This window comes from Treponema ruminis, assembly GCF_014201975.1.
Classification (GTDB): Bacteria; Spirochaetota; Spirochaetia; order Treponematales; family Treponemataceae; genus Treponema_D; species Treponema_D ruminis.
This window is the reverse complement of sequence record NZ_JACHFQ010000007.1, coordinates 55,259-112,929: the sequence shown is the minus strand read 5'-3', so window position 1 is coordinate 112,929 and position 57,671 is coordinate 55,259. Positions and strand designations below refer to the sequence as shown.

General features: G+C 42.0%; 53 protein-coding genes and 2 tRNA genes (1 of these 55 cut by a window edge). 26 read left to right on the top strand and 29 right to left on the bottom strand.

Translation table 11 applies throughout. The annotated features are described in order from the left end of the window. The 3 genes from HNP76_RS11550 to HNP76_RS11540 form a co-directional block, all read left to right on the top strand. Positions 1-93, top strand: the 3' portion of a protein-coding gene (locus tag HNP76_RS11550; RefSeq protein WP_184660659.1) for a hypothetical protein. It extends 414 nt beyond the left edge of the window; the window shows 93 of its 507 coding nt (coding positions 415-507); its start codon lies beyond the left edge, outside the window; the stop codon is at positions 91-93. A 199-nt stretch (positions 94-292) separates the two neighbouring features. Then, positions 293-3,397, top strand: coding sequence for a right-handed parallel beta-helix repeat-containing protein (locus HNP76_RS11545; protein ID WP_184660657.1), 3,105 nt, complete (start codon positions 293-295; stop codon positions 3,395-3,397). Positions 3,398-3,415: 18 nt separating this feature from the next. Further along, entirely contained in the window at positions 3,416-4,096 is a 681-nt protein-coding gene (locus HNP76_RS11540) for a tRNA-uridine aminocarboxypropyltransferase (RefSeq protein ID WP_184660654.1), read from the top strand. A gap of 74 nt (positions 4,097-4,170) precedes the next feature. Here HNP76_RS11540 and HNP76_RS11535 read toward each other — a convergent pair whose 3' ends face one another. Continuing rightward, positions 4,171-5,883 carry a glycoside hydrolase family 3 protein gene (locus HNP76_RS11535; protein WP_184660652.1) on the bottom strand — a complete coding sequence of 571 codons (1,713 nt, stop codon included), beginning with the start codon at positions 5,881-5,883 and terminating at the stop codon, positions 4,171-4,173. A gap of 87 nt (positions 5,884-5,970) precedes the next feature. Between HNP76_RS11535 and HNP76_RS11530 the strand changes: the two genes are divergently transcribed. Further along, positions 5,971-6,042 (top strand) — tRNA-Cys (locus HNP76_RS11530). A gap of 168 nt (positions 6,043-6,210) precedes the next feature. Here HNP76_RS11530 and HNP76_RS11525 read toward each other — a convergent pair. From HNP76_RS11525 to HNP76_RS11515, 3 genes are read right to left on the bottom strand one after another with little or no spacing between them, the layout of a single operon-like run. Further along, positions 6,211-6,744 (bottom strand): hypothetical protein, encoded by a 534-nt coding sequence (locus HNP76_RS11525; RefSeq protein ID WP_184660650.1) that lies wholly within the window; start codon positions 6,742-6,744, stop codon positions 6,211-6,213. 24 nt (positions 6,745-6,768) lie between these two features. Then, positions 6,769-7,293 (bottom strand): NUDIX hydrolase, encoded by a 525-nt coding sequence (locus HNP76_RS11520; protein ID WP_184660648.1) that lies wholly within the window; start codon positions 7,291-7,293, stop codon positions 6,769-6,771. 27 nt (positions 7,294-7,320) lie between these two features. Further along, a complete protein-coding gene (locus tag HNP76_RS11515; RefSeq protein WP_184660646.1) occupies positions 7,321-8,202 on the bottom strand; it encodes a GNAT family N-acetyltransferase in 882 nt (293 codons plus the stop codon). A 119-nt stretch (positions 8,203-8,321) separates the two neighbouring features. Here HNP76_RS11515 and HNP76_RS11510 point away from each other — a divergent pair, with 119 nt between their 5' ends. Continuing rightward, complete coding sequence (locus HNP76_RS11510; protein WP_184660644.1) at positions 8,322-8,858, top strand: FKBP-type peptidyl-prolyl cis-trans isomerase; 537 nt, start codon at positions 8,322-8,324, stop codon at positions 8,856-8,858. Next, positions 8,788-9,420, top strand: coding sequence for a histidine phosphatase family protein (locus HNP76_RS11505; RefSeq protein ID WP_206173249.1), 633 nt, complete (start codon positions 8,788-8,790; stop codon positions 9,418-9,420). Before HNP76_RS11510 ends, HNP76_RS11505 begins: the two co-directional genes overlap by 71 nt. A gap of 11 nt (positions 9,421-9,431) precedes the next feature. Here the strand turns inward: HNP76_RS11505 and HNP76_RS11500 are convergent, their stop codons facing one another. Then, positions 9,432-11,522, bottom strand: coding sequence for a methyl-accepting chemotaxis protein (locus tag HNP76_RS11500; RefSeq protein ID WP_184660642.1), 2,091 nt, complete (start codon positions 11,520-11,522; stop codon positions 9,432-9,434). A gap of 258 nt (positions 11,523-11,780) precedes the next feature. Between HNP76_RS11500 and HNP76_RS11495 the strand changes: the two genes are divergently transcribed. Further along, positions 11,781-12,806: a sugar kinase gene (locus tag HNP76_RS11495; RefSeq protein ID WP_184660640.1), complete on the top strand. Its 1,026-nt coding sequence runs from the start codon at positions 11,781-11,783 to the stop codon at positions 12,804-12,806. A gap of 115 nt (positions 12,807-12,921) precedes the next feature. Here HNP76_RS11495 and HNP76_RS11490 read toward each other — a convergent pair whose 3' ends face one another. Beyond that, on the bottom strand, positions 12,922-13,896 hold the full coding sequence (locus HNP76_RS11490; protein ID WP_184660638.1) for an aldolase catalytic domain-containing protein: 975 nt from the start codon (positions 13,894-13,896) through the stop codon (positions 12,922-12,924). 149 nt (positions 13,897-14,045) lie between these two features. On the opposite strand from HNP76_RS11490, the gene HNP76_RS11485 reads away from it, so the two are divergent. After that, positions 14,046-14,942 (top strand): DMT family transporter, encoded by an 897-nt coding sequence (locus HNP76_RS11485; protein ID WP_184660636.1) that lies wholly within the window; start codon positions 14,046-14,048, stop codon positions 14,940-14,942. Between the two features lie 36 nt (positions 14,943-14,978). On the opposite strand, the gene HNP76_RS11480 is transcribed toward HNP76_RS11485, so the two are convergent. Further along, on the bottom strand, positions 14,979-15,371 hold the full coding sequence (locus HNP76_RS11480; protein WP_184660634.1) for a carboxypeptidase-like regulatory domain-containing protein: 393 nt from the start codon (positions 15,369-15,371) through the stop codon (positions 14,979-14,981). A gap of 143 nt (positions 15,372-15,514) precedes the next feature. Between HNP76_RS11480 and HNP76_RS11475 the strand changes: the two genes are divergently transcribed. After that, positions 15,515-16,468 carry an L-lactate dehydrogenase gene (locus tag HNP76_RS11475; RefSeq protein WP_184660632.1) on the top strand — a complete coding sequence of 318 codons (954 nt, stop codon included), beginning with the start codon at positions 15,515-15,517 and terminating at the stop codon, positions 16,466-16,468. Between the two features lie 128 nt (positions 16,469-16,596). Here HNP76_RS11475 and HNP76_RS11470 read toward each other — a convergent pair whose 3' ends face one another. The 7 genes from HNP76_RS11470 to HNP76_RS11440 form a co-directional block, all read right to left on the bottom strand. Beyond that, positions 16,597-17,328 (bottom strand): DUF3226 domain-containing protein, encoded by a 732-nt coding sequence (locus HNP76_RS11470; RefSeq protein ID WP_184660630.1) that lies wholly within the window; start codon positions 17,326-17,328, stop codon positions 16,597-16,599. Continuing rightward, a complete protein-coding gene (locus tag HNP76_RS11465) occupies positions 17,328-18,440 on the bottom strand; it encodes an AAA family ATPase (RefSeq protein WP_184660628.1) in 1,113 nt (370 codons plus the stop codon). The genes HNP76_RS11470 and HNP76_RS11465 overlap by 1 nt, the downstream gene beginning before the upstream one ends. Positions 18,441-18,507: 67 nt before the next feature. Beyond that, a complete protein-coding gene (locus tag HNP76_RS11460) occupies positions 18,508-19,500 on the bottom strand; it encodes a hypothetical protein (RefSeq protein ID WP_184660626.1) in 993 nt (330 codons plus the stop codon). A 197-nt stretch (positions 19,501-19,697) separates the two neighbouring features. Then, positions 19,698-19,925 carry an HNH endonuclease gene (locus tag HNP76_RS11455; protein ID WP_184660624.1) on the bottom strand — a complete coding sequence of 76 codons (228 nt, stop codon included), beginning with the start codon at positions 19,923-19,925 and terminating at the stop codon, positions 19,698-19,700. Positions 19,926-20,301: 376 nt separating this feature from the next. Continuing rightward, entirely contained in the window at positions 20,302-23,040 is a 2,739-nt protein-coding gene (locus tag HNP76_RS11450; RefSeq protein ID WP_184660622.1) for an InlB B-repeat-containing protein, read from the bottom strand. An 11-nt stretch (positions 23,041-23,051) separates the two neighbouring features. Beyond that, the gene (locus tag HNP76_RS11445; RefSeq protein WP_184660620.1) at positions 23,052-24,434 is read right to left on the bottom strand and encodes an InlB B-repeat-containing protein; all 1,383 of its coding nucleotides are present in this window, start codon (positions 24,432-24,434) and stop codon (positions 23,052-23,054) included. Positions 24,435-24,444: 10 nt separating this feature from the next. Then, on the bottom strand, positions 24,445-25,377 hold the full coding sequence (locus HNP76_RS11440; RefSeq protein WP_184660618.1) for an LpoB-related protein: 933 nt from the start codon (positions 25,375-25,377) through the stop codon (positions 24,445-24,447). Between the two features lie 162 nt (positions 25,378-25,539). Here HNP76_RS11440 and HNP76_RS11435 point away from each other — a divergent pair, with 162 nt between their 5' ends. Both HNP76_RS11435 and HNP76_RS11430 read left to right on the top strand, forming a co-directional pair. Further along, complete coding sequence (locus HNP76_RS11435; RefSeq protein WP_184660616.1) at positions 25,540-25,860, top strand: helix-turn-helix domain-containing protein; 321 nt, start codon at positions 25,540-25,542, stop codon at positions 25,858-25,860. A 494-nt stretch (positions 25,861-26,354) separates the two neighbouring features. Beyond that, on the top strand, positions 26,355-27,119 hold the full coding sequence (locus tag HNP76_RS11430; RefSeq protein WP_184660614.1) for a DUF4469 domain-containing protein: 765 nt from the start codon (positions 26,355-26,357) through the stop codon (positions 27,117-27,119). A gap of 132 nt (positions 27,120-27,251) precedes the next feature. On the opposite strand, the gene nifJ is transcribed toward HNP76_RS11430, so the two are convergent. Beyond that, positions 27,252-30,794, bottom strand: coding sequence for a pyruvate:ferredoxin (flavodoxin) oxidoreductase (gene nifJ / locus HNP76_RS11425; protein ID WP_184660612.1), 3,543 nt, complete (start codon positions 30,792-30,794; stop codon positions 27,252-27,254). Between the two features lie 175 nt (positions 30,795-30,969). Here nifJ and HNP76_RS11420 point away from each other — a divergent pair, with 175 nt between their 5' ends. From HNP76_RS11420 to HNP76_RS11405, 4 genes are all read left to right on the top strand, one after another. After that, positions 30,970-31,806 (top strand): hypothetical protein, encoded by an 837-nt coding sequence (locus HNP76_RS11420; RefSeq protein ID WP_184660610.1) that lies wholly within the window; start codon positions 30,970-30,972, stop codon positions 31,804-31,806. Positions 31,807-31,837: 31 nt separating this feature from the next. Then, entirely contained in the window at positions 31,838-33,493 is a 1,656-nt protein-coding gene (locus HNP76_RS14520) for an Hsp70 family protein (RefSeq protein ID WP_184660608.1), read from the top strand. Between the two features lie 61 nt (positions 33,494-33,554). Next, positions 33,555-35,912, top strand: coding sequence for a flagellar assembly lytic transglycosylase (locus tag HNP76_RS11410; RefSeq protein ID WP_184660606.1), 2,358 nt, complete (start codon positions 33,555-33,557; stop codon positions 35,910-35,912). Positions 35,913-35,954: 42 nt separating this feature from the next. Further along, complete coding sequence (locus tag HNP76_RS11405; RefSeq protein WP_184660604.1) at positions 35,955-37,697, top strand: cation:proton antiporter domain-containing protein; 1,743 nt, start codon at positions 35,955-35,957, stop codon at positions 37,695-37,697. Between the two features lie 3 nt (positions 37,698-37,700). Here the strand turns inward: HNP76_RS11405 and HNP76_RS11400 are convergent, their stop codons facing one another. Beyond that, a complete protein-coding gene (locus HNP76_RS11400; RefSeq protein ID WP_246462690.1) occupies positions 37,701-39,221 on the bottom strand; it encodes a cache domain-containing protein in 1,521 nt (506 codons plus the stop codon). Between the two features lie 153 nt (positions 39,222-39,374). Next, positions 39,375-39,965: a shikimate kinase gene (locus tag HNP76_RS11395; protein WP_184660602.1), complete on the bottom strand. Its 591-nt coding sequence runs from the start codon at positions 39,963-39,965 to the stop codon at positions 39,375-39,377. A gap of 47 nt (positions 39,966-40,012) precedes the next feature. On the opposite strand from HNP76_RS11395, the gene HNP76_RS11390 reads away from it, so the two are divergent. From HNP76_RS11390 to HNP76_RS11345, 10 genes are all read left to right on the top strand, one after another. Continuing rightward, positions 40,013-40,693: a PrsW family glutamic-type intramembrane protease gene (locus HNP76_RS11390; protein WP_184660600.1), complete on the top strand. Its 681-nt coding sequence runs from the start codon at positions 40,013-40,015 to the stop codon at positions 40,691-40,693. Between the two features lie 18 nt (positions 40,694-40,711). Further along, positions 40,712-40,784: transfer RNA gene (locus tag HNP76_RS11385), tRNA-Met, on the top strand. A 130-nt stretch (positions 40,785-40,914) separates the two neighbouring features. Next, positions 40,915-42,279 carry a tyrosine-type recombinase/integrase gene (locus HNP76_RS11380; RefSeq protein WP_184660598.1) on the top strand — a complete coding sequence of 455 codons (1,365 nt, stop codon included), beginning with the start codon at positions 40,915-40,917 and terminating at the stop codon, positions 42,277-42,279. A 50-nt stretch (positions 42,280-42,329) separates the two neighbouring features. Further along, the gene (locus HNP76_RS11375; RefSeq protein WP_184660596.1) at positions 42,330-43,142 is read left to right on the top strand and encodes a ParB/RepB/Spo0J family partition protein; all 813 of its coding nucleotides are present in this window, start codon (positions 42,330-42,332) and stop codon (positions 43,140-43,142) included. A 172-nt stretch (positions 43,143-43,314) separates the two neighbouring features. Next, complete coding sequence (locus tag HNP76_RS11370) at positions 43,315-43,482, top strand: type II toxin -antitoxin system TacA 1-like antitoxin (protein WP_184660594.1); 168 nt, start codon at positions 43,315-43,317, stop codon at positions 43,480-43,482. A 489-nt stretch (positions 43,483-43,971) separates the two neighbouring features. Then, positions 43,972-44,244, top strand: a complete 273-nt coding sequence (locus HNP76_RS11365) for a helix-turn-helix transcriptional regulator (RefSeq protein WP_184660592.1) — start codon at positions 43,972-43,974, stop codon at positions 44,242-44,244. Beyond that, positions 44,241-44,441, top strand: coding sequence for a hypothetical protein (locus HNP76_RS11360; protein WP_184660591.1), 201 nt, complete (start codon positions 44,241-44,243; stop codon positions 44,439-44,441). The genes HNP76_RS11365 and HNP76_RS11360 overlap by 4 nt, the downstream gene beginning before the upstream one ends. Continuing rightward, entirely contained in the window at positions 44,425-45,075 is a 651-nt protein-coding gene (locus tag HNP76_RS11355; RefSeq protein WP_184660590.1) for a helix-turn-helix domain-containing protein, read from the top strand. The genes HNP76_RS11360 and HNP76_RS11355 overlap by 17 nt, the downstream gene beginning before the upstream one ends. Before the next feature lie 27 nt (positions 45,076-45,102). Continuing rightward, the gene (locus HNP76_RS11350) at positions 45,103-45,798 is read left to right on the top strand and encodes an ATP-binding protein (protein ID WP_184660588.1); all 696 of its coding nucleotides are present in this window, start codon (positions 45,103-45,105) and stop codon (positions 45,796-45,798) included. A gap of 243 nt (positions 45,799-46,041) precedes the next feature. After that, positions 46,042-47,355 (top strand): plasmid recombination protein, encoded by a 1,314-nt coding sequence (locus HNP76_RS11345; RefSeq protein WP_184660586.1) that lies wholly within the window; start codon positions 46,042-46,044, stop codon positions 47,353-47,355. Between the two features lie 211 nt (positions 47,356-47,566). Here HNP76_RS11345 and HNP76_RS11340 read toward each other — a convergent pair whose 3' ends face one another. Genes HNP76_RS11340 through HNP76_RS11325 form a run of 4 tightly spaced genes read right to left on the bottom strand, consistent with a single transcriptional unit; the run spans position 47,567 to position 49,635 of the window. Beyond that, positions 47,567-48,001, bottom strand: a complete 435-nt coding sequence (locus HNP76_RS11340) for a hypothetical protein (RefSeq protein WP_184660585.1) — start codon at positions 47,999-48,001, stop codon at positions 47,567-47,569. A 22-nt stretch (positions 48,002-48,023) separates the two neighbouring features. Then, positions 48,024-48,584 (bottom strand): hypothetical protein, encoded by a 561-nt coding sequence (locus HNP76_RS11335; RefSeq protein WP_184660583.1) that lies wholly within the window; start codon positions 48,582-48,584, stop codon positions 48,024-48,026. Between the two features lie 17 nt (positions 48,585-48,601). Beyond that, the gene (locus HNP76_RS11330; RefSeq protein ID WP_184660581.1) at positions 48,602-49,297 is read right to left on the bottom strand and encodes a hypothetical protein; all 696 of its coding nucleotides are present in this window, start codon (positions 49,295-49,297) and stop codon (positions 48,602-48,604) included. A 50-nt stretch (positions 49,298-49,347) separates the two neighbouring features. Beyond that, positions 49,348-49,635 carry a hypothetical protein gene (locus HNP76_RS11325; RefSeq protein WP_184660579.1) on the bottom strand — a complete coding sequence of 96 codons (288 nt, stop codon included), beginning with the start codon at positions 49,633-49,635 and terminating at the stop codon, positions 49,348-49,350. Positions 49,636-49,713: 78 nt separating this feature from the next. Between HNP76_RS11325 and HNP76_RS14515 the strand changes: the two genes are divergently transcribed. Next, entirely contained in the window at positions 49,714-49,785 is a 72-nt protein-coding gene (locus tag HNP76_RS14515; RefSeq protein WP_221301081.1) for a tRNA nucleotidyltransferase/poly(A) polymerase-related protein, read from the top strand. 13 nt (positions 49,786-49,798) lie between these two features. Here HNP76_RS14515 and HNP76_RS11315 read toward each other — a convergent pair whose 3' ends face one another. The 8 genes from HNP76_RS11315 to HNP76_RS11280 form a co-directional block, all read right to left on the bottom strand. Next, positions 49,799-50,839, bottom strand: coding sequence for a hypothetical protein (locus tag HNP76_RS11315; RefSeq protein WP_184660577.1), 1,041 nt, complete (start codon positions 50,837-50,839; stop codon positions 49,799-49,801). Positions 50,840-50,887: 48 nt separating this feature from the next. After that, positions 50,888-51,559 (bottom strand): hypothetical protein, encoded by a 672-nt coding sequence (locus HNP76_RS11310; protein ID WP_184660575.1) that lies wholly within the window; start codon positions 51,557-51,559, stop codon positions 50,888-50,890. Continuing rightward, positions 51,546-52,358 carry a hypothetical protein gene (locus HNP76_RS11305; protein ID WP_184660573.1) on the bottom strand — a complete coding sequence of 271 codons (813 nt, stop codon included), beginning with the start codon at positions 52,356-52,358 and terminating at the stop codon, positions 51,546-51,548. Before HNP76_RS11305 ends, HNP76_RS11310 begins: the two co-directional genes overlap by 14 nt. Before the next feature lie 61 nt (positions 52,359-52,419). Continuing rightward, a complete protein-coding gene (locus HNP76_RS11300) occupies positions 52,420-53,820 on the bottom strand; it encodes a hypothetical protein (protein ID WP_184660571.1) in 1,401 nt (466 codons plus the stop codon). 32 nt (positions 53,821-53,852) lie between these two features. Beyond that, on the bottom strand, positions 53,853-54,824 hold the full coding sequence (locus HNP76_RS11295) for a hypothetical protein (RefSeq protein WP_184660569.1): 972 nt from the start codon (positions 54,822-54,824) through the stop codon (positions 53,853-53,855). Next, positions 54,814-56,964, bottom strand: coding sequence for a double zinc ribbon domain-containing protein (locus HNP76_RS11290; protein WP_184660567.1), 2,151 nt, complete (start codon positions 56,962-56,964; stop codon positions 54,814-54,816). Before HNP76_RS11290 ends, HNP76_RS11295 begins: the two co-directional genes overlap by 11 nt. A 14-nt stretch (positions 56,965-56,978) precedes the next feature. After that, entirely contained in the window at positions 56,979-57,272 is a 294-nt protein-coding gene (locus tag HNP76_RS11285; protein WP_184660564.1) for a zinc ribbon domain-containing protein, read from the bottom strand. 57 nt (positions 57,273-57,329) lie between these two features. Further along, positions 57,330-57,614, bottom strand: a complete 285-nt coding sequence (locus tag HNP76_RS11280) for a hypothetical protein (RefSeq protein ID WP_184660562.1) — start codon at positions 57,612-57,614, stop codon at positions 57,330-57,332. Positions 57,615-57,671: the final 57 nt, after the last annotated feature.

Genomic DNA, 57,671 nt, shown 5'->3' with positions numbered 1-57,671 from the left:
GCTGATACTACAAAAGTCACTGAGTCTGGAACATACGGTGTTTACAGCACTTCAGGCGGTATTTACATCTACAAGATTGAAATCACTAAATAATTATTAAATTTTGATTAACTGAAAGTTATAAAAAAACGGCTTCCCGTCGGAAACCTGACAAAAATGTCGCGGTGAACAAGTTCAAGCGGCTTTTTGTCAGAACCCCGACTCCAGCCGTTTTTTTTGCAATATGTGCTATAATTAAATTTAATATTTCTTCCTTGCTTTTCTACAAACAGGATAAGAGGAGATTCAAATTATGAAGAAAATTATTTTGGCTTGTGCTGTCGCTTTGCTTGCGGTGGCTGGTTCTTTTGCGGATAAAAAGCCGTGGAATGAGGTGGCAGCTCCGGAAATTACTAAAATCGAGCAGACCGGACCTAACGAAATCAAGGTCTCTTTTAAGAGCAACACATCAAAAGATGCAGCAGACAAGGGCTATGTAAGCTATAAGTCAGATTCTGGTGCCTCTGGAAAAGAAGCTTACGGACGAACCCGAAAAGAGGCAAAAACAGCAACTTTCAACCTTCAGAAAACTGGAACATACACATTCATCGCATACGCAGAACGCAACGGCGAAAGCGAAAAACACGCTTCCGCACCGGTGACATTCAAATATTCACTTCCTCTGGGAAAAGCCCTGCTTATGGCAAGAAACCTGGGCAGCGGAAAGGTCCTGGTCTCATGGAGCCAGGTTCCTGAGGCAGAGGGCTACATTCTTTCTTACACAGACGAAAACGGTAAGAAAGTTTCACTTCCAAAGACAAAGGAACTTCAGGCAGAAGTTTCAATTCCGGCTGGAACTGTATCAAGCTTTACTGTAAGCGCTGTCCGCGGAAACGAATCATTCCCTTCTGACACAATCAAAAAGACTGTCCGAGAGCAGGCAGAACGGGTCTGGAATTTCACTGAATTCGGAACTTCTACAAATCCAGGCAGAAACAATTTCCAGCTTCTTGATTCCGACAACCTCAAGGTTAAGCTCAATTCATGTACATTCGATCCTGCGACCGGAACAATCATCGACAAGGGCGGAAAATTCGAAACATTCTTCGACGGTATTTCCTTCTATTACACAGAATTGGATCCGTTCAAGGAAAACTTCGAGCTTACTGCAACCGTAACAGTTGACTACCACAACCCGACTGCTGACGGTCAGGAAGGATTCGGTCTTCTTGCAATCGACCGTCTGGGAATTGACGGAGAATCAATGGTCATCGCCTACAACAACTCGGCAGGCGTAATTTCACGAAAATTCACAACTCATGTAAACGGCGTCAAAAAGGAAATCAAGGACGGACTCGGTTCACGCTTCGTTTCCGGAATCACTGATTCAATCATTGAGGAAGGTGACGCTGCAATCAAAAACAAATGTTCAAGCGTAAGCAAGGCATTCAGCTACGACCAGGCTTCTGACGCAATCAAAACTGGCGACGTATACCGAATCACCCTCAAAAAAGACAACACCGGCTACCATGCAATCTACAAGAGGGCAATCGCATCTGAGGATTCAGTCGAAGAATTCCTCATGTACGACACAGAGAACAAAAAGCTTACCCAGCTCGACCCTGAGCACATCTACGTTGGTTTTGCCGTAGCGCGAGGATGTAACGCAACATTCAGCGACGTAGAATTCAAGGTAACTGACCCGAAAAATGATCCTCCGGCCCTTGAAGAGCCGCCTGAGCTTGTTCCTCTTACAACCCTCATCGACTGCCCTGTAACATGGTACAATCAGGAATATCCTTTCGTATTCAATGCAAACTCAAACGGAACAATTCACGTCGAGGACACAAAAGGCCGCGTCCTCATCGCTTCTGGAAAAGTTGAGGCTAAAAAAGACTTCAAGAAAGTCATCAAAATCAACAAGGGCAACAACGACCTCATCGTAACCTTTGACCCGGAAGACGGATTTAAGCCGGAGCCAAAACAGGTCATCGCCCAGTTCAACAAAAATCTCGACGTAAACGCCTACGAAGAAAACTACAATCCTGTTACTTACTCTCACACAGTAATTTCAATGACTTTCTCAGGCAAATATCTTTACGTTTCAAAAGAAGGCTCGGTCTTCGGCAAGGGAACAAAAGATGATCCTCTCGATTTGCTTTCTGCAATTCAGTACGTTAAACCGGGTCAGACAATCCTCCTTGCTCCTGGAAAATACTATCCTTCTTCAAGCCTCTGGATTGAACGCGGAAACAACGGTAGTGAAACAGAACGCAAGGTCCTCATGTCAGAAGATCCGGCAAAGCGCGCAATCATCGACTTCTCAAGCGCAAAAACCGGAACAACTGCCTTCAACCTTTTCGGAAACTACTGGACAATCCAGAACATCGACATCACTGGAACTCCGGACGACTGCAAGGCCCTTCAGATTGCCGGAAACTACAACAGAATTATCATGGTTGACACATATCTGAACGGTGACACCGGAATCCAGATTTCAGGACGGGCTTCAGAACCAGCAGAAAAATGGCCTAGCTACAACCTCGTTTACGGCTGTGAATCATTCGGAAACTGCGACCCTGCCCAGAACAATGCAGACGGCTTTGCATCAAAACTTACTTCAGGCGAAGGAAACGTATTCCGAAACTGCGTGGCTCACCACAACGTTGACGACGGCTGGGACTTGTACGCAAAGATTGAGACAGGCCCGATCGGAGCCGTAATCATCGACAACTGTATCGCATACAACAACGGACGCAAGATTGACAACACAGGCAAGGGCGACGGAAACGGATTCAAGCTCGGCGGCGACGGAATTGCCGTAAAGCACATCATCCGCAACTCAATTTCATTCAACAACGACTTGAACGGAATCACGACTAACTCAAACCCGGCCCTGATTGTCGAAAACTGTACGGCTTACGGAAACAAAGTGTCAAACCTCAACCTTTACGGAAAGGGAAACGCTGACCAGTATCCGAGAACAGTTCAGGTAAAGGGCATGCTTTCTGCAGCCGGACTTGGACGTGACCGCTTCGACGAAAGCAAGGACCCTGAAATGAAGGGCCGCCTCGACAGCGATGACAACTACTTCTTCGACGGAGCAGAAGCCGTAAACAAGAGCGGCGTAAAACTCGGCAAGGAAGCCTTTGTAAACGCAGATTTTGAAAGCATCGCAAGCGGCCTCAATGGGGACAAGTCTTTCAACCGCCTTGCACGCGATGAAAACGGCATATTCCTGCTCGGAGACCTCTTCGCACTTTCGGACAGCGTTCCTGAAGGAGTCGGAGCAAGATACAACAGCAGCAAGTTCAAGATTGAATCAGGCTCAGCTTCAGACGGAGCTTCAATGCTCGTTGCATTGCTGATTATCCTTGCAGCCCTCGGACTGACGCTTGTGATTGAAAAGAAAATGTAAACCCTTTACAATCAGCCCATGCGTACAATTTGTTACAAATGCCTTAGACCTGTTGAAACTTGCCTTTGCAAGTATGTTCCGCCGTTTGAGCCGGGGATTAAGTTTGTTTTCCTTATGCACCCCAAAGAGGCCAAAAGGAACCGCACGGGAACAGGCCGAGTAGCTCATGCAGGGCTGATTGATTCTGAAATTCTTGTCGGGATAGACTTTACCAAGCACCAGCGTCTCTGCGAGCTTCTGGCAGACGAACGCTATTATCCGGTGCTTCTCTACCCCGGTGAAGACGCCTGGAACGCCCAAAAAGAAGGCTTTAAGGCCCAGATTGGCAATAAAAAGCTGCTGGCAATCATCATCGACTCAACATGGTTCTGCTCAAAAAAGATGATTAAGCTGAGCACCAACATCATGGCTCTTCCAAAACTCTCTTTCGCAAAATCATACCGCTCAATCTACACTTTCAAAAAAGAACCAAGCGAAGAATGTGTCTCAACGATTGAAACCTGTTACTATCTGATAAAGGAAATGCAGGAAGCCGAAATCGTGGATAAATCAGTAAATCCAGAGTGCCTGATGACGGCCTTCAAAGAGCTGATAAAACTCCAGCTCCAGAAAGAAAATGACCGTATTGACGGCAAGCTCCCAAACTCCCACGCCACGGATTTTAAATATACTACGAAGAAGGTGATTCCTGACTTTTAGGGGCGTTGCGGGGACGTCCCCGCAGAAGGGGTAGCGACCAACGAAGTGGGCGCGCAGGGGAAGGCTTTCCCCTCTTAGTTCAAAGGCAGCGTACCTTTCGGCTCAAACTCTCCTGCAAGGGCAGCGAACAACGCCTGGTAAGTGAAATTTGAATAGCTGTAGCCCAGCAAAATCGTATCCGCAAAGTCAAAGCCGCTCATTACCGGGATTGGAGCCAGAGCCGAGAGGATAATCACCCGCTTACCGCAATTCTTGAGCCTTTTCGCAATTGCAGCTCCCTCTTCATTTGGGACGTAAAAAATTATCGTATCGTAATTGCCAGCCATGTACTCCAGCTGATTTCCGTTCCAGTCTATGCCAATGGGTCCAAGACCGTCGTAGTTGATTTTATAGCTGTCAGCTCCCTCATAGCGTTTTTTTGCCTCGATAAAGAAGGGAGACTCCACGCCCTGAGCAATGTCACTCGGTCCGACAATCAGAATTTTGCCGCCATTGTTTTGAAGGGGGAAAGTCCCTTTTTTATAGAGAGTAATCGAGCGGCAGGCCTGAGAAAGGAAGAATTTCTGCCCTTCCCTGTCCGGAATCTGCTCCTTTAAACGGGCAATTTCCGGATAAAGTGGAGCCGCGTTTCCGCCCTTAAAGTAATTGAGCTTTGAAAGAACTACCCTTCTCGCTGCCGTTGTGACAATCTCGCGGAAGTTTGGATTAGAGCGGATGTTCGAAAGATTCATCGTCCAGAGGCGCTCGTCAAGCTCAGCCGTGCGGGAACTCAAAATAATGTCGTTTCCGGCCTCGATTGCCCGCTTGAAAGCCTCCGAGCTGCTGCCCGCATAGCCCCAGGCACCTGTCATCATCATGTCGTCAGTAATGACCAAGCCCTTGAAGCCCAGTTTTTCGCGGAGAATGTCATGGAGCCAGCCGCGTGAAAGTGAAACCGGATCCTGCTCAATCCGCGGATAAAGAAGATGACCGCTCATGATGGCAGGAATATTCTGGGCAATCAGATATTTGTAGGGAACGAGCTCTCGCTTTTCGGCCTGCTCCCAGTCAATGTAAACGCCCGGAAGCTTAACGTGCGAGTCTGAACTTGTGTCGCCGTGGCCTGGAAAATGCTTGGCCGTAGGAATTACGCCAGCCGCAATCGAGCCTGCGACAAAGGCAGAGCCCAGCTGACCAACAAATTCCGCGTCCTCGCCAAAAGAACGAACGTTGATTACAGATGAATCCCGGTTGGTGTACAAATCGACCGTGGGAGCAAAATTCATGTTGATTCCCAGGGCTTTAATCTCGCGGGAAATGTAATATGCGCTGTAATAGGCGTCAATCGGGTACTGGGAAGCGCCAATCGCCATGTTGCCCGGAGTTTCAGTCGTGTCGCCCTTAACGTGACGGATCCATCCGCCCTCCTGGTCAGTCGCAACAAAAAGCGGAATCTGCAAATGACGGCTCTGAGCCTCCTGCTGGAGCATGGAAATCGACTTTGCAACCTTTTCGGTGTTGTCCGTGTTCCAGCCAAAGACTTTTACGCTGCCCAGGCCCCGGTCAAGGACCCACTGATTCAAAAGGGCACTGGGTTCTTCGCCAGCCCAGCCGAACATAAAAATCTGGGCAAGAAGTTCCTCGTCGCTCATTTTGGAAATTAAAAAATCAGCGAGCTCTTCGTTGGGATAATCGCTCCAGAAATTTGACTCAGAAGGAATTGAATTATTTGAGGCACCCTTTGATTTTTGGGCGGAAATCGTAAAAAAAATCAAAAAAAAGAAAACAAAGGAAAATATTTTTTTCATAAAACGTGCTTCATTCTATCAAATTTCAAATAATCTTTCTATTGGACTAGACAAAGTTCATGCTTTTGTGTATATTATTATCACTTTGGCGTCTTACCCAAGCGGTAAGGGAGCGGTCTGCAAAACCGTTATGCAGCAGTTCGATTCTGCTAGACGCCTTGCAAAGTATGAGTCGCTTTAGGGCGACTCATTTTTTTGCCTTCCGGGCCTTTCAAGCAAAGCTGGGGTCCGATTAAATATATTGAGGGGGAAGTCTCCCCCTCGCTTCAAACGCTCCGCGTTTTCCGCTACCCCTTCTACGGGGACACCCCGTAACGCCCCGCATTCCTAGGGCTTCAAGTTCGGAGCAAGTTTTAAAATCTCTTCTACAGCCTGTCTTCGCTCTTCTTCGCTTTCAAAAAGAATCTGATTTTCCTGACCGTTATTCAAAATCACACGCAAAGTCTTAAAGTCTACCTGAGTGGTTTCCGGGTCATTTTCGTAGGCAAGAGTCGGAAGGGCAAGAATGTCTGTCCACAAAACGGCGTTTGTACCTGAAATGAGCATGTTCTCGTAGATGCCGGCCTTTCCACAGCCGCTGGCCTCACGCGCTGCAATTTCTGCGGCAATCAAAGCCGTGCCGAGCAGGACAATGTTCACGAACCAGGAATAATTTCTGAGCGGAACAACGAGAATCAAAATAAAGCCCGCGACCGCAATCGCCATCCACTTTTTTGAGGAAGCAACTTTGAGCGGCTTAACGCAGACTCCGGCCTGGGCAAAAATCTTTTTGCGGCGATGGGGAATCGAACACAAAATTCCAATATAGCCCAAAAGAGCTATTCCAAGCATTCCAAAATAAGCAATTTGTATTACAGTCATAAAGCCTCTGGATAATTTCAAAAATTATTTGTTATTGAGCCACAATTTTAGCGTTTTTCTCGCACTTTCAAAAGCCAGGGGAATATCTTTTAAATCTTCTTCGCTTTGAATCAAAACTTCCTCAAAGCCAAGGACTTCTCCTTCCTGGGCGTGAAGTTCTGCATTTTTGGGCAGAATGGCCTCAAAAAAGATGTCGCAGGTCTTGTAAAGGACATTCTTGTACTCGTAAGTGTTCGGGAAAGTGGCTATGTATTTTACCGAAAGGGGTTCAACGCCGATTTCTTCCCTGCACTCCCGGAAGCAGGCTTCTTCGGCACTTTCGTTGGGGTCAACAAATCCGCCAGGCAGAGCGAGAAAGCCCTTGCGGGGCTCCTTGGCCCTCTTTTCAAAAAGGACTTTTCCCTGCTCATTCTGAATGACAAGGCCCACGGCAGCCGCGACATTGTTGTAAAGGGTGAATCCGCAGTCGTCGCACTTCCACTTGCGCATGTTCACGTTCTTGATATTCTTTCCGCCGCAATTTGGGCAGAAATTGAAATCATTCTGCATAAATTCCTCGATTTTAAATGCTAATTTTTAATAATACATGATTTTATAGTCAGCGAAACTTGCAAATCCGCAGTTCTGATAAACGGCAATAGCGGTGGCATTCACTTTTTTGACGAAAAGGACGATTGTCTTTCCTTCTTTTCGGAAACGCTGAGTTAAAGTTTTTACGAGATATGTGGCTATTCCCTTGTTGCGGAAATTGGTGTCGGTGAAAATGCCGCCAAGCTGAATGCAGTTTTGGCCCTTTGCGTTGATTGCGGCCTTTGCGATTACCCGGCCATTGTAGCGCACGCCAAAGACTTCGCCAGCCTGCAATGAACGCCTGAGCAAAATCCTGCAGTTCTTTTCGTTGAAATCTTCTTTTTTGATGAGGACTTCTTCGATTTCGTATTCGCGCTGAATGGGGAAAAGGTCGTCAAAATCAGATTCCTTGCAGTCAAAAATCTGGCAGCCTGAAAGGAAGGTCTTTTTGCGGGAATCGACTTTTTCTTTTAAGGCAGCCTCTTCTGCCGCCGCCTGATTATATTCCATTAAAGCGTATTCGTTTTTGAGTTTGGGAACGGTGCCATAAAGCTGGAGAAAAATTTTGGCAATTTCATCGGTGTACTTTTGCTCGCCGATAATGCTGAAGATTTTGGCCGGACGGACAGCTGCGAAATATTCCTGAAGCATGGGAAGAACGATGTCGCTTTCAAGACAGTGAAGAATCTGACCGCCAGCTGAAATTGAAATTACGCCCCAGATTGTATTGCGCTGATCGAGAATGTAGAGAATTTTCGTGTCTTTTTTTAAAAAGTGATCGACCAAGGAAACACTTTTGTGTTCATTGACAGTGAGAAAATCTAAAACCTGACTGCGGACTTGAAGGAATCCTGGTCCGTCTCCGTCTAGTAATTCGAAAATCAGCATAAATACATAAGAATTATATCATATTATTGAAGAATTTGTAGAATTTGTTTGAATAAAAGCCGAATTTTCTTTATTTTTATAGAAAGTAATTCAGCTATATTATTATTTTAGGAGCATTTATGGAAATCTCAAATCAGAAGATGGTAAAAATCCATTATACCCTTAAAGACGTCGAAGGAAATCAGCTCGACTCATCTGTTGGTGGCGAGCCACTTGAATACATGCACGGAATCGGCTCCCTCATTCCAGGTTTGGAGCAGGAACTTACAGGCAAAAATCCGGGAGACAAATTCCACTCAGAAATCGAGCCTGCTATGGGCTACGGTGAATACGATGAAAAACTGGTTGCAGAAGTACCAAGAAGCCAGTTCGACGCAAATTTCCCGATTGAAGTCGGCCAGCAGTTCCAGGCAGACACAGCCACAGGTCCGATGATTGTAAAAGTCACAAAAGTCACAGAAGACAAAATCACTGTTGACGGAAACCACGAGCTTGCAGGCAAAAAACTCTGCTTCGATGTCGAGGTAGTTGACGTCCGCGAGCCAACCGAAGAAGAACTTGAGCCATTCGTAGGCGGCGGCTGCGGTGGTGGATGCGGAAGTTGTGGCGGCGGCTGTGACAGCTGTGGTGGCGGCTGCGGTGGATGTGGTGAGTAATTTGCCACACGGAAGTCTATACATCATGCGGCATGGCCGCACGGACTGGAATAATCTCAAAAAATTGCAGGGACGCACGGACATTCCTTTAAACGACGAGGGCCGCCAGATGGCAGAAAAGGCCCGGCTCGAATACAGGGACGTGCACTTCGATGTCTGCTACTGTTCTCCGCTGGTGCGTGCCAAAGAAACCGCCCAAATCTTTTTAGAGGGGCGGGATCTTCCAATCATAATTGACGACCGCCTGATTGAAATGAGCTTCGGAGTTCTTGAAGGAATCGAAAACGCCTACAAAAATCCAGAAACTCAGGCCTACACTTTCTTTAAGGAGCCGGAAAAATACCTTCCGGCAGAGGGCGGCGAGTCTTTTGAAGAGCTTTTTGCGCGCACAGGCGACTTCCTTAAAAACGTCGTGGAGCCGGATTTGAAAGCCGGAAAAGACGTACTTATCGTCGGCCACGGAGCCATGAATTCCAGCATAATCTGCCAGGTAAAAAAAATCCCGCTGGCCCATTTCTGGGACGCGGGAATTGAAAACTGTAAGCTTAAGCAGCTGCTTTAATGAGGCGCCGCTTATACTTTGAACTGATCGATTTCGCTGCCAATCTTCTGGATTGAGCGGTTCATCTCGACAGAAATATCTGTGAGGGCGCTTCCAGTCTCGCTGATTTTGCGGGCGCTTGAATTGATTTCAGCAACAGAGCTGTTCAAAGAACCAGAACTGTCTTTGAGCCGTGAGACTTCCTGCAAAATCTGCTGGCTGCCAGCACTCATTTCCTCAGCAGCGGCACGAACGTTTCCTGTGCTGTCGCTCATAACGTGAAGGGCTTCGAGAACCTGCTTTGAACCTTCCGACTGCTCTTCCATTGCGGCGCGAATCTGGCGGACAAGCTGGTCTGTTTCGCGGATGCTTGAAGAAACGGCCGTAAATGCCGCACTTGATTCTGAAGAAGAAGAAACGACACCTTCGATTGAAGAACGGATTTTCTGCAGCTGGTCGCCGATTGTCTTTGACTGGGCAGAAGATGTTTCTGAAAGCTTACGGATTTCGTCTGCAACGACCGCAAAGCCCTTTCCTGCCTCACCGGCGTGAGCAGCCTCAATTGCGGCGTTCATAGCGAGAAGGTTTGTCTGGCTTGCGATTGAGGCGATTGCAACGTTTGCTTCCTGGAGCATTGCCGACTGAGTTTCAATTTCACCAATCTGATCGTTAACATTTGCCTGTTTTGAAGCACCGAGATTTGCCTTTTCCTGCAATGAAGCGAATTCTCCGGCCATTTTTTCGATTGAAGCGTTGATTGCGCTGATGTTTCCAATCATCTCTTCGGTAGCCGCGCTGGCCTGTGTTACGCCGGAAGACTGATTGTGAATCATGTTGTCGAGAGACTGAATGTTTGAAGTGATTTCTGTGACAGCACTTGCCGTGCCGTTTACGCTTTCGGTCTGCTCGGCGAGAACCTGCCTGAATGAATTGAGGTTATTGTTGATGTCAGAAATTGCCGATTCAGTCTCGGAAATGCTTGACTGAAGGCTTGCATCAACATCAGAAAGAGATTCCTTGGAATTTTTGACCTCGGCGATGATTTCCTGAAGTTTCTCAATGAACTGGTTGAATCCCAAACCGACCGAACCGATTTCGTCGTTATTTTTGACTTCGATTCGTTTTGTAAGGTCAGCATTGCCGCTTGCGATGCCGATGATGCTTTCAACAACGACTTTGAGCGGCTTGAAGCAAACGATCATGAAGAGAATGATTACAAGAAGGACTATGACTGCGATTGTGACGTTGCTGACAATCAAAACGTTGCGGATTCGGATTGCAGACTCAGCGAGCTGACTTTCCGGAACTGCGATTGCGATCGACCATTTTGTTTTTTCAACCGGATGATAGAAGATAAAGTCCTTTTCGCCCGGAATTACAAAACTTTTAATAGTTGCGCTTGAAGTACTTCCGTTTATCATTGATGAAGCGATGGCAGAAACATCTTCATGACCGTCAATTGAATCACTTGCAAAATTCTTCTGCATCTGGATTTCTGAATTTGGATGACACATTGCCATGCCGGTGCCGGAAAGCATGAAAGCGTAACCGTGCTTACCAAGTGAGAAACTGCTGATTTTCTGCTGGATTTTGTCGATTGTCTTTACACCGACGAACATTCCAACCCTGCGGCCGCTCATGTCAAAAGCCGGGCGGACAAGCATGATTGAAACTTTGCCGGTAGCCTTTGCGACTGTCGGGTCAGTGATGTAGTAATCGGCTCCACCCATGACAGCCTTGTAGTAGGCACGGTCTGAGTTGTTACCCCGCTTGCCCGAATCGTAGTAAGTATTTCCTTCTGCCGTGATGAAAAGAACATAGTCAATTTCCGGAGAACGGCGGCTCGGGGTGGATGCAAGCCATTCACCGATTTCATCATAGCTACCGAAATTATGAACGACATCGGCCTTTGTATAGAAATCAAGGAGATTTAAATTTTCGTCAAGCCAGGATGCGACATAGTTTGAATAAGACTCAGCCATGACCGAAACGTCACTTTCTGCCATGTCTACCGTAGAATTGTTGACGAAGGTTGTAGTCAGTTCAATCAATACAAAGAATAGAACTGCAATGATGATACCTGTTATGGCAACAATCCTCCGGATAACGCTTTTTTTCTTCATTTTAGACTCCATAAAAATTACACTCCATAGAAAAGATGTTTTAAAATCATATTTTGATATATCTTCTATTATTAATCTAAATTTAAAACTTTGCAAATTTTATTTTAAGTTTTTGCAAAAGGGATTTGAGAATTTTCCGACATTCATATCAGCCTGTTACTGTCACTAAATTACAAATTCATAGCATAATCTTTAATTGTGGAAGCACTTACTCTGTCATATACTTTCTATAAAATCGAATTTTAGTAGGAGACTTTTATGGCAAAGGTAGTTACTTTTGGTGAATTGATGCTTCGCATCCAGCCTGCAGATTATTATCGCTTCGTACAGGTTGATTCAATGACAACAACTTTCGGTGGCGGTGAGGCTAACGTTTCTGTTTCTCTCGCAAACTACGGAAACGAATCATATTTCGTTACAAAGCTCCCGACACACGAAATCGGCCAGGCAGCAGTCAACTCACTCCGCAAATACGGCGTCCACACAGAGTACATCGTTCGTGGCGGTCCACGCGTTGGTATCTACTACAATGAAAAAGGCGCTTCTCAGCGTGGCTCAAAATGTATCTATGACCGTGCAGGATCTTCAATCCAGCTCGCAAAACCAGAAGAATTCAACTGGAAAGAAATCCTTAAAGACGCAAAATGGTTCCACATCACAGGAATCACACCGGCTTTGGGACCAAACATGGTAACAGCTTGTATCGAAGCTTGTAAAACAGCCCGCGAAATGGGAATCACAACATCTTGTGACCTTAACTACCGCGGAAAGCTCTGGACAAAAGACGAAGCTCGTGCAGCTATGACAGAAATCTGTAAGTACGTTGATGTTTGTATCTCTAACGAGGATGACGCAAACGACGTATTCGGAATCAAATCTGAAGGAACAGACACAACTAAGGGCGAGCTCAACAACGACGGTTACGTTTCAGTTGCACGCCAGCTCAAAGAGAAATTCGGCTTCAAAAAAGTTGCAATCACTCTCCGCTCTTCAATCAACGCTAACCGCAACGACTGGCAGGCTCTTCTCTACGTTGATGACAAAGACTACGCATTCTCAAAGAAATACGAGATGTGGATCGTTGACCGCGTAGGCGGCGGCGACTCATTCGGTGGCGGTCTCATCCACTCACAGCTCAAAGGAATGAGCACACAGGACTCAATCAACTGGGCAGTTGCAGCTTCATGCTTGAAACACTCAATCATCGGAGACTACAACATGGTTTCTGAAGACGAAGTAAACAAGCTCGCAGGCGGCGACGGATCAGGACGTATCCAAAGATAAAAAATTACCTCCTGTAATTTTTTATCTAACGAGAAAATTCTGTTCACCTAAAGGCAAACAGAATTTTCTCTCTCTGCTTTTACCCCGCATCCGTGCGGGATTTTTTTTGTTCGAATTATTCCTGGCTTGTGACTTCCATAAAGAAGTCGCTGAAGTTCTTGCGCTTATCTTTTGTGAACTGAATAGCGCTTCTCGGATGCTGGTTGAAGACGCCTGTCAAAAGATACTGTAAATCGTAGCCCCAGACAACGCCGGCTTCTTTCATCGGATTCATATATTCCTCAACGAATTTGATTACCGGGTGAAGCTTGAACTTAGGATTCTTCAAGAAGCCCATGAGAAGCTCCATGGCACAGTTACCGGCACCACGGCCCATTGCGGCATAAGTTGCATCGAGATAGTCAACACCGTCACCGGCAGCTTCGATTGTGTTTGCGAAAGCAAGCTTCTGGTTGTCGTGAGCATGCATACCCAGCTTTTTGCCGTATTTTGCAGCGAACTCACCGTAAAGGTCAGCGATTCGGGCAATCTGCTCCGGGTAAAGGGAGCCGTAGCTGTCAACGATGTAAATGATGTCAACAGGAGATTTTCCGAGCAAATCAAGAGCGACCTTCAAATCACCTTCCTGGGCATTGGAAATAGCCATGATGTTACAGCTGACTTCGTAGCCCTTGTTTTTAGCGTCTTCAATCATGTCGAGGGCGCCCGGCATCTGGTGGGTGTAAGTTGCAACCCGAATCAAATCAACAGGGCTGTTTGCCTTTTCCTGAATGTCCTGCTTGTAGTTACAGCGGCCAACGTCCGTCATGATTGCAATCTTCAAATCTGTATCATTTTCACCGACGATAGAGCGGATAAAATCATCGCTTGAGAATTTGCATGGACCGAATTTATTTACGTCGAACATTTCTTTGTCAGCACGATAGCCGAATTCCATATAATCAACGCCGGCCTTGAGATTTGCCTCATAAAGAGCCTTTTCAAATCCTTCCGGGAAGTAAAAATCATTAACCAAACCACCATCACGCAAAGTGGCATCAACGACCTTAATGCTAGGTCTGAAATCCATCAATTTAGAAAGTTCTTTCATTGTAAGCTCCTTGTTACTGTAAATAGTAACACAAAACAAAACTTTATGCAAATGGTGGACGCTCCCTTTCAGGTCAGGCTTTTTTGGTTTCGCTATTCGCTTCACGCAACTGGTTGCAAACAATTTTCTTTCTATATATTATCTTCTTCATGACAAAACACACGACCTTCCTGCTTTCTTCCGCAGGGCTTTTGCTTGCCGCCGCAATCTGGGGATTTGCATTCGTAATCGTAAAGGACAGCCTGGACTACATCGGCGCGGTATGGATGATTGCGTTCCGTTTCACAATCGCCGCCCTAGCCCTCGCAATCATTTACTGTAAAAAATTAAAATTTCTCACAAAAAAAGCATGGATACATGGCGGAATACTGGGATTCTATCTTTTCACAGCCTATCTCGTTCAGACAATCGGCTGCAACTACACCACCGCTGGCAAAAATGCCTTTCTCACAACAAGCTACGTTTTCTTGATTCCGGTCTTTTTGTGGATAATTGAAAAACGTCGCCCGGCATTTTATATCTTTTTATGCGCAATAATGTCCATAACAGGAATCGGAATGCTTGCGCTCGGAACAAGCGACACAGGAACCGTCAATATCGGAGACATACTCACACTTATTTGCGGAATTTTCTACGCGATTCATATAATTTTCACCTCAAAGTACAATGAGCATCATGACCCGATTTTGCTCACAGTCCTTCAGTTTTTATTCGCGTCGATTTTTGCATGGATTTGCGCCCCTATTTTCGACGGAGCTTTTCCTATTGAGCAGATTCAAAATCCGAGGGTAATAATTTCCATGCTCTATCTGGGACTTCTTTCAACGATGATTTGCTTTGTGCTTCAGAATGTTGGGTTAAAATATCTTCCTTCGGCATGGGCTTCACTTTTGCTGTCGTTTGAGAGTGTTTTCGGCGTGATTTTCAGCACTATCGTTCTCGGTGAAAAAATTACGCTCCGTATGGGATTCGGATGCGCACTGATTTTCGCGGCAGTCGTTCTTGCACAGGTACTGCCGGAAGTTTTAAAGGAAAAGAGGAAATAGATTTTTAGGGGGCCGGGAGTGCGGCTGGGAGGGAGATTAGTTGGCGCTTTCGAGAGTTATCATGCCAAAATTATAATCCCGTCTGGCAAGAGGAAGACGCTCCTTCCACTGCTTAAAGGAACCGTTTTCAGCTCCATCTGTATCAGTAAATCTTAGGGTGTAATCACCTTCTTTTACATCCCTGAATTCAAACCAGCCATGCGAATCGGTGTATGTCAGAGATTTATATGAACCACCGTTTTCAATAATTTCAACAACTATTCCCGGAATTGGCTGAGTTCTATCATCGTATTTTCCCTGAACTGTTCCATAAACAGTGTACTCTGTATCCCCGTCAATAGTCACCTTGCATGAAGAAAAAAGGGAAAGAGCAAAAAAGAGAAAAAGAACAGCGGCTGCTTTTAAAGTTGAATGTTTACGATTTTTCATTTTAACCTCACAAAAAATATACAGGCGAAAGGCGATTGTGTAAAGCAAAAGAATGAATTTTCGGGCAAAGTCTAGAAATCCGATTTCAAAAGTGCTATCGTATCAAATTGAAAAATAGAAAATCTCGAAAAGTGAGGTAAAACATGAGTTTCAAGGATTCAAAAGTCGTAATCGTCGGAGTCGGAAACGTCGGCGCAACAACAGCATACAGCATCCTCAATCAGGGCATCTGCGAAGAAGTCGTTCTGATTGACGTAAACAAGGAAAAAGCAGTCGCCGAAGCACTGGACATGCAGCATTCAATCTACTTCATGAACAGAAACATGTCGATTAAGGCAGGTGACTACTCAGACTGCCGTGATGCAGACGTCGTAGTAATCACAGCAAGCGCGCCAATGCCAAAAGACTCACACAACAGACTGGAAATGCTGGCCCCGAGCATGAAAATCATCAAAAACATCGTTGAAAGCGTAATGTCAAACGGATTCGACGGAGTATTCGTCGTAATTTCAAACCCGGTCGACATCATGTCATACTACACATGGAAACTTTCACGCCTGCCAAAAAACAGAATCATCGGAACCGGAACCACACTCGACACAGCCCGCCTCTGCTGCGAACTTTCAAAAATGTACAACCTTGATGCAAAAAGCGTAGAAGCATTCGTCATGGCAGAACACGGAGACAGCGAAATGGTCTCATGGGCAAGTGCAACAATCGGAGGCAAAAACCTGACTGATGTCTTCGCCGACAACGCCGACCGCACAAAGGACATCACCAAAGACGAACTCTTAAAACGCACAAAAGAAGCCGGCTGGGACATCTTCACCCGCAAAGGAAACACCTGCTACGGAATCGCCTCAAGCGCAACCGCAATCATCAAGTCCATCCTCTTCAACGAAAATAAAATCCTGCCAGTTAGCGTAGGCTTGAACGGAGAATACGGCCTGAACAACATCTTCCTCAGCGTCCCGACAATCATCAACAAAAACGGAGCCAAGGAAATCGTAGAAATCAAACTTGCCGAAGAAGAGCGAGAGCTACTGCAAAAATCCGCCGAAGTCGTCCAAGGCGTGTACGCGGAGCTGAAGATTTAGATGGGAGCCGGAGCGTCCGAAACAGGGCGTTCCCCGCCTGCGGCGGGTCAGGCTTTCCGCACTTACGCTATCGCTTCATACCGCAAGCGGTACGCCTACGGCGGTGCTCCAATCCTTAACGCGGAAAATCAACCTAATTTCTGTAGCTCTTTAAATACTTCGCGGACATTTTCATATTCTTCCCACGGAACATTTTTAAGAATATCCTGTCGCATACGGAATTGTTTTGCAGGAGTCCTTATAGAAAAATAGACATCAAATTTTGCTTTTGTTTTCAAACCACGATGTATCAGATATTTTGAATCCGGATCTGCAGATTCCACAAAAGCATTTCCTTTTTTGATAATCTCCGCATCGTAAACATCTTGTTTCGACACAGAATTCAACAGGAACGTTTCAAGAGCACCATTTTCCTCAAAAGGAATAACAAGCAAAAGCACATCTGTAGAAAATGCAAATTTACTTGATGTTTCATCAATATATGAAAGTTTTGTCCAGTTTTTATTTCGAATTTTACCGTTATTTTCTATAACCTTATTTAAATCAGAAAGTATCTTCGCTTCTGTTCCTTCCTCATCATTATCCGTAACAATAACAATTTTTGAATATCTCTCAGAATCAAAAACCGCATTCTGGTTATAGCGTATAACCGATGCAAAAACGGACTTGATATTTGCACAGCCACCCGCAGAAACAATTGTAAGAGAGTTTGATGATTTAGAAAAATCCCTGCTTATTGAATCTGAAATGTCAGGTTTGAAAGTGGTTTTTCGAGCATCTTCCCAGCTGTTTGCCTTAATCATAAAATATTGGAGTAAAGTAAAATCTGTGTCACCTTCACAAATAATAATTGATTTCATTATCTCAGCTCCTGCCCGAAATTTTCATCGGCTTCAATAGCTCTCTCGGCAGACAACCTTCTGGCGACATTCTTACCATCAATTTTGTAAAGCGTATACAGAGTAATTTCGTCTTTAAAGTCTTGGTCGGAATTTAATGCAAGGACTTTCTGCAATGCTTCCTTACTGTGCGTGGTGAGGAAGAGCTGAACATTATATTTTTTACATGCCCTAAAAATCCATGTAAAAAGCTTATTCATAACCGATGTGTGAATAGCTGTTTCAAATTCATCAATAAGAAGAACCCCATCCTTTGTTGCAAGAACTGATGTTACAAGCCACAATGCTTTTTTTAGGCCGTCACCATAAACACTAAGCGGCATAAGTTTTCCGTATTTTTTTGAACGAATCTGATAGCTATCTTTCATGGGGAAAGGAATTGCATATTCACGCACGGTCGGCACAATGTCTAGAATATCATCATCAAACAGTCTTAATACCTCTATAAGTTCTTTGTGCCCCTCATTGTCGCTGAAAATTTCGGTTATCACAGGACATTCTTTATCATAGACACTTGGTGAGATATAGTGAACTATGTATTTTTCGTAAGGTTTCTCAGTATTTTCTGGAAAGATTTCAAAACGAGTTACATTGTAAACATCAACAGAGTCCTCGATTTTTCCATTGTAAAAAAAATCAATATGCAGCTTTATCACTTCGGCTTCTGAAAACTCTTCGCCTTTCTCACATTCAATATGAGCAATCTTACAATAGTCTTTTTTGATTGTTTTTTCTTTTGAGATGCTACCTTTTAGTTCTATAAATACATTTCCATTTTTATCATCTTCCTTAGAATAAGCAATTCTCAAATCATTTTCAGAAACAGAATATAAATCTTTTACCATTTCAAAAATAGTTCGGGTTGGGTTCGGGAACTTTTCATTTCTACCAAGCAGAGTCCACATTATCGGTGAATGTGGATTTCCAGAAGTTTGAAGCACTTCCAAAACACTTGTTTTTCCGGAATTATTGTCACCCGTAAAGATGTTTATTCCAGAGAAGCCTTCGAGCTTTAGATTTTGGATACCTCGAAAGGTCTCAATATTTAGTGACCTGATGTGAATGTTTGACATATCTGTATGCTCCATTTTGTATTATACCATAAATTCGAATGTTCTGTTATTAACTCGCCATAATTTGTTACACTGTATTTTCAAGAATTGTTGAAAAATAAGTTTTAATGTCAAACCAAGACATTTCTTCATACAACTTCGGAGAATCATCAATAAAGTCTGCAAGTTCATTTTGTTTTCGAAGAGCCACACATGTATTTCTTGGGAAACGAGCAAGAGATGATGTGTAAAAAGTTTCTTCAAAGTTCGAATGAAAAGAATAAAAAAAGTCTTTCCATGAAGATTGCAATTCTCCTAAAGGATTTTTTGCTTTTATATCAATTACTTCAAATTGCTTTAAAGGCTTTTCCTTTGCATTCCAGGCTGCTTTTAATAATTCAACAGCTTCAACATCAGATTTAGGAGCACTATAGCCAAAAACAGTAAATATATAAGCCTCGGAAAGCATTTCACTAAACTGCCTCCAGAAACTTGCTAATATAGGTTTGTTATTATACTTTTTATTTTTTATTGGATACAGTAGTGGCATCGGAGAAAAAGTATGCTGACAAATCGGACATTTACCATTGAAAAATCCAAACTGATTATGATTTTTGCAAAAACTAATGTCTACGTTACCATGCAAGAAAAATATTTTAGGCAAATCTTTTGTTATTTTTTTTACTCTGCGATATGCTTGAGTAAGTAACGGATCCCAATTAAAAGTTGCAATACAATCATTTGGTGTCAGAGACAATAACAACAAATCATAAACAGTTGGCTCGTCAGGAATTCGCATATTGAAGAAATATTCTTCAATTTCATATTCAAGTTTTTGACATAATTCAAAGAATTCTTTTTTTTCATATACGTCGGAATATACTTCCTCAAGATTGCCTAAATTTCCAGAATAATTATATTCCTTAAAAATAGTATTTAATCCAAGATTCTTTATGAAACCATCCATTGCAGATATTTTTTTGCCATTCTTATCACATCTGTTTGGCAACGCTGCACAAGATGCACCTGCACCAAGAAGAACAACATGACGAAAAGATTTATTGTTTTCAAAACTGTTCATTTACCCCTCTTCATCCAACGGAGATAAAATTATCATTAACAATCTAACTATTGGGATTTTTCGTATTTCAACTGTTACTATTTCTATTTTTGAAAGTTTTGCTATTACCATGAATTATTGATACGATCTAGTTTATTTGAACAACTCACAGAAATCCGTTTTTGGCTAAAGAACTTGTCATTCTATGATTAAATATCTTAATGACTACCATAAGTTCTAGTCTTCTTATGACAATCTAAACATAAAATCATACAATTTGACAGATAATCTTTTCCTCCAGCCGATACCGAAGTTTTATGATGCGCTTGCCATGCTCCACGTTCACCTTCGTTATGATTTGTCCAAACTAATTGTTTTCCACATTTTTCACATTTGTCTTTAGCCCTTGAAAAAGCCTCTTTTTTAATAGTGTCTGTAAATGCCATTATAAAAAACTTCCTAAACAATTATTTTTATAAAAAAGATGGGGAGTACTCAAGTATCTTATTTCTTCTGATTCTTAGCCCAGCCTTAAATCAAAACAGCCAAAACTTGATTTCGTATTATCCTTTCGGGCAATCTTCCTTCCCATCAGTCTCTTTGATTTTCAAGAAAATTGTAATCGCTTTGAGATTTTTTACTATCCCCTTGTACCCTAATTTGGCAACCTAGAAGAAGAGACCTCCTAGATAAGATTCGGGTGATTCAAAAAGTTGGCCATAAGTGACCTCCCTTAATTTTAAATATAACCATACAGAATATATAACGTCAACAAAAAATAAGATAAAAAATGAATTTATAAGCATTTGCGCAATATATAATTTATTCAGCAAAAGTTGGCCATCCGTCTGAACCTACAACCCATTCTTTATAAGAATTGTCCGTATCATTGTCTATTCTATATGCATTTAAAACTTCACATAGTGTTCCATTATAAAGTAAAGTTGAATTATTAACAGGGAAAACAGAGTCTGTAGCAGATGTGACAGCACCGATACTTGTTTCATAAGAAGAACCTGTTGCTCGTGTGGCTCCTATACCTGCGACATAGAAACAATTGAGTAATCCACTTCCTCCAATTCCATTAAGTGAAATATTAACTGTGGAAGTCATTTTCATCCTTGCATAACAATTTTTTATTGCACTCGAAATTTTTCTAGAACCTACTATTCCTCCAATCGTATTATGCGAAGATGAATTTTCTATTATTCCAGCTGCAAAACTATTTAATATTTCAATTCCATACATATTTCCACAAATTCCACCCAAATAAGAATTTATGTCAGAGTCAGAAAATCGAATAGATGCATCATATACGCAGTTCTTTATTATATTGTTTCGTGTTTTATGACCTATTAGATTAATATATCCACAAATTCCACCAATACTTGTTCCATTTTGAGTTTCGATGTCTCCTGTAGAAGTAATATTTGAAATAATTATATTACTTACTGTCCTATTATATTTATCAGAACCAGTAACTTCTGAAGATACATATGAAATAATACCTCCAATATATTTTAATCCAGTAATTTTTCCAAAATTACTAGAATTTGTTATGATAATAGAAATATTCCTATTATCATAACTATTCCCTACGGAAAAATCATAGCTGAAATAACCAAAAAGTCCTCCAGCATAATCCCCTTGAGATGAAAGATTTGTAGTATTTACGCAATCTTTTATTTCTAATGATGTGGAACCAGAACTACGATTAGATGCTATACCTCCACAAGTTTTTCCCGTCGCACTAATTTCTCCCTTATTAATACACTTATCAAAAACACTCCCCTGTCCCGCTATACCTGCAACATTTAATCCAGATAATACACCTGTGTTTTCACAATTCTTAAAAGTACTTCCATAACCAGCAATACCACCAAGATAGCTGTCAACTTTGCTGTTATTCATAGCAACTTTGTTAATACAATTTTCAATTGCAGACTTCGAATACCCAATCACGCCACCAGCATAAGTGGCATTTGCAGTTACATATCCACTGTCAATCGTCAAATTATTAGGAGCTTTTCCAATTCCAAATAATCCGACATTTTCCAATGAATTATCATTAATATACAATCCTTTAATCTTCTTTCCATTTCCATCAAAGTTTCCAGCAAAATTAGAAGTTGTATTTCCAATCGGTATCCAGTTATTTAATGTATCATCAACACCAGTTACTGTTTTTCCATAATTCAATTCAATATCTGTGCCTAGTACAAAATATGTTCCAGAATAAGTTGTAAAATTATTGACCATGTAAGCAAGGTCTGCCAATTCCTGGGCATTCATAATGATATATGGTTCAGCCTGAGTTCCTTTTCCTTCCCAAGTCAATGTAGGTGTACTTGTCGGATAAGTCCAAGACCAGTAAGATGGCAAATCTACCCATTTTGCATATAAAACTTTGTTTGCAGTCAGAACAGAATTAAAATTATATTTTTGTGTAAGAGCTTCATCAGTAAACCAGCCCTTAAAGAACATTGTATTACTTTCAGGCTTAGTTGGCTCCGAAGGCTTTGATCCATACAGAACTGTCTGACTTTCAATCTGAGTTCCATAATTATTCATATTGAAAGCAACGATTGCAGTATTCTTTGCATAAAGATTTACATCTGCCGTTTTTGAATCATAAGTCCAGTTGGTAATTCTATCTCCAGAAAAATCCGCAGTTTCATACCATCCTGTAAAGGAAAGATTTGTTTGATCCATATTCTCAGCAGTAGGAAGAGTTATGCTCTGACTCTTATTAAAGCTTGCAGGAACTACATAAGAAGATTTAAAAGAAATTCCATTTAAATGGTAATTGATAAAATATAGCTCATTGAATTCTGTAACGGTCGATTCTCCGCTGCTTAAGCATCCATTTGCAACACAAACAAGGTCACGCCATATTCCTATACTATCTTCAATATTATTCTGATAAAACTTAAAAATCAAATAATAAGAACCTGAAGAAACTGCATCTTTTGTATAATTTACAATATAATTTCTTGTTGCATTGTCAGTTGTGAATGTCGTGTATGTTGTAGATGTGTTTGAAATAGGAGTTGTCAGATTTTCTGTTGTATAAAGAGCAGCTGTGACAGATGAAACTTTTTTATCTATCGGAAAACTAACTGAAACAGAAATATTTCCTGAACCTGCTGAATAGTTTAATTCACTTACCTTGTACTCAAAAGTCAAAGTGTTTGTTGTATCAGAAATTGTTCTGGAAATTGTATCAGAAGCAATTAATTTGCTGTTTGCATAAGCTTCAAGAGTAAAAGACCATTCTCCATAATTCAAATAGAGAGTTGCACTATGGAGCTTTGAAAGAGAATCATAAGTCCATACGGTTTCTTTTGAATTAAATGTTCCTCTGAGATTATATTCAGCTACCAAATAATTTGACGGCATTATCTGTCTGCTGCTACCAAAATTCAGACAAATTTTCACACCCCTAGATTCACTGTTTGTTTCTGACTCCTGCAAATTTTCTCCAAGAAAATTACAACTGGAAAAAGTAAATAAAGAAATTAAAAGAATTGATAAAAAGTATTTCCAGGTAGTTCTGTTCATAGTTTTATCTCCTATTCTGTTTTCCTTATTTTTATGTAGCTCGATACAGTTTTTCCGTCATTATCTTGTACAGTAACTGTAATTAAATGATAGCCAGCTGACAGATTGGTCAAGGTGATGCAATTAGAATCGTTTGACAATACGGTATCATCACAAATCCATTTGTATGACTCAAATCCTTCTGAAGCACTTATTTTTAGTTGTCTTTCTTCTTTATCATCAATGCTAATTTTGATTTTCTTAGTATCATCATAAAAAATGACAGTAACTTCTGTTTTCTTTATCCATTTCGCATACAAAGTAATATTCTGTGTTATAGGAAATGGATAGCTGATAGCAGTTCCCTTAAAATCAGGATTTATATACCATCCATCAAAAATATAATTATCACGAGAAGTTATTGGTGCAGATTCTATTCGTGAAGTCGTATAAGCAGAAATCTCGGAGCCGCCATTTGTCTCAAAATTTACCAAGAAAGCCGCTTCTTTCCATTTTGCATAAAGTGTTGTGTTTTTAGTCACAGAATAAGGAAAAGTTATTGCTTTACCTGAGAAATTTTGTGTGGTATACCAGCCAACAATTTCATAACCTTTTCGCTCTATAATCGGTGCACTTGTAATTGAGTCAGTTTTGTATGGAGCAATCTCAACATCACAATTGGTCACAAATTTTACGGTAAATACTGATTGAGCCCATTTAGCATAAAGCGTTGTATCTGAAGTTAAAGAATATGGAAAAGAAATGGGGGTACCGTTGAAATCTGAAGAAGTATACCAGCCTACAAGCACATAATCTTCTTTGCTTATATCCGCTACAGCTTCTATTATGTCAGTCTTGTATGCCGCAATCTCAGCATCACAATTCGTCTCAAAAGTTACTGTAAATACCGATTGTGCCCATTTTGCATATAATTTTGTATCGGCACTTAAGGTATATGGGAAAGAAACGGGAGTTCCCTTAAAATCTGACGAAGTAAACCAACCAACAAGAATATAATCCGCTTTACTCACAACTGGTGAAGTTTTTACACAATTAGCTTTATAAGGTGCCAGTTCCGTTTCGCAATTTGTCTCAAAACTTACAGTAAAGACGATTTTTTTCCATTTTGCATAAAGTGTGGTATCATTTTCAGTTTCAAACGGAAAAGACACAGGAGATCCTGAAAAAGATGCATTATCATACCAACCTTCAAGTATACAATCTTCTTTTTCTGACACAGGAAGTTCTTTTATGCAAGTAGTACGAATAGTTTCAAGCTCAGTTCCGCCATTTGTTACGAATGAGACTTCATACAATCCCGATGCCTTTATATAAAATGGATTCGTACATGATATAAATAAACTCACAAGGTATAAAATAGAAACAAGGCATATATAGAAATTTTTATTTTTCATCAGCAGTCTCCTAGAATCTCAAGCCGAACTGCAATCCCGCACCAAACAAATACGGATAACCAACACGTAAATATGGTTCAATGAATGTTGCACCAAACGGCTGTCGAATTCCCAGAGAAATCCCCGCACTCGGTACAGTTTTTGTTTCATCATTTATAAATAAAACTGCTCCGCCGAACAAGCCTTCAATAAACATGCCGGAACTAGAATCCCCGATTGGTGAAGTCGTGTACACTCGAAAAGAACCTAACGGCTCAAAAGTCACAGCCGTATTATCATCGCTATTTTTTCCATTTATATCGTAGCTTAAGAATGCTTTTACCCCTATCGAAAACTTGCGAGACAAGCTGTAATCGAAGCTTATTCCACCAGCAGGAGCAATCATCTCTATACAGTTCTTGTTTGTTTCTGCAATAATACCAAAAGCAGACTTACGATAAGTTGCGGCTCTTCCTAGAAGTTGTTCGGTTTTAGGTGAACGTGCAATTTTATAGAACTTGAAAAGATTATAAGCCGCAGTCTCAACATCAAGTACTTTAACTTGTAAAGTATATTGATTTTCAAGTTCTTCAAATTGTCCAAAGATAATGGCTTTTGCACCAAGTCTTTCACAAATTGAAAGAGCTGTAGAATCACTGACATAGCCACTCATTTGAAAATCAAGTTCTTTTTCTATTTTATCCATGTGCTGTCTAGTCACAACACGAACTTTCCCATTTTGAGAAAGATTTGACGCAAGAGAATTAGAAAGATAATTACTCATATCAACTGTTTCTGCATTAAAATCTAATACTGCAATTATTTCATTTTGAGAGCAAACAGAACAAATATCAGAACTGACATCAACAAGCGTTTCGTCTATACCATTTTCAGAGAAACATGGAAGAGCAATTGCAAGCAGGAATAACATGAATCCTGTAAAAGATTTCTTTTTGATAGACATACTTCAATATTTTCTCAAATGTCACCATGCCACTTATAAATAATTCACGGCAAAATGATAATATTTATAACAACATCTAATAATATGTTATAGCTCATTCTATCTGATGTTTGTTTACCCGTCAATCTTTTAGATAAAATCAATTATCTAAAAGGATTAGTAATGGCTGGCGATTCAATAAGAGAAACTCTCGCAAAAAATATCAAACGATTCCGGGATATAAAGAATATGTCTCAAGCTGATCTAGCCTTTGATGCGGGAATTTCTATCCCTTTTTTGAGTGATATCGAACGCGGAAATAAATGGCCCTCTCCAGAGACTATTTCCAAGATTGCCGATGCATTACGCATAGAATCATATCTATTGTTTCTGCCAGATTTTTACGAGAAAGAAGAAAATAAAATTCTCATACAAAAACTAATAAATGAATTTTCTATTTCACAAACAGAAATAATAAAAACGTTGAGCAATAAATATCTTTAATAATTTTTTCATAACTAAACAGGGAATTCTCTTTCACGAAAGGAGTTTTTCCGCATTTACTTCCCCCACTGGGGTAACAACCTCAATGAAAAATCAACTTGCTTACTTATAATTCCACGTCTCTCTGACTGACAACTCCGCGTCTTTCTGACTGCCAACTCCACGTCATGCTGACTGCCAACTCTGCGTCTCTCTGACTGACAACTCCGCGTCTCTCTGACTGACAACTCCGCGTCTCTCTGACTGCCAACTCCACGTCTCTCTGACTGCCAACTCCACGTCTCTCTGACTGACAGTGTGCACTTTTGTAGACTAACTAAACTACTAGTTTTATCAGCGTTTTTTTGCTGTACCTTTATTCTATCAGCATGGATAAAAGCTTTTGTAGACAAACTTCTACAAATCACAGGATTTTTTTCTGTTATCTTTACTGATACAGGGTCGTTGACCTTAAAAAACTTTGGCAAGCCTGTAAGTCAGGCAAGGACAGTAATATGGCTGAAAAGCTTACTACAAAATTTTTGGATTCCGACGGAAGCGGAAAAATCACTCTTTATGCAAACAAGCTTTCCAACGGGCGCAATTTCTACGGAAAGTTTGAGCGTAACACAATCGATACAAACACGCTCATCGCCCGGATTCAGAAGCGCAAGGCAGGAACAAACGAGCTTTCATTGCAGCAGACCGCAGGATTCCTCAAGGAAGAAATTCTTGAGGCCCTTTCCCGCGGTGAGTCAGTGAACGTGCTCGACCTGGGAACGATGTATCCTTCCATCCAGGGCAGGTACAACGGCAAGACCTTTGACCCCGGCGAAAAGCAGCTTTTCACGGCAAAGTTCACGCCGAGCCAGATTGCCAATTCTGCACTCTCAAAGGTCAGCATAAAGGAAATCTCCGTTGCAGACACTTCACCACTAATAACGTCGGTCATCAACCTTTTAACCGGCAAGGCGGACGGAATTCTCAGCAAGGGAAAATCCGTACACCTTGATGGCGAAAGGCTGAAAATCGACGGAGAAAAAGGCGGAGTCTTCCTGTGTCCTCTGAACGAAAACAAGGAGCCTGTTCAGGACGAAAGCACATGGATTCCGTGTCCGATTATTACAAGGAATGCTGGTAAAAATCTCGAATTCTTCCTTCCCGATGAATTGGAGAGCGGAGCAGAATTCAGGATTCTTGTAAGGACATATTACCTTAAGAAGGATGAACTCACAAAAACTGCAAGGGAGGGCTTATCTGAAACCGTAACGATAGCATAGAAGAGCTGTCTTTCGGCAAAAAAACACGCCCCTCGCAAGGAAATCGGAGAAGCAAGCTTCTCTAACTAGCAAGGGGCGTTTTCGCATTTTACTTCCCACTGGGGCAACTACCCCAATGAAAACTCGACTGGCTTATTTATAAAGTTCAACCAGCTTCTGCAAATGCTCGAACTTAGCTTTAGCTGCCTGCTCGTTGCGGTCGAACAAGACCTTAGCTCTCTCTGGGAACTTGCGGGTAAGTGCTGAGTAGCGGGTCTCGTTGTTCAAGAAGCTCTGGTAAGAACCGTCTCCTGCCTTTGATGTGAGGGTGAACGGATTCTTGCCTTCTGCCTTGAGGGCTGGGTTGAAGCTGAAGAGGTTCCAGTAGCCGGCTTTTACGGCTGCCTTCATCTCGTCCTGACAGTGGTTCATGCCGCCCTTAACGCCGTGCAATTCACATGGAGCGTATCCGATGATGAGTGACGGACCGTTGTAAGCTTCGGCTTCCTGGATGACTTTGAGAGCCTGGGCCGGGTTAGCACCAAGAGCAATCTGTCCAACGTATACGTAGCCGTAGCTCATAGCGATTTCAGAGAGTGACTTTTTGCCCATCTCTTTACCAGCTGCTGCGAACTGACATACTTCACCGATGTTAGAAGCCTTTGATGCCTGTCCACCTGTATTTGAGTACATCTCTGTATCGAATACCATGACGTTGACATTTTCGCCTGAAGCGAGAACGTGGTCGAGACCGCCGAATCCGATGTCGTAAGCCCATCCGTCGCCACCGAAAATCCATACAGATTTTTTAGCGAGGTAAGCTTTCTTTTCGAGGATTGGTTTTACGCAGTCGCACTGAACTTTCTCAAGTTCTGCGATGAGTGCGTCAGCTGCAGGAGCATTCTCGATTGTCTTGTCTTTTGTTTCGATGAACTTAGCGAATGCGTCTTTCAAGCCCTGAGTAGCTTTGTCTCCGTCAACAACTGCCTGAATTTCTTCGATGAGGTTGTCGCGGATATATTTCTGGCCTGAGTACATACCCAAACCGTGCTCAGCGTTGTCCTCAAAGAGTGAGTTAGCCCAAGCCGGACCTTTCTTTGAGTCTTTGTTGATTGTGTAAGGAGCTGTAGCAGCAGGACCACCCCAGATTGAAGAACAACCTGTAGCGTTAGAAATGTACATGTGCTCGCCGAAGAGCTGAGTGATCAAGCGGGCATAAGAAGTTTCTGCACAGCCTGCGCATGAGCCTGAGAACTCAAGAAGCGGCTGGTTGAACTGGCTTCCCTTGACTGTGTTGTCGCCGAATCCAGAATCTGCCTTCTTTGATACATTTGCAACGAGATAGTTCCAAGCTGGCTGCTCGCTCAAGCGGCTTTCCTGTGGAACCATTGTGAGTGCCTGAACCGGACAAACTGTTGTACATTCGCCACAACCCATACAGTCGAGCGGTGAAACAGAAAGTGTGAACTTGTATTTTCCAGCCTTTGGCTTGAGGTCAACTGCTTTTCCACCGTTCTTCTCGACTTCAGCTGCTTCTGCGTCTGTGAGGAGATATGGGCGGATTGTTGCGTGTGAACAAACGAATGCACAGTTGTTACACTGAATACATTTTGTTGAATCCCACTCTGGAACATTGACTGCAGTACCGCGTTTCTCGTAAGCGCTAGCTCCGAGCTGGAACTGACCGTCTGCGATGTCCTTGAATGCTGAAACTGGGAGGTTGTCGCCGTCCATGAGGGCGATTGGGTTCATGAGTTTTTCTACCATATCAACGGTAGCTTTTTCACCCTTGAGGGCTGGTTTAGCTGCGTCCGGAGCCGGGTTCTTCCATGAATCAGGAATCTTAACTTCGTGGAGGGCACCTGCACCCTGATCGATAGCCTGGCAGTTCATGTCAACGATGTCCTGGCCCTTCTTAGAGAATTTAGCAACAACCTTTTCCTTCATGTAGCTGATTGCTTCTTCTGCAGGAAGAACATTTGCGAGCTTGAAGAATGCTGACTGAAGAACTGTAGAAGTTCGTTTTCCAAGACCGATTTTTGTAGCGATGTCAACAGCGTCTACAGTGTAAACCTTGATCTTGTGGTCATAGATGTATTTCTTTGACTCAGCAGGAAGGTGTTTGTCGAGTTCTTCATCAGACCACTGACAGTTGATGAGGAATGTACCGCCGTCTTTAACATCCTGAACCATCTTGTAGCCCTTGATGATGTAAGACTGGTTGTGACAGGCAACGAGGTCAGCCTGGTTGATGTAGTACGGGCTGCGGATTGGTTTGTCACCGAAGCGGAGGTGAGAAATTGTGATACCACCAGTCTTTTTAGAATCGTACTGGAAGTATGCCTGAATATATTTGTCAGTGTGATCACCGATGATTTTTGTAGAGTCTTTGTTTGCACCGACTGTACCGTCACCACCGATACCCCAGAATTTACACTCAACAGTTCCTTCTGCAGAAGTGATTGGAGCTGGTTTAACCTCTGGCAATGAGAGATTTGTAACATCGTCTGTAATACCGATTGTGAAGCGGGCTTTTGGCTCTGCTTTTGCAAGTTCTGTGTAAACAGCGAATACTGAGCTTGGCGGTGTGTCTTTTGAACCCAAGCCGTAGCGTCCGCCAGTGAGAACAACGTCGTTCAAGCCAGCTTCGCGGAGAGTTGCTGCAACATCGAGATAGAGTGGTTCACCGAGTGAGCCTGGTTCCTTTGTGCGGTCAAGAACAGCGACTTTCTTTGCTGTTTTTGGCAATTTCTCGAGGAATTTCTTTGGCATCCATGGTCGGTAAAGATGTACTTTGATGAGACCGACTTTCTCGCCCTTCTTTGTGAGGTAGTCGATTACTTCTTCTGCAACGTCACAGATTGAGCCCATTGCAACGATTACGCGGTCAGCATCTGGTGCGCCGTAGTAGTCGAAGAGGCCGTATTTTGTGCCGAGTTTTGCATTGATTTTGTCGATGTATTTTTCAACGATTGCCGGGAGTGCGTCGTATGTTGAGTTACAAGCCTCGCGGTGCTGGAAGAATACGTCGCCGTTTTCGTGTGAACCGCGCATAGCAGGATGCTCCGGGTTCAAGGCATGGTCACGGAATGCCTTTACAGCGTCCATGTTTACCATTTCCTTGAGGTCAGCATAGTCCCAGGTTTCGATTTTCTGGATTTCGTGTGAAGTGCGGAAACCGTCGAAGAAGTTGATGAATGCAACTTTTCCTTCGAGGGCAGCAAGGTGAGCTACAGGAGCCAGATCCATGACTTCCTGTGGGTTTGATTCTGCGAACATTGCAGCACCTGTCTGACGACAAGCGTAAACGTCTGAATGATCACCGAAAATGTTCAAAGACTGTGTAGCAACACAACGTGCAGCAACATGGAATACACAAGGAAGCTGTTCAGCAGCAATCTTGTACATATTAGGAATCATCAAGAGCAAGCCCTGTGAGGCAGTGAATGTAGTAGTGAGCGCACCTGATGCCAAAGAACCGTGAACTGTACCTGCAGCACCGGCTTCTGATTCCATTTCGATAACCTTTACTTTGTTACCGAAAATGTTCTTCTGACCATTTGCAGACCAGTTATCAACCCAGTCAGCCATTGGCGATGAAGGAGTGATTGGATAGATACCAGCGACTTCTGTGTAAGCGTAGGCAACATGAGCAGCAGCCTGGTTTCCGTCCATTGACATTTTCTTTCTGGACATTTTGATCTCCTCTAAAAATAAAAAAAATTTATACCAATTTATATTATAGGATAAACCTAAATTAAGATTCTTACAAGGAAAAAAAAATGCTTCTTTTTTGTATAAAGACGACAACCCAATAATCCGATATTTAAACAAAATAATAAATCGGTAAAAATATTTTTGGGGGAAATAAATGAAAAAAACATTGTTGATTCTTGCAGCAGCCGCACTTTCTGCACAGGTTTTTGCTTTTGATTCAGAAGCTTCACTTAAACCTGAAGGTGGCTTTGGTCAGTACACAAAAATTGAATATCAGATTACAGAAAAATTCGGAGACTACTACCGCTCACCACGCGCTAAATTCGTTCACGTCTTTGACGTAACAGGCCAGGAAACAGAGGCTTCGGAACTCACAAGCAAGGATTCTCTCGTAGACAAAATCACTTATAAATATGAAGGAAACAATCTCGTAGAGCGAATCTGCACAGACAACGACGGAAAAATCACCTGGAAAATCACTACAGCCTACGACGAAAACGGAAACAAAACTGAGGAATCAGAATTCAACGCTGCAAACACTCTCATCAACAAGACAATCTGGAAAATCAACGGAAATCAGATTGATGAGTCTTACTACAATGCCGACGGTGCCCTGCTCTCAAAAATCATCACAAAAAATGATGACCAGGGACGAACTGCCGAAGTCGCTCAGTATGCCGCAGCCGGAAACCTTGAGCAGAAAGCCGTTTACACTTACAACGACGCCGGAAAACTTTCTGAAATCTCATATTCAACAGCAAGCGAGCCACAGACTAAAAAAGTTGTATTCCGCTTTGACGCAACTTACCAGATTACAGAAGAGCAGACTTACAATTCAGAAAACAAACTTACAGTCCGCGTAATCTACAAATACGACTCAAACGGAAACATCATCAAGACAACAACTTACAATGTTGCAGAAAAATTCGGAACAACAGTAAACGAACTCGCTGGAATTTCCGAATATAATTATGGGGCAACTGCTAACTAAGATTTAGAACCGCGATTTTAAGGGGATAGATATGAAAACAATCGGAATCAAACTTGCTGACGGAACATTTTATCCAGTACTCGAAGAAGGAACTCCAAAAAAGAGAATGCTGGACTTGACCACAGCAAAGGACAACCAGACCAAAGTTCAGATTGACTTGTACCGCTCGGAAAATGGTACCATGGAAGATGCTGAATATGTCGACACCCTTGAAGTCACAAAACTCAATCCGCATCCGAACGGAGAGCCGGAACTTCATCTTTCTGTGGGCCTGGACGAAGACAACAAGCTCACGGCAGAAGTTGTTGACCCTGAAACCGGCAAAAAAAGCGAAACTGAAGTAAACCTCATTTCAAGAACTGAAGAAGAGCGGGCAGAACCGGCAGACTTTGCAATCGCAGGAAACGATGATGCAGCCGCTGATGATTTTGCAATTCCGGAAGCCGAGGAAACAGTAGCAGCCGATGCAGACGCAATCGCAGCAGACGAGCCTGCAATCGAAAACAGCGACGACGCAACATTCACACCGGAAGACCTTCCGGAAATGGATACAAGCTCACTCGACAACATGCCTTTCAGCTTTGACCACACAGAACCGAACGCAGCAGGAAATCCAGAGTCAAGTTTGAATCAGGAAAAATTCGATGGCAAACTCCCTGATTTCTCTGATTTGGACGACATTCCAGTTGAAGACTCAACCCTTGAATCAGTAGACTTTGCTGCAAATCCTGTTGCTGAAAATACAGGCGACGAGACAGTTCAGACAGACACGACCGCAATCGAAGAGCCAGCCGCTGACGAGACAGTCGCAGCCGACACAGCAGAAAACTTCTCAACAGAAGATTTCGAGCTTCCTGATTTTGGCGATGATTTCGGTTCAGGCTCAGATTCATCTGACCTTCCTGATACTTTTGCAGACACTGACACAACAGAGCCGGAAGGATTCGACCTTCCTGACTTTGATACACCGGTAACAAATACAGAAACAAGCGCAACAGGCCTTGATTTCGATGACTTGAACGACCCGGCATTCAATACACCGTCAGACGATGATTTGTTCGGAAGTGACACTTCAAGCTCAGGAAGCACTGGCTCAGCAATGGATTTCTCTGACCTTTACGACAAGGAAACAATTGCCGGAGAACATGCTTCACTCTACGACGAGGAAGAAGAGGGCAAAAAGACCCACACTCCGATGATTATCTGCATCATCTGTGCGATTATCTGTGTGATTGCGACAATCCTCCTTCTTTTCGTTGTTCCGTCAAAATACAATCTCCTTGCTTCTCGCAACACAAACGGCGTTTCACTTCTCGACAAATTCTTCCATAAATCAGAGCCGATTGAAATTACGGCCGAAGAACCAAAAGAAGAGACAAAATTCGTTGACGTTGTTGTTGAAGAGCCAAAGAACGAAGCAGCACCTGAAGCTGTTGAGGACAAAATCGTCATCGCTCCAGAGCCAGAAAAAGTCGTTCCAAAGCCAGTTCCAGTTGAAGAGAAAAAGCCGGAAGTCAAAAAGACTGCTGACGTTAAATATCATATCCGCTGGGGTGACACACTCTGGGATATTTCTGAATCTTACTACAAGACACCTTGGAAATATCCGAAAATTGCTGACTACAACAAAATCAAGAACCCGGATTTGATTATCTCCGGAACAGACATCATGATTCCAGCAGAGTAAGCAGAACAAAAAATCCCCCGCATTCTTGCGGGGACTTCTTTTTTAAATTAAAATCATCTTTATGAAAAAAGTCCTGCCATTTTTTATTTTATTGTTCTTTTTTTCAGCCTGCGCCAGAGTGGGCACTTCAAATTCCAAAACTTCACCTCAAAAAAAATTCGGCCACGACTCAAATTATTTTCTTGCCCTTCAGGCTTCGGACAATGGCAACGAGGAGCAGGCACTCCGTCTTTTTAAAATCGCCCGCAAAAAAGGCAGCAAGGTCATTGCAAAACGCAGTGCGGAATCCCTCACAATTCTTGGAAGCGTAAAGGACAGGCTCGATGCCGCCACATATCTTGCGGACAAGTACGACGACGAATCATCACTCATCATCGCCTGCCGGACATTTTTCCAGAACAACGAATTCGCAACCATCATCAAAAGAACCGAGGGAATCTCACTCGAAAAGGCAAAAAACGAGCTGATAAAACTCAGGCTTCTCTCGCTGGCACAAAAAAAGGACAGCCGCTTCGACGCAGAATTCTTCAAGTGGTTTGTCTCACGCCAGATTTCAAGCGAGCACCTGGAAACTTACGGAGCCTACATAGCCCGCCTCAACGAAAAAAATCAGAACATTCAAAAGGAAACCGAAAATTTCCAGAAAAACCTCAACAAGCGAAGTCTTCTTGAAAGCCAGTTGCTGCCGGAAGATTCTCAGGACAAGGCTGATGACACCGAGACTGCTCTGAACAACGGAGAAACCGCGCTGAGCAATGACAAGTCCGGAAACGCTGAGCCAGACGCCGGACTTTCAATCGAGCCGGAAGAAGGCTTTGAGCCGCTCTTTGAAGCCCTGAAGGAAGCCGAAAATCCTGAAAAAACGATAATCGACTACAGAATCGCGGTTTTCCACCGAAGCTACTCGCTCACCTTCCCCCAGGTCGATAAAATCCTTAAAATTTACGAAAATCGCAGCGAAGAAATTGATTCCCAGCTTCTTTCGGATATCGGAAAATCAACACTCTACGGAACAAACGATTATTTTGCCTCGGCAAGAAAATTCGACCGTCTGGCAAAAAATCTTTCCCCGGAAAAAGCATATTTCGCTCATTTTTATGCAGCCCGCCTCTACGACAAGGCCGGCCGCTATCCTCATCAGACAGTCTCACGATTCCGCAGCGCCCTTGAATCAACAAAAGACGAGCTTCAGTTCGACAACTGCCTCTGGTATCTCTTGAATTTCCAGCTCCGCACTTCAACCGACGACATCATTTCAACGCTGGCGGAATACGGCTCACGAATCCACGATTCAGAATACTTCGACGACTTTTTTGAGTCACTTTCGATTCTGCTCCTTTCAAGCCACCGCTGGCAGGATTTTTTCAGGGTCTGGAAGCAGACTGACTCAAATTTTTCTCCGCTGACCCAGGGAAAATATGCCTACATTTCAGGCCGCCTGCTCGAAGAAGGCTTGGCCCGAGGCGAAGAAGGACTCAAAACCCGGCAGGCAGTCGAAGCCTTTACGAAAGTGCTGAATTCGCCATCTTCCTTCTATTATAAAGTGTGTGCTCTGGAACGCCTGAACGTGACAGCCCCGGAACTGGTCGAGTCCTATATTTTGAATCAGAATGAAGCGGCAAAGGAAAACGCAGACGAGGGAGAAGGAATTCTCCTGCAGGGCTACGCAGAATTCGGATTCCCGCAAAGGCTTTACTCGGAATGGGTTGCCAACCGCAAAAACATTTCGATAGAAGACTCAATCGCAATCAGCAAGGTTTTAAGTCAGTGTGCTGAGCGCAGCAAGGACAATCTTTACAACGTCCAGAGCCTCAGAATCGCAAACCGCTGCCTGGAAAGTTCCACCGGGAAAATCCCCAAAGAGCTTTTGGAACTGGCTTTCCCCCGCTTTTTCAAGGAAATCATCGACAATTCATGCCATGAATTCGGTCTCCCGGACTACCTCATGTATGCCCTGGTCCGAAGCGAAAGTTTCTTTGACCCAAGTGTAACCAGCAAGGCGGGAGCAAACGGTCTCACCCAGCTCATGGAAGCCACAGCCGATGACGAGGCAAAAAAACTCAAACTCGGCGAAAAATACGACATCTTCGATCCGGAAACAAACGTCCGCATGGGAGCCCATTACCTTGCCAGCCTGATTTCCCGAACCGACGACAACAACGTACTTCTTGCCCTCTACGCCTACAACGCTGGCCTGACAAACGTGCGCAACTGGGGAAAATCTTTCCGAAACGACTGGGCGACAACAGGCCGTCCAGCAAACAAACCGGTCGGAATCTGCGTGGACCTCTTTTTGGAGTCCCTGCCCTTCACCGAAACGCGCGAGTACGGAAGAAAAGTAATTTCCGCCGCCGCAATGTACGCCTACCTCTACAATGAAAAGCTGCCGGGCGAAACTGTACGCGAGATAATGTATTAGCTACTCCCACAAGTTCTCACAAAGTAGTATACTTTTAGCCCTATGGAAAACCCTTTGTCATCACTTTTGCCGTCAGCTTGTCATTTTCTTTCGCTGAACGGCTCTGAGCTCATGCTTTTGGTCGGAATCATGATGTTCTTCGGCTCTTTTGGTGGCCGAATCTTCCAGAAATTAAAGATTCCCCAGGTCGTCGGCTATATCGTAATCGGAATCATCATCGGCGTGTCGGGATTTGCAATTCTTGGCAAAAACACAGTCGCAGCCCTCAACCCGATTTCAACCGCTTCCCTCACACTGATCGGCTTTCTGGTCGGTGCAGAACTTAAAATCGAAGTCATCAAAAAATACGGAAAACAGTTCATCGGAATCCTCATCGGCGAGTCTATCACACCATTTTTCGTCGTCGGAATTCTGACAGGCACTGTGACCTATCTTTTCACAAAATCTCTTGCACAGTCGCTTTCTTTCGGACTTTTGCTCGGCGCAATCTGTGCCGCAACAGCTCCTGCCGCAACAACCGACGTCCTCAAGGAATACCGCACGAAAGGCCCGCTCACCACGACAATTTTGGGAATCGTCGCAATGGATGACGCCGTCGCCCTCATTCTCTACGCAATCGCAGCCACAATTTCAGCTCCCCTTCTCGGCGGACACACAGTTTCATTCCTTTCACAGCTGGGAGCAATCGCCTACGACATTTTTGGTTCGGTCGCACTCGGACTTGCATTCGGCTTCATCTTAAATCAGATTCTCAAAAACATCATGAACAACGACGGCCGCGTTCTGGGCTTCTCCCTCGGAACCCTCTTCCTCTGCACGGGAGTCTGTAACGCGCTCGGCTTGGACAACATCCTTTCTGCAATGTTCATCGGCTTTTTCATGACCAACTTTGCCGCCAAAAAAACAAACGCCATGTTCAAGCTGGTCGAAAAGTTCACGCCGCCAATCTACGTTCTTTTCTTCGTAACAGTCGGCGCAAAACTCAACATCTGGATTGTAACACCATTCATCGCAATCATCGCAATTCTTTATGTTTCAGGAAGAACTATTGGAAAGACAATCGGAAGCCGTCTCGGAGCAAGACTTACAGGTGCCCCGGAAAGCGTACGCAAATATCTTCCATACTGTCTTTTGAGCCAGGCTGGAGTTGCAATTGGTCTTTCAATTGCAGCCGGTAACGACTTCCCGGATTCAGTCGGTCCGCAAATCATGCTCATCATCACGGCGACAACATTCATCGTGCAAATTCTCGGCCCGATCTGCGTAAAATACGGAGTAACAAAGGCTGGTGAAGTGGGACTCAACGTAACCGCCGAAGATTTGATGAAAAACGCAAAAGTCAGTGACATCGCAATCAAAGGCCACATCATCTGCCGCCCGGAATCCTACACAATCGTGGGGGACACGGACACAGTCGGCAATATCATCAAAAGCTTTACCCACCACGAAAACACAAACTACGAAGTACGCGGAAGTGAGGGAGAGCACAAGGGAAAACTCGTCGGCCAAATTTCAATCGACCATCTTAAGGAAGCCATGCAAATCGGCGAAATGGGAGAAACTTTACTCGCAATGGATTTAATGGAAAAGCCGAAAGTCACCTGCCGCATCGACACGCCGCTTCCAGAAGCATACCAGCTCTTCACTGACTACGACACAGAGGCAATCTGCGTGACAAATGAAGAAAACGAAACGCTTGGAATGCTCGAAAAATTCGCGGTAGACCATTACATCCACTCGCGAATCGTCGAACTTGAGCACAAACTGGCTAAAATGGAAGGCTAAGGATTAAACCTTAAACAAATTGATTTGCGAAGAAATTTCTTCGATTGCATCACGAACTTCGCTGGAATTCTTCGCAAGTACATCACCGCTTTCACCGATTCTATGGGCACCGCCGGAAATTTCCTCGACACCCCGGCTCATGGATTCAGTTGAATTTCGAAGCTTGCGCATTTCCTCAAGAATAAGCTCGTTTCTGCCCGCAATATCTTTTGAAGCCTGTCTTACTTCACCGGTACTGTCATTCATGCCGCGCAGAGCATTGTTAATCTGGATTGAACCTTCATTCTGCTCTTCCATTGCATTCTTAATGTGAGTGACAAGCTGTTCCGTCTCACCGATTTTATTTGATACGATTGCGAATGCCTCACCCGCATGGGCAGCCTCAATTGCCGCGTTCATAGCAAGAAGATTTGTCTGGGAAGCAATGCTCGCGATTGCAAGATTGGCGTCATGAAGCATCTTACTCTGTTCCTCAATCTGCTGGATTCGCTCGTTAACATCCTTCTGTTTGTTTACGCCAGTGTCTGTGTTCTGGGCGAGGATTGTAAATGAAGCCGCCATTTTGTCTACGGAAGAGTTGACCGAAGCAATGTTGCCGATCATCTCTTCTACAGCGCTTGAAGCATCCGAAACGCTGGAAGACTGTCTTTCAATCATGCCGTCAAGCTGGGAAATATTCGATGCAATTGTATCGACGACATCTGCCGCCTGATGCACGCCCCGGCTCTGATCTGCAATCTGGACATTTATGCCGTCAATATTTGAGACAATCTGACTGATTGCATTGGCCGTGTTGGAAACATTACCGGCGAGAGAATCGCCAAGAGACTGCATGTTGCCCGCATTTGTCTTGATGTGAGCGATTGCTGTCCGAAGTTTTTCGATCGTGCGGTTAAAATATTCACTGAGCCGGGCAATTTCATCATTTCCGGAAACAGGAAGTTTTGCCGTCAAATCACCTTCACCCTCAGAAATATCCTTGAAATTTTCCGTGATTCGCGCAATCGGATGAACGAAAATATGCACGATAACCAAAACGAAGATAATACATGCGATAATAACAACGATAAATCCAATCAGAACCTGCTGGGTCAGAATCTTTCGGAACAAAGAAAGCTGCTCGTTCTCTTCTTTTGCAACTGCAATGTCAATGTCATCGATATAATTTCCAGTGCCGACAACCCAGGAATAAGGCCGGTAGGGAGCCGTGAAAGACCTCTTCGGCTCAGGCTTGTCACTTCCCAGCTTAGGGAATTTAAAATCACAGAAACCGCCCGCATCAGATTTTCCGATTTCGATAAAATCCCTGACCATATGCTTTCCGTCCTGGTCAGTCCAGTCAAGACGGTTTGTTCCTTCGGTCTCAGGCTTGGGCGGAAGCAAAACATTGTCGCCATCAAAAGTATCAATCCAAAAATATCCGTCACTTCCATAGCGGATTCCGCGGACCAGTTCCTTTATGCAGGATTTTCTTTCTTCAAATGACAGCCACAACAACCAGAATACAGACAGAAAATCCGCCAACCTTCACTTTTAAACTATTAAAAAGACCTTTTCCCTTTGACTCGCTCATACGAAATCTCGCCTCCTTTAGTTCAATTAAGGAAAAAATTATTTAATTAGGTTTAAAATTATAGCAAAAATTTTCTAACTGTCCATAAAGAAAGAATTTATTTGTTAATTTTCTGCAGTTCGGTCTCCGTCATTAAGTTTGCTCAAAATTCTTTCCATATTGTTATGTTTGCTGGCAGAATGTTCCATTTTGACTTCGATATCGCACAGGTCCTTGTAAATTTTCTGGCGCTCCATATAAAAGTCGTGAAAGATTGCACGGACTTCCTTTACATTGGCAGGATTTTTGTTCGCTATGTAGGCCGGGAGATTCATCATCTTGCCGTCTGAGTCGTATTTGATTTCCCAGACAATACGGTTGGCCGCAGTTTTTTCATCAGCATTGAGGAAGACAAAAGTTCCGAGCTTGTGCAGGACTTCAAGGGCAGCCGGATTGTTGCAGATACCTCCGCCGGTCGCAATAACAGCCTTATTAATAGAAGAAAGTTTATCAGCAAGCTTTTCGCAGGCAAGTTTTTCGGCCTCAAGAAATGCTTCCTTGCCCTGCTCGCTATAAATTTGCCGCGGATTTTTGCCAGTCAGCTCGGTGACTTCATCATCAGTATCAAAAAACGGGCAGTCAAAATACTTTGCCAGCATCTTCCCCTGCGTAGACTTTCCGCAGTGTTTGATTCCCAAAAGAATAATCGAACTCATGGAAAAGATTATAGTTCTTCTTTCGAAAAAATGATAGAATAATGCCCATGAATTTGTACGCACTTTTAGGAATTTCATTCATTCCGGCGGCACTCTTTTTCGTGCTCGCAGTGATTCTCAATAAAGAACTCAAAATCAGATATTGCCTGATTGCCGGCCTTCTCGCGCTGGTCACCGTGATTCCGACATCAATGATTCAGTTTTACGTCCTCAGCCTTCCGGTTTTCACAGGCTACACATTCGCCTCAGTCATGATTACCGCGATTCTATTCAACGGCCTCATCGAGGAAACCATGAAAATGCTCTTTTTGTGCCTGCTACCCCAGAAAAAACAGATTTTAAGCACATTTTTCTGCTGCGTAGTCCTTTACGGCCTCACAGTCGGCGGCTTTGAATCAGTGATTTACATCATCAAGAAATTTCAGGAAATTCAGGGACAGGGCGGCAAAGAAATCGTCGTCCGGCTTTTAATCGACCGCATCTTCACGGCCCAGGCGATTCACGTTTTCTGCGCAGGCTTGAGCGGCCTCTACATCTGGAACTTTCGCCGCCACAAAAAGAACATCATGCCATTTATCTACGCAGTCCTTCTCCACGGAATCTACAACTTCTTCGCAAGCTTCAACTCGATTTACCACTGGCTTGCAATCGTAGCAATCCTTTTCGCCGCCGTAGAATGTAGAATTTTTTATCTCGCAGCACTTGACAAAAATAAAACTACAGAGTAGAATACACGAACATTGCGACGCTGGGTAGAGCAGTTGGCAGCTCGTCGGGCTCATAACCCGGAGGCCGTAGGTTCGAGTCCTACCCCAGCTATACAAGTAAGTTCTTATGGTATAAGGATTTACACTACTACTAAACCTAATCAAAGTAAGGCTTAGCGTAGAAATCACACCTAATTTAAACTGAGGTTTAAACCAAAGTTTTTGTTGCAAAGTGAGGTTCTATGGCTAAGCCTTATTTTTTATTTAAAATGCCTTCTGGTATTTGGTATGCCAGAATACAGCTCCCTGATGGCACTTATTCCAACAACAGATCTACCGGCAGCAGAGACCGAAACTCAGCTGAACGCGTTGTAATGGAATGGGTCGTCAATAACAAACTTCCAAGCAGAATTAATTCGGTTGATGACAAGCGAATCGGATTAGACAAAATCTCTGTTCTCAATTCTCTTAGAATTATTGATCTGGAACGTGAAGACATCCAGAACATTATCAAAATTCTAAAAGAAAGAAATTTGATTCATTCTGCAGTTATGATGGCAAGTCCAGAAAGTAAGCCTATTGATGAATATATCAAAGAATTCTGGGCTTTTGAATCTTCTCCGTACGTCAAAGAAAAGAAACTCAAAGGCGGCTCTATTCACCGCGACTACTGTGAAGCTATGCTCTTGAGAGCAACAAAATACTGGCTTCCTTCAGTTGCAGGGAAACCTGTGGGTTGTATCACGCATGATGATGTCACTGCCCTTTTTGAAGATGAAGAAGTTCTGAAACTTGCTCCAAAGACTATCAACTCTGTTGTAAGCTCCGTAACAATTCCTCTTAAATGGGCGTTCTTCCACAATCTTACAGAAATAAATTGCTTTGACGGAATCATGAAATGCTCCCAGAAATCAAAGAAGCGAGAAATCCTTACACTTGAACAGGCCGCCGCAGTTTTTGCCGCAGACTGGGATAATGATGTAGCAAAACTTGCTAACGCAGTTGCCTTTTATACCGGAATGCGTGCAGGTGAAGTTGCAGCACTTCGTTTTGAAGACATTGGAGTAGACCGCTTGTATGTAAGACATTCTTGGAGACTAAGTGAAGGGCTTAAAGAATGTAAAAACGGTGAAGAGCGTGAAGTTCTTATTCCTCCACAGCTTCGAGACCTATTAATTGCACAGGCTCAGGCTAATCCCTGGAGACAGAAAATGAAAGGTTTTGTTTTTTGGGGACTGACTCCTGACCATCCTACAGATCCAAAGAACTGGCTTAAGTTTCTTAGACGAGTTCTGAAAAACATTGGTTATTCTGAACCGGATAAAATCACTTTCCATGCATGGCGCCACTTATGGTGTAGCCGTATGAGTGATGAGGTTGCTGATAAACGCGTTTTGATGACAAGTTCAGGACATAAAACAGAAGTAATGCTTGATCACTATGCAGCACACATGGAACAAGAAAAAGCGCTTGAAAAACTTCGCTCTGTAGAAGAAAAGCTACTTCTTCCAATCCTTGGATTTGATGAAACTGAATCAGAGATAAAGAACGTAGAAGTAAAAATGCTTCCTGAAGAAAAAAAAGACGAAAAAAAGGATTATGAATAAATCGTAATCAAACTTAAATTTATGCAACGAAAACTTTGGAGAATTGAATTATGAGTATTTTTGGAAATAAGAATAAAAAGGCTAATGATAAAGACAATGCAAAAATCAAACTGGTTGAAGTTTCTCAGCTTCGTTTTGACAGAGATTTTAAGAACGTGTTCCAGCAGGAAAACGACAAGGTTGCTGAAATTGCAAATGATATGAGGGTAAACGGATTTGATAAGTCGCGCCCTATTATCGTAACTGAGGCTTATATCATTGTTGATGGACATTCTCGCTTTATGGCAGCGAAGAAGGCTGGGCTTGAGAAGGTTCCTGTCATTATCAAAAAGTTTGATTCACGTGATGAAACGATTGAATATGAGTACAAGATGCAGCTTAATTCCCGCCGGCTAACGGATGGTGAGTATTTTGCTGCATTCTTGAAGCTGGATGAAATCAGACGTTCTAATCCTAATGCACAGGGTTCATCTGATGAAGCAATCGGGCGACAGCTTAATAAATCGGCTCGTCAGGTATGCAAAATGCGAGAAATTGCCAAGAAAGCGGATGCAGCACTGCTGGAAAAGATTCAGAATGGGAGTGTTTCGATAAACAAAGCTTATGAGATAATTAAGGCTGCTGAAGCTAAGAAAAAGGCATCACCAGAGGAAGCCTCGGTAACACAAAGTGGAAATACCGGGAAAGGCATTAATCAAGATTCATTCAAACTGGGAGTTTTGTTCGTTTTGTCAGAACTAGAAAGAGGCCGAAAGAAAGGACAGATTCTAAAGGATAAGAGAATCGCTAAGCTGGATCTTGGAGAACTAAATCTTTCTGAGGAAGATACAGCTCGTATTTCACAAAGGTTTGGAATTGCGTAGATTATGGTAAACATACACACGATTATATGTTCGTGTGTATGTTTACTTGAATACTTTATAACTTGATTTTAATTCAATTCTAACTCGGTTTAACTCGGTAAATCGAGTTAGAAATTATTTTAATTCGGTTTACCGAGTTAAAATGTTTGAAATACGTAAAAAGGACAAAAACATGAAAACAATTGAAACTATTAAACTTTCAAATAAAGACATAGATCTTATTATGGCAGAACTGGAGAATACATCTGAACCAAATGAAGCATTAAAGAAATTATTTGATTCTTCAAAGAACTCAAAACTTGAAGATGATAACAAGGATGCAAATTCAATAGAAGTTTAATCCTTTTCAAGAGGCTTTCAGTTTGTTTGATACAGGCTAGAAGCCTTTTTCTTTTAACTTCAAAGACCTTTCGAAAATCATCAAAAAACAGGACTTCAGAAAATCTCAAAAACGCAACTTTGCGTTCGAGCTAATTGCAAAAAATTTCCCGATGTCATGCAAATTTTAGCCCTCCCCTAGTGAAAAATTCTGCACAAATAATATTACAAGTAGTTAAATTACTATGTTAATTTTAAATATTTCCCACGTAAAATATGACTTTTTTACAATTTTTCCCAGCATAAAATTACTGAAGCAAATCTCCTCTAAAATTTCGTCAAAAATTCGATTTGGCGTTTTTTCTCAAAATTTGGCGAAAAATCTTTATATTGGGCGAAAAAACTTTATTTTGGTATATCTTTATTTTTCGGCCAACTGTATCATTTTGAATGTAATTGAGTTTTACAAGTTTCCATTGCAATGAGAAAAAAAAACAGGGAGGACGAATATATGAAAAATGAAAAATCTATGATTGTGGAGTTTCCAGAAAAAACTTTATTCACACGTGCAGAAGCTGCAGCACTTCTTTCAATCGGATTGAGCACTTTAGACAGCCTCATCAGTGATGAAGAATTGCCAAGAATCAGACTTTCAAAACGAGTCTTGTTTGCCCGAGGAGATCTGGAAGCTTACATTCTTTCACACCGTTCTACAGGTGGAAGAAAAATTCCATATCCAGAATCAGCAAAAGTTGAGGTGGAACTTCCAGGAGGTGCTGCATGAACGAAAACGCTTTTGTAGCCGCTCTGCAGGATATAAACAATCATCCTGTACGATTCGGAGAATGCACAATCACATTTACATTTCATGATGGCCGTCTGCAATATTACACGCTCACAACATCAGAGCGAAAAAATATTGCAGAAATAAACACCGGTTTCAAAAAAATGGAGAACATGCCGAATGGAAAAACTGCATGAAGAAACTAAAGCTTCATCGCACTTTTACATTCTGATTCCATCTGAGGTTATAACCAATCCAGAACTGACAGATGGAGCAAAGCTGTTATACGGAGAGATTTTATTTCTCTCTTCAAAAAAGGATTATTGTTTTGCTACCAACGATTATTTTGCAAAACTGAATTCCGTAAGCAAGCGGACCGTAAATAACTGGCTGCTTGAATTACGAAAAGCCGGGCTGGTCAGCTCGGAAATAGTCAGAAATGCATTTAATCGTCAGGTAGAAGACCGTAAGCTTTTCATTAAAAGGGATTATTCCATTCAAACGCAGGTTTGCATGGAAAACACTTCACCATATAAAAATGACGAACCAAGAAAACTGATTTTTGGGAAACATAAAAATGTCTTCCTGACTGAATCTGAAAAATCTGAACTGCTGCAAAATTGTACTGAGACAATTTTAAATCAGGAGATGGATTCTTATTCAGTCTGGAAAAAAGAAAACAATGCAAAACCAAAATCAGATTTTGAAACATTACGAAAATGGCTTAATCAAAAAAGACAAAAAGGGGCTTACAAAGCAAATATAACGGCAGTAAAAGAGACAGGCGTTGATGAAGTAAGCCAGGAAACTCTGGACAATTTACCATTTTAGATTTGCACAAAGGGAGGAGCAGCAGAAATGGAAAATATTAAAACAATGAATGATTTTATAATTCCGCAGTTTACATGGATTTCAACTCCGGAGCTGGAAGAATTAGTTCGCCAGAAAGAAGCGGAAGCTGAACGTGAACGTATGCTTGAATTACTGGCTAAAAAGAAACAGGAGTTTGAAAACAGCGGAGTACCAAAACGCTACTGGAATGAATCGTTCGATACCTGGAAGACTAGAAATAAAGATGATGAAGTTCGTCTTCAAACCGTCATCGATTTTTCACGCCAGGAAAGTAATGATTCAGTCCTTCTGCTTCTTGGTCCAAAAGGTGTTGGAAAAACACATCTTGGAGCTTCAATTATTCGAGAGGCTGGCGGCGCTTTTATTTCGGTTGAAGAAATGATTTTCAAATATGAATGTTCGATGGATTTTCATTCAGAAACAAATCGTGTAAATCTGATGAACTTTTATTCGACAACGCCAATGCTTGTGATTGATGAGATTGGCCGTTCAATGCAGCAGGCAAAGGAAGATGCAATTTTGAATTACGTTCTTCGCCGCCGATACGAAAACATGCTTCCTACCGTTTTGATTTCAAATCTGAAGAAAGAAGATTTGTTAAAGAAGCTTGGAGATGCGGTTGTAGATCGACTGACTGAAACCTGCAAGTCTGTTGAGTTTGTCGGTGAAAGCTACCGCCTTGGAAAAAGAAAGATTGCTTAAAGGAGGAAATCCGCCGTCTGGCGGAAATCAGCTTAATCTGCCGGCCGGCGGTAATCCGCCAGACGGCGGATAAAGGTCTCGAAGAGACACACACGTGACTGAATAACCCCGTATGTGTTGACGCAAAGCATCAACACTCGGGGCCCCAAAAGTCACACAGTTTTATCAATTCAGTCACACGCGAACAAATCCGCCAATCGGCGGAAACAACACAAAGTCAAATTTTACAACAAGAGGAACACTATGACTTATACAACTTACAAAACAACAACGCAAACAGCGCCGGCCGGCGGTTCTGAACCAGGCTGGAAGAATCCTGTAAACGGACATGATTATAAAAACGATCCTGAAAGAGACCCTCATCTTTTTGATTCTCGCAGAGCCTTTCATGCAAAAGATGATGTCCAGTGGCTAAATCAGATTTTGAAAAATTTGAAAGACATGGGCGGAGACTATGACTTTAATCCTGATTTCAAAAATAACCCCAAAGGTAAAATGCGCTGCACTCATCATTCCCAAAGAACACAGAAAAGTGGTAAAGCATTTTCTTCAAAGCATAACGACAGAAACTTTGAATCTAATCCTGAGCATATTGTAAAAGATAGAACAGAGAATAACATCACCTGGAACTGGTGCGGAGACGGCCTTACTTTTGATGAAGGTGAAAAGAAGTTCTACGAAGAAAACTTTGAAGAACAGCTTATTGCAACAAATCAGTCTTATATAAAGAACAGACACAAGGAACGCTGCAAGACAATGGACCAATGGAGAAAATCAAAACAGCATTGTCCGGAAGATACAATCATCCAAATTGGCTGCATCAACAATCATCCTGAAGTTGGTAAGTCTATGGAGTGTTTTGAAGAATACTTAAAATGGCTTGATAACTGGAATGAGAAACACGGACAGCCGATGCAGATTCTGAACTGGGCATTGCATCAGGATGAACAGGGTGCACCTCATTTTCATATGCGCCGAGTCTGGATGTATCGCGATGAAGATACCAATCTTCTTACAACTGGGCAGGAAGCTGCTCTTAAGATTGCTGGAGTTGAACTTCCTAATCCTGAACAAAAAGAAGACCGCTGGAATAACCGTAAAAAGACTTTTGATAAAATGTGCCGCGAAAAATGGATTCAGATTTCCAGGCAGCATGGCCTAGAAATTGAAGATACTCCAAAACCAAAGGAACAGACCGGTCTTACACTTGAAGAGTTTCAAAAACTGAAAGATGAAAAACGAAACAAAATCTATCAGGAGCTTGTGGAACTGGCAAATGAAAATATGGCAGCTCTGGAAAAAATTTCTGAATGGGAGTTCCTTGGTCCAAAGGTAGAGCGTTTTGAAAAATGGCTCGAAAATGAGTTCTTCTATTATGATACTGGAAATGCCGAAGAAAAGAGATTGATAAAAAAGCAGATTGTTTCTGCCTTTGCAAATTCCACTAAAGCTATTCAGGATAAGTTTACAGAACAAATTGCTGACTATCAAAGACAGCTGGAAGAAAAGGAGCCGAAGCAGCAGATTAAGAGAAAGGATATAGATTGGGAGAGATAACTTCTGATTATTTCTTTTCAAAATGCTCGGCGAGAAGGTCAAAATCTACCGGTTTTGGTACATATTCACCGTCGCCGAGAATTATCACCCCTCTTGAAGTCTGCTATTTTACTTAAAGAAGGATAGGCTAAGACCGTGTTATGGTAACCTGCGGGGAACAAAATCTTTGCCTGCTCCAAATATGTAAAAAATCTAAAACTCGAAATTCAGGCTAATTAACTCTTCTTAAAACAAAAACCAGATCAGAAATTTGTTTGGTCTTAAAAACAGCAGGCTCGCCACTCCCATACAATTTCCTTATATTAAACTTCTCTTTCAAAGCTTTTACTTCATTTGAAAAGTCTTGCATGGAAATATCTTCTGTATTTGTGAAAATATATGCATCAAATTCTTGTCCCTTGGGAATGGAATCTTTGCTGCAATTTACAAAATTGAATTCCTGTCCTATCTTTTTATACAAGATAATGCAGTCTTCAATCTTGCTGAAAAAATCTTTATATTGCTCTAAACATCCCGCTTGAATACTCATAGGCGAAAAATGTCTGAAGTTTTGAATAAAACTCCAGAATTCTTCTGTATTGTTTATATCAACAATTTTCGGTAATGGTGCTGTCGTAGGTTCAGCTTCTATTGTCTCGAATTTCATTTTGCTTCCTCATATAAATATACTATAACAATTTTGCAAAAACAAACATTATGATTGCGGCAATCAGAAATCCGACGGCCACCCCTGCCGTCTTTTTATAAAAAAAATCCTTTTCTTTTACAACAGCAAGTTTTTTCTTTTCACTCTCTTTTTCAGAAATCCACAGCGTAAAATAATCAGAATGTTCTATTCGTTTTCCGTCAACGACAGGAAGCCCGTGCTTTAATTTATATTTGAATTTTCTGTCTGGCGAAGTGAAAAAACGTTCCGTCATCGAACCTTTTTCCAAATATATTACGGCATCGTAAAAAACGTGATGTAAACTAAGATTTGCAATCGTGGCGATATTTGGCGGCATACAAACAAAATCAACTGACGTAAAACCTGACAAACATACAACCAAATCGTCAGAAAGCTGCTTCACAGAATTCGGGATGTACGCCCCCCTGAAGATTTCCGACATAAGCATATAGGTTTCCCTTCGCCATTTATCAACATATTCAGGACATTCTTTTTCCATCCGCTTGATGACAGTTCCGATATTTATTTTTTCAACCGGCTCATAAAAAACGATTTTTCGCATTTAATCACTTCCTCAATTTAACTGATTATTTTCTTTTCAAAATGCCCGGCGAGAAGGTCAAAATCTACCGGCCTTGGTACATATTCATCGTCAGCTAGAATTATCACCCCCTTGAAGTCTGCTATTTTACTTAAAGCAGGATAGGCAAAGACCATGTTATGATAATCTTTAGTCCGGTGCGCTTCGTCGGGGAATAAAATCTCTGCCTGCTCCAAAATCGGAACAAGATTACCCACTTCACCCCTCGGAATAATACAGGTGCGTTCAAACCAGGAAAGACATGGCTCGCTTTTGGAGATTAAGAGAACGTTCTTGTCAAAAAGAGATTTCGGAAGTCTGCTGTCATCCGGGTATGAAAAAGCAAGCTCGAACTCAAGTTCGGAAGGATCATCCAGAAAAACGGGATTTACACTTTGAAGATTTATCCGTTTGGCAAAAGAATCGCAGGCATTTTTGAGAGCCGTTTTTTCTTCTTCCGAAACAGACTTTTCTACAAGGACATAAAGAAGATCGTTTTCTATATAGTCGCGTAAAGCGAAAGCCCGGCGGGGATGCCTTCTTCTGCGCAAAACATTTGCAATGATCTGCCGTTTTCGCTCAGGAGTCAATATTTCTTCTACTATGGTTGATTCCCCTTCTGTTGTTTTTGCAATCTCTGAGAATATTTTTTCAACCAGGGATTTTTCTTCTTCTGTCAGTTCTACAACTTCCACTTACCAAACCTCTATAACACTTTTGTAAAATTTTTTGCGGGGGATCAACCTTAAACAAGATGTATATGGTTCAGATTTCCGCCATTTTTTATATAAAAATCTTTAATACATTGCATATCATCTTTTGGAAAACCATTAAATGATGTTAACAAGCGGTCCTCTTTAATTGCTTCAAGAAGGCCTTGTTCAAGAGGAAATGTTACTTCTTTGATAACAGGATCGGAAAAATCACTTTTGCCATTTAAGTCAATACCAAATATAGTATCCCACTTACCATTCCCCAGTTTATATCCATGAACTACGTATTTCTTTTCAAGTTTTTTAATATTAAAAGTCATAGTCTCCTCAAAATATGCTGAATATCAGATATTATTGGTATATATTTATCCTCTTCTTCTAATAGATACCAAGCGAAATTGGCGCAGCTTCTCTCGCCTATCTCGCCTTCACGTCTCACCGAAGAGCTTTTAAAAATCATCAATTATTAGGAGCGAGAAGGTACTATTCGCTTTCCATAATGAATCTGCGCGTTACTGAAATCATAAATGTGATGTGCTTGCCGAAATCTTCCGCAAAATTTTCTGTTAGGTGCATAAAGTCTTCGGCGTGGTAGCAGAAGGCATCGTAACTGCTGTGACTGTTTCCCCATAGTTCTTTAGTGGAATGGCACACGCTGATTTTCCCGTTCTCACACTCTAACTCGTATTGAGGAGAATCTTCAAAAAAGTCTTCTAGATTTTCCCCTGCGTTAAGTCGGACTGAAAGCAACTCCGGTGAATATGACAGTCCCCACCCAGCTTCTTCGGCGACAAGGCTTTCTGTTGTGCCGTCATTACTTGAAAAACGCATGTTTCCGCTTATGAACTGAATCGGGATTTTCTGCTCTTTGGGCGGGCAAAAATTATCATCATCGGAAAGGAGCTTTGTCATTTCATGCTTAAGCTGAATCTCTTTTTTGCGTAGAATCGAATCAACTTTAAGAAGGCGTTCTTTTATTTCATCCGTAATAACGGCGACAATCTCATGCTCTTTCTTGTATCTTGCGTTATAGATGTCATCGCTCATTTTTCGAAGCCGTCTTTCACATTCCCCGGCAAAGTCAGTTCCAAACAGGGATGCGATTCTTACAATGTAATCCGTTTTTGGTAAAGCACTTTGAATAGCAAGAATGGAATTTATGCCGACAATGAGAGCAAATTTTTCTAAGTCGGACGGGCATGATTTTTTTAGGAAAAGCTCTGCCCTCTCAATAATTTTATCGCTTTCAATGCATTCCGTGACACATCTTACAATCGGTGTGAATATATGGTTTTCATGAGGGCGTAAAACAGGAGTTTTTGACGCATCATCCTTCTCGATCAGATAAAGCTGTTCCTCATTTTTCCAAGTGTCACCCGAAAAATAATCTTCGAGGGCAAGAATACCTTCACGTCGGGCTGTAATGCTCAATCGGAAAAAATATTCCGCAACCTCAAAAAGATAATCAACATCGCAGCCTTTTATAGCTGGCAAATTCTCCGTAAAAATAAGATGGTCTATCATTCTTGCTCCTTAGTGAGTGATTTTTTTCGCAGCAAAACTTAAGTTTGTTTACAACAAAATTGCAAACAAAAGCACGATAAAAGCCGAAATCAGAATCCCGTACAAAGTTTCTTTTCTTCGTTTTTGCGGAATCATTTCATAAATCGTTAGGAATTCTTGTTTTATTTTTAATTTCTTCGTTTCTGCCGGTGTTATGATTTTCTCTGTTTGCTCAGGAACAGGACAAGGTTCATACGGAGTTTTTGTTGCAGGCACTTCTGTCTTTTCAAGGAACTTTCGCTTTTCCTCATCATCAGTTTCTTCTATCCAGATTGCAAAATTTTGGGAATGTTCTATCTGCTTTCCATCAATTTCTGGAAGTCCATGCTTTATGGTATACGGATAATTCCGGTTTTTTAAAAGCTTTTCGGTCGGGCTGTCCTTTTCCACATAAAGAATTGTGTGAAGAAGATCATACATCCAGCCCCAGATTTTAGTATCACTAATATTTAACGGAAGACAGATAAAATCCAGCTCTTCCCAGATGTAGCGGAGCTTTTCAGATAGTTTTGGCAAATTTTGCGGAAAATACAAGCCTTTTATTTTGATGTAATTCTCCATTACGCCAAAACCGTTCGTTTTCATCCCCTGATACAAAAGCGGATATTCATTTTGAATTATCTTATAGAGCGTACCGCTGTCAATTTCCGTAACAGGCTCTGTGTATTCAAGTCTTTTCAACAGCATCTCCTGATTTTTTTTCAAAATGTCCGGCGAGAAGGTCAAAATCTACCGGCCTTGGTACATATTCATCGTCAGCTAGAATTATCACCCCCTTGAACTTTGCTATTTTACTGAAAGAAGGATAGGCAAAGACCGTGTTATGGTAATCTGGAGTCCAGTGCGCTTCGTCCGGAAACAAACTCTTTGGCTGAACTGAAATATAGCGGGGAACAGGCTTCCCGTCTTCGCGAAGAGGTATAATGCAGGTGCGCTCAAACCAGGAAAGGCATGGCTCGCTTTTGGAAATTAAAAGAACATTTTTGTTAAAAAAACCGCTCGGAAGCCCGTAATCATCTGGGTATGAAAACTCAAGCTCGGAAGGAGAGTCCAGAAAAAAGAGATCTACATATTGAAGATTTATCCGCTTTGCAAAAGATTCGCAGGCATTTTGGAGAGTCGCCTTTTGTTCTTCCGAAACAGTGTCTTCAACAATGACATAAAGATGATCGTTTTCTATGTAATCCCTTAAATTGGAAGCACGGCGGGGATGTCTAAGCCTTCGTAATGCCCATGCCTCAGTTTGACGGATTATTGCGCGTGTTAATTCAAAACGAAGATCATCATCGTCATCGCAAGGTGCCTTATCATCAAGGTTAAAAGCCTTTATAAAAACAAAATCGAATACACCTATCTTACCAATTGTATTCTTAATCGCTTTTCGCAGCAGTTCATAGCGATCCTTATCCGTTTTTTCAAGCTCCACTATTTCCTTACAATAATCTTCAAATACTGCTTTTTCTTTTTCTGTCAGTGTCATAGTAACCCCTCCAAAAATTTCTGTTTATATTATGTAACGCAGAGCCGTTTGTGTATAAAAATCAGTTTGATTTTATGATGATTTTAAAATCGCCGTCCATTTTGCTTACAGCTATGTTTTTAAAGACAAAATTTGCAGTTTTAAAATCACTTTTGATGTCATAATCAATGTAGTGAGAAAAAACGTTTTGTAAAGCAATGTCGCCCTCGCCGTGGATTGTTCTGATTGTGTCGCTGGCAATAGAACGGCCGTTTTTGTCCTGCAAGGCTGCGGTCAGTGTAAGGGCTGAATCCAAGCGGGGATAAGGCCGCCTGCCAAAAAAGGTAATTTCCTGAAATAGTTCTTCCCTGAAGGCCTTTACCTGCGAAGGGTCTCCGTAACCTGGGGTGGTGGAGTAGAAACGACATTCAGAATCATAATAGCCGCTGTCAATCAGCGTTCTCACCTCAGCTTTTGTGAGTTCACGCCAGAAGCTAGTATCAAGCCCCCAGTCGCCAAGTTTTGTGGTTGAGTTATAAGCCGAAAGCACTTCGTTATAAAGGCGAACGCAATCTGGGTTGATTTTATATTTGACAGGAAGTATATAATCTGCCGTACCACGGTTGTAGTCTATGCTGTGAATTTTAAGGTCTGCAGGATTATAGACGGTGTAGGCCCAGTTTTCCAGATTGTACTGTCTTACGGTTTGCCAGATTGCCTGCCACCGTTTTCGCTTTTGGATGTCTGCCTGGGCGGTTGACCCGAGGTTTGAGCCGTAAAGCCATTCACCATAACTTTTTAAGCGGGAACTTGCTTCTGTATTTCTATTGCATGCTTCTATCGCTTTTTTGTAATAGTTCAAAACTGCAATAAAATTGCCGTCATCTTTTTCTTCCTGAATAATACCCTTTGCCGTGTAATAGTTTGATTCAACTTCAGAAGTTTGACTTTCTGCACCAGATTGCTTTAGTGCTGCAAGTTTTTTTTCTTTTATTCCAAGTCCACGCAAAATCTCATAGCTTGCAGAATGAATAGCAGAGCCGTTTCTCAATGCACTTTCGCTAACCGAAGCTGCGCTATGGCTCTTTCCGATTACAGTTGCCTTTTTTACATCATGTGCGGTACAGGTAAATGAATAGCTGTTTCCCTTTTTTACAAGATTTGTCACAACTACATAATCTGCATTCACAAGAGAAGCGTATTCAAAATCAGCTTTTGTGTTGTTAAGATAGGCTTTCTGTTCAGCCCGTTTCTGCTCACCCATAATTGCGTCTGCCGCCATGCGGTCAATCACCGTGAAATCAGAAAAATTCTGAATGTCGCTTGTGAGCTGAGCCTGAACAAAAATCGGAATCCAACCGTCTTCCGCACCAGCGTTCAGAAAGCTGACCGGAGCGACTGTGATTTTTGGCACAGGCTTTTTTGCAGCGATAAATGCACATAAATTCAGAGAAAGAAGCAGCAGTAATAATTTCTTTTTCAAAAAAAGCCCCCTTTATAGCCTGTAATTTATTTTTATATTTCAAGTGATTTTTTAATGTCAGCAGTTAATTTTTGATTTATCAAAGAGACAAGTTCCTCTTCTGCCTTTGTTTTGGTTAGTTTTGAATCAATTCCAGAAACCCGCTCGCCAGAAGCAGAAAAACTGTAGATTGTGCCTGATTTTCCCAAAAGCTCAATTGTCAAAAGAGGATTAGAAACCGTGACGCCGCTCAAATCCAAAAGACCATAATCAATAGTTATAATTGCTGTATAAAAGGCAACCTGTGAGCCAGCCTTAAAGCCGCAGTCCGAAAGAGAAGAAATCACACTGTTTTTTATGTGAGGCGGTTCGCTGCCAGTAAAAGACAGTTGAACAGTACAGTTTTGCCTTGCACTTTCTATTTTTAAAGAAAGGCTCCCAACCAGATTAAAGGCTTCCCCAAATACCTTGTCCGTAAGCTCTTTAGAAAATAAAGAGGTGTATAAGAAGCTTTTCGAAAAATCAGCAGCCGCTTTCTCTGCCATAGAAAAAGTTTTCAGACGATAAATCGGCTCTATTTCACTATCTGCCTTTTTATAAAGACTATAAAAGGACTCGCATTTTTTACGAAGTTCCGGCTCGCAAAGATTCCATGCATCCTTGCGGTTGATATAGGCAATGCATTTCCATTCAGTTTTTCCCCGTTTTTCAGGCTTTGTAGTCTGTAACGCCTTTAAGACAACATCAGAAGTGATATGAGACTTTGTTTCAAGGGATTTTTTTGACTGCGTTTTGCCATTCTGCCCAGAAAATGTGGACTCTGCATGTGTTTCTGTATGAATTTCCGTATTAAAGTAAGCAGAAAGGGCAGTTATTGCGTTGGATTTTGCTTCCTTTGCCGACTTTCCAAAACATTCCTGCGCAATGTAGTCTGATTTTGGAAAGTCAGTGCTTATGTCAGCTGCAAAGAGGGAGAAAGAAAATAGCGAAAAGAATAATGCTAAACTCTTACGGCTAAAGTGCATGAAACTGATGTCTTTTTGTAGGTCCACTGGGGCAACATTCGGGAATGTCGCCACTGCTAGGATATTCATCAACATAAATTGTTAATCCACAATACTTACATTGATATGGCTTATTACCAAAATGCCCTAATATGTGCCAAGAATGCTGTGCTGTAGAACAAAATTTATCACCTGTACAATTGAATGGAGATGGAAAATCGCCTGCTTTTTTGACAGTTAAGTAACATTTACTACACTGATACCAACGAATAACCTCGGGTTTTGTTGCTTCTTCTGCCTCCCATCTTGCAAGTTGAGCCTTTCTGCGGGCGGATGCTTCCTGTTTTTTAGTCCATTTGGCATTTTGCTCTTGTGCCCAGGCTATAAGCTCTGAACTAGATTTATTTGATTTTACCATGGTATACATATCATCTTTATAATACTTCTCTTCAAGTTCTGGACAATCAAAATAGAATAACTGCGTTCGGACAGTTTTGCCTCCAAAGTATATTTCAAGATAATATTTACCGGCTGGAAGCGGATACTCTTCCATCATATACCATTCATTCCAGTGTGCAAAACTATCTCCTGTTGATGTTTCTTTTGGCTCGCAACCAAGAAAACAAATAATAAAGCGGACTGGAATATGAACATCCTTATAGATTTTTCCTTGAACATAATCAATATTAATATCACAATATGGATCACCCCAATCCATATAATCAAGGGAAAGCTTTTTTCCATTCTCTGAAAACAATCTAACTTGCATTGATTTAATAAAGCTGTTCTTTTTTTTACTTCCAAATACATCAATAGCTAAATCAAATTCTATAAAGCGGGTAATTTCATAAAAAGGCAGATTACCTGGTGTAGGTAAGTTTATTTTTGTTGCAATACAATTCCTCATATAGCCTGTCTTTATATCAATAAACCATTTTGCGTCTTTAGGAGTTAAATTCAAATGAACATTATAATTTTCCACATGAGGGTTTTCCAGTATGACATATTCCATATTCTGAAGATTCTTCTTTGCAGTTTCATTTCCGTTTGAGGCGGCCTTTGTGTACCACTGAACGGCTGCATTCATGTCTTTTTGAACACCTTCGCCATTATTGTAAGCCCAGCCAATATTACATTGAGCAGAGGCATCCCCCTGTTCAGCGGCTTTTAACCACCATTTTGCAGCTTCTACAGGATTTTTCTCTACACCTTCGCCGTTTGAATAGTTATTTCCAAGACAACGCTGTGCTTCGGAATTACCTTGTTCCGCAGCTTTCAGCCACCATTTTGTAGATTCTTCAAGGTTCTTTTCTATACCTTCACCACAATAATATCTATTAGCAAGATAACATTGTGAAGTCGCATTGCCCTGTTCCGCAGCCTTTTGCCACCATTTTACAGCTTCTGCAAGATTTTTCGCTACGCCTTCGCCTTCAAAATATCTAAAAGCAAGTGCATTTTGAGCATCCGCATAACCTTGATCCGCAGATTTTCTATACCATAGTACGGCTTTTTCAGGTTCTTTGTTGTGCAAATACTTTCTTGCAATTTCACGCTGTAGTTTTGCATCATGGGAAACAGCTTCTTCATCGAGCATCTTCTGTAAAGCATTCTTTTCTTGCTCAAAATCATCAATAGTTTGTTTTGCTATTTTATCCCCTTTCTCGCTGGCTTTTTTAAGCCACTCTAGAGCAAGTTTTTCATCTCTCTTAACGATTGTTCCATTTAAGTAAAATTCACCTAATGTTCGCTCTGCATCAGTGTTTTTGTGTTCTGCAGATTTTCTAAGCCATTCAAGGGCCTTGTCCATATTTTTCTGAGTTCCCCATGAGTCCTTAGAATATTTTAAAAAGACCTGATACTGGACTTCTCCCAAATCAAAACCGCGGATTCTGTATATACCTGCAACATATTCCTGTTTTGAACCACATTCAGGGCAGAAGTTTGCCCACTTGTCCATTTCAGAACCACAATTTGCGCATTTCATTATTTGGGCCACAACATTACCACATACGGGACAGAATCTTGCCCCCTCTTTAATATCCGTACCGCATTTTGAACACTTTTTTATGGTAAAAACTTCTTTTCCACATTCGGGACAGAATTTTGCCCAGGGGTCAAGTTTTGTCCTACAATTTATGCAAATTCTGCAAAAATTCACTAAAAGTTACCTCTTCAGATTCTTGTGCCACAATTTTCACAAAAATTAGCATTTGTTTTTAAAGGAGCTTTACATTTTGGGCAGCAAGCAGGTTGCTGCGGTACAACTTTTGAAGCTACTGAGTTTTGGGAAATAGGTTTATTATTAATTCCTAAATTCTCCCGCATTTCTTTTTCTTCACAATCAGCCAAAATTCTATTTAAATTAGCCCGCTCCTCTGGTGTGAGTTCCTTAGGCTTGCACAGGAAATCAAAATCTTCTGCTAATACATTCTTTAATGCTTTTCCCCATCCGTTTAATAATCCCATAGTTTACCTCCTAGTTTTTCAGTTGATTTATAAATCCATTCAAACTATCTGCTTTATTCAACGCTTTTTTAAGCAAGCTTTGAACAAAGCTTTTGATTCATTAGACAAAACCTCATCACTTATTTTATTACCTTCAAATTTTTTTGAATTAAAATGCCAACCATCATCCTTTTTTTCAAAGTCAACAGAATTGTTATCACCACGAGGGCTACTATTTTTACAATATGTAAAAATTTCCCGAAATGTATAAAACTTCCAGAAGAAAAACAAAAAGCCCCTCGCCGTGCGTTGGAAAGAACTGCATACAGCAATGGGCTTGTCATCCGAGAATATTTTACCCACGCGTCAGTTTATCACACAATCAATTTAAATCAACCCCCAAAAATAAATGTCATATTA

Excerpts from the sequence above, each read along its gene's own strand:
- HNP76_RS11545 (WP_184660657.1), top strand. The coding sequence starts at position 293 with ATGAAGAAAATTATTTTGGCTTGTGCTGTCGCTTTGCTTGCGGTGGCT.
- HNP76_RS11540 (WP_184660654.1), top strand. The coding sequence starts at position 3,416 with ATGCGTACAATTTGTTACAAATGCCTTAGACCTGTTGAAACTTGCCTT.
- HNP76_RS11535 (WP_184660652.1), bottom strand. The coding sequence starts at position 5,883 with ATGAAAAAAATATTTTCCTTTGTTTTCTTTTTTTTGATTTTTTTTACG.
- HNP76_RS11525 (WP_184660650.1), bottom strand. The coding sequence starts at position 6,744 with ATGACTGTAATACAAATTGCTTATTTTGGAATGCTTGGAATAGCTCTT.
- HNP76_RS11520 (WP_184660648.1), bottom strand. The coding sequence starts at position 7,293 with ATGCAGAATGATTTCAATTTCTGCCCAAATTGCGGCGGAAAGAATATC.
- HNP76_RS11515 (WP_184660646.1), bottom strand. The coding sequence starts at position 8,202 with ATGCTGATTTTCGAATTACTAGACGGAGACGGACCAGGATTCCTTCAA.
- HNP76_RS11510 (WP_184660644.1), top strand. The coding sequence starts at position 8,322 with ATGGAAATCTCAAATCAGAAGATGGTAAAAATCCATTATACCCTTAAA.
- HNP76_RS11500 (WP_184660642.1), bottom strand. The coding sequence starts at position 11,522 with ATGAAGAAAAAAAGCGTTATCCGGAGGATTGTTGCCATAACAGGTATC.
- HNP76_RS11495 (WP_184660640.1), top strand. The coding sequence starts at position 11,781 with ATGGCAAAGGTAGTTACTTTTGGTGAATTGATGCTTCGCATCCAGCCT.
- HNP76_RS11490 (WP_184660638.1), bottom strand. The coding sequence starts at position 13,896 with ATGAAAGAACTTTCTAAATTGATGGATTTCAGACCTAGCATTAAGGTC.
- HNP76_RS11485 (WP_184660636.1), top strand. The coding sequence starts at position 14,046 with ATGACAAAACACACGACCTTCCTGCTTTCTTCCGCAGGGCTTTTGCTT.
- HNP76_RS11480 (WP_184660634.1), bottom strand. The coding sequence starts at position 15,371 with ATGAAAAATCGTAAACATTCAACTTTAAAAGCAGCCGCTGTTCTTTTT.
- HNP76_RS11475 (WP_184660632.1), top strand. The coding sequence starts at position 15,515 with ATGAGTTTCAAGGATTCAAAAGTCGTAATCGTCGGAGTCGGAAACGTC.
- HNP76_RS11470 (WP_184660630.1), bottom strand. The coding sequence starts at position 17,328 with ATGAAATCAATTATTATTTGTGAAGGTGACACAGATTTTACTTTACTC.
- HNP76_RS11465 (WP_184660628.1), bottom strand. The coding sequence starts at position 18,440 with ATGTCAAACATTCACATCAGGTCACTAAATATTGAGACCTTTCGAGGT.
- HNP76_RS11460 (WP_184660626.1), bottom strand. The coding sequence starts at position 19,500 with ATGAACAGTTTTGAAAACAATAAATCTTTTCGTCATGTTGTTCTTCTT.
- HNP76_RS11455 (WP_184660624.1), bottom strand. The coding sequence starts at position 19,925 with ATGGCATTTACAGACACTATTAAAAAAGAGGCTTTTTCAAGGGCTAAA.
- HNP76_RS11450 (WP_184660622.1), bottom strand. The coding sequence starts at position 23,040 with ATGAACAGAACTACCTGGAAATACTTTTTATCAATTCTTTTAATTTCT.
- HNP76_RS11445 (WP_184660620.1), bottom strand. The coding sequence starts at position 24,434 with ATGAAAAATAAAAATTTCTATATATGCCTTGTTTCTATTTTATACCTT.
- HNP76_RS11440 (WP_184660618.1), bottom strand. The coding sequence starts at position 25,377 with ATGTCTATCAAAAAGAAATCTTTTACAGGATTCATGTTATTCCTGCTT.
- HNP76_RS11435 (WP_184660616.1), top strand. The coding sequence starts at position 25,540 with ATGGCTGGCGATTCAATAAGAGAAACTCTCGCAAAAAATATCAAACGA.
- HNP76_RS11430 (WP_184660614.1), top strand. The coding sequence starts at position 26,355 with ATGGCTGAAAAGCTTACTACAAAATTTTTGGATTCCGACGGAAGCGGA.
- nifJ (WP_184660612.1), bottom strand. The coding sequence starts at position 30,794 with ATGTCCAGAAAGAAAATGTCAATGGACGGAAACCAGGCTGCTGCTCAT.
- HNP76_RS11420 (WP_184660610.1), top strand. The coding sequence starts at position 30,970 with ATGAAAAAAACATTGTTGATTCTTGCAGCAGCCGCACTTTCTGCACAG.
- HNP76_RS14520 (WP_184660608.1), top strand. The coding sequence starts at position 31,838 with ATGAAAACAATCGGAATCAAACTTGCTGACGGAACATTTTATCCAGTA.
- HNP76_RS11410 (WP_184660606.1), top strand. The coding sequence starts at position 33,555 with ATGAAAAAAGTCCTGCCATTTTTTATTTTATTGTTCTTTTTTTCAGCC.
- HNP76_RS11405 (WP_184660604.1), top strand. The coding sequence starts at position 35,955 with ATGGAAAACCCTTTGTCATCACTTTTGCCGTCAGCTTGTCATTTTCTT.
- HNP76_RS11395 (WP_184660602.1), bottom strand. The coding sequence starts at position 39,965 with ATGAGTTCGATTATTCTTTTGGGAATCAAACACTGCGGAAAGTCTACG.
- HNP76_RS11390 (WP_184660600.1), top strand. The coding sequence starts at position 40,013 with ATGAATTTGTACGCACTTTTAGGAATTTCATTCATTCCGGCGGCACTC.
- HNP76_RS11380 (WP_184660598.1), top strand. The coding sequence starts at position 40,915 with ATGGCTAAGCCTTATTTTTTATTTAAAATGCCTTCTGGTATTTGGTAT.
- HNP76_RS11375 (WP_184660596.1), top strand. The coding sequence starts at position 42,330 with ATGAGTATTTTTGGAAATAAGAATAAAAAGGCTAATGATAAAGACAAT.
- HNP76_RS11370 (WP_184660594.1), top strand. The coding sequence starts at position 43,315 with ATGAAAACAATTGAAACTATTAAACTTTCAAATAAAGACATAGATCTT.
- HNP76_RS11365 (WP_184660592.1), top strand. The coding sequence starts at position 43,972 with ATGAAAAATGAAAAATCTATGATTGTGGAGTTTCCAGAAAAAACTTTA.
- HNP76_RS11360 (WP_184660591.1), top strand. The coding sequence starts at position 44,241 with ATGAACGAAAACGCTTTTGTAGCCGCTCTGCAGGATATAAACAATCAT.
- HNP76_RS11355 (WP_184660590.1), top strand. The coding sequence starts at position 44,425 with ATGGAAAAACTGCATGAAGAAACTAAAGCTTCATCGCACTTTTACATT.
- HNP76_RS11350 (WP_184660588.1), top strand. The coding sequence starts at position 45,103 with ATGGAAAATATTAAAACAATGAATGATTTTATAATTCCGCAGTTTACA.
- HNP76_RS11345 (WP_184660586.1), top strand. The coding sequence starts at position 46,042 with ATGACTTATACAACTTACAAAACAACAACGCAAACAGCGCCGGCCGGC.
- HNP76_RS11340 (WP_184660585.1), bottom strand. The coding sequence starts at position 48,001 with ATGAAATTCGAGACAATAGAAGCTGAACCTACGACAGCACCATTACCG.
- HNP76_RS11335 (WP_184660583.1), bottom strand. The coding sequence starts at position 48,584 with ATGCGAAAAATCGTTTTTTATGAGCCGGTTGAAAAAATAAATATCGGA.
- HNP76_RS11325 (WP_184660579.1), bottom strand. The coding sequence starts at position 49,635 with ATGACTTTTAATATTAAAAAACTTGAAAAGAAATACGTAGTTCATGGA.
- HNP76_RS11315 (WP_184660577.1), bottom strand. The coding sequence starts at position 50,839 with ATGATAGACCATCTTATTTTTACGGAGAATTTGCCAGCTATAAAAGGC.
- HNP76_RS11305 (WP_184660573.1), bottom strand. The coding sequence starts at position 52,358 with ATGACACTGACAGAAAAAGAAAAAGCAGTATTTGAAGATTATTGTAAG.
- HNP76_RS11295 (WP_184660569.1), bottom strand. The coding sequence starts at position 54,824 with ATGCACTTTAGCCGTAAGAGTTTAGCATTATTCTTTTCGCTATTTTCT.
- HNP76_RS11285 (WP_184660564.1), bottom strand. The coding sequence starts at position 57,272 with ATGGGATTATTAAACGGATGGGGAAAAGCATTAAAGAATGTATTAGCA.